Source organism: Corynebacterium pseudopelargi (assembly GCF_003814005.1).
Taxonomy (GTDB): Bacteria; Actinomycetota; Actinomycetes; order Mycobacteriales; family Mycobacteriaceae; genus Corynebacterium; species Corynebacterium pseudopelargi.
Genome location: NZ_CP033898.1, coordinates 2,169,212 through 2,225,858, shown reverse-complemented (window position 1 = coordinate 2,225,858; position 56,647 = coordinate 2,169,212). Strand labels below are relative to the sequence as shown.

The window sequence follows — 56,647 nt, the reverse complement described above, 5'->3', positions numbered from 1 at the left end:
GTGGTTTGTGGCTGGGGTGTGCACTTTCCAGTGTCATTCGCGCCGAGATTCGGGGATTTGGTGTTGATTGCCATGGGAAAGTGCACACAGGTTGCTGAAACTGGGGCGGCCGGGGCACAGAATGTGCATTTTCCAGTGTCATTCGCGCCGAGATTCGGGGATTTGGTGTTGATTGTCATGGGAAAGCGCACGCTGGCTGAGGATCGGGCTGGGTTTAAGGCGCCGGGTGTGCGGTTTCCAGTGTCATTCGTGGCGAGATCCGGGGATTTGGTGTTGATTGTCATGGGAAAGTGCACGGTGGCTGAGGATTGGGCTGGGTTTAAGGCCCGGGGTGTGCACTTCCCAGTGTCATTCGCGGCGGAATCCGGAACCTAGAAGCCAAACGACATGGGAAAGTGCACGCGCCACAGCGCGCCACATCCCGCCACATCCCGCCACATCGAGCCAACACTTGCGCCCCCAACACACCCCGCACCCGAAACGCAGAAACACCCCGAGCCGGAGCTCGGGGTGTTTGTGTTGGCGGAGGATGTGGGATTTGAACCCACGAGGGTCGTGAAACCCGCACGCGTTCCAGGCGTGTGACATAGGCCGCTAGTCGAATCCTCCAGCGTGAGCGCTTCTTGCGCAAAGGCGCGCGAAGTGCGTACCGGGATTAGTGTACTCACGGAACGCCCCGATGCAAAATGGCTGGTGGTGGGGGCTTTGGGCGTCGAAAAGCTAGGGAAAAAGGAGCGAAATGGCAAATGGGACGTTGCTGCGCTATTGTCTTGGGCAGGACTTCGCATGGCGCTTATCCCATGAACTCCCCCAGGGCAGGAATGCAGCAAGGGTCAGTGGGCTCTGGCGGGTGTGCGGAGTCCCTTTTTAATGGGCGGGGGAGCCGTTACACTTAAAGCCCAGTGCACACGAAGAGAAAGGGCTGCACATGAGCATCGACGCGTTGAATACCCAGAAACTGCAGGAACATGCAGAAGAGATTCGCCAACAATACGAGGATCTAAAGGCCAAGAACCTCAACCTCGATCTCACTCGCGGCAAGCCCTCTTCTGAGCAACTCGACTTTTCCAACGAGCTGCTGAGCCTGCCGGGGCAGAACTACCGCACCGAATCTGGTGTGGATACCCGCAACTACGGCGGCCTGGTCGGTATCCAGGAGATCCGTAACCTCTGGGCCCAGGTGCTGGGCATTCCCGCGGAGAACATTGTGGCTGGCGATGCCTCCAGCCTGAACATCATGTTTGACCTGATCTCTTGGTCGTATATCTGGGGCAACAACGATTCCGAGCGCCCCTGGTCCCAGGAGGACAAAGTCAAGTGGCTGTGCCCCGTGCCCGGCTACGATCGTCACTTCTCCATCACTGAGCACTTCGGCTTCGAGATGATCAATGTGCCGCTCACCCAAGACGGCCCGGACATGGACGTGGTGCGCGAACTGGTCAAGGATCCGCAGGTCAAGGGCATGTGGACGGTGCCCGTCTTCGCCAACCCCACGGGCATTACCTTCTCTGAGGAGGTCTGCCGCGAGCTTGCTTCCATGGAAACCGCGGCGCCTGATTTCCGCATCGTGTGGGATAACGCTTATGCCGTGCACACCCTCACTGATACTTTCCCCGTGGTCCACGATGTGCTGAGCATGGGCGCAGAGGCCGGCAACCCGAATCGCTTCTGGTTTATGAGCTCCACTTCCAAGATCACTTTGGCGGGTGCGGGCGTGGCTTTCTTTGCTTCTTCGAAGGAGAACCTGGACTGGTATTCCGAGCACGCCAATATCCGTGGCATTGGCCCGAATAAGGTGAGCCAGCTTGCTCACGTGGAGTTCTTTGGTGGCCCTGAGGGCGTGTATGAGCAGATGCGTAAGCACGCTGGCAGTTTGGCTCCGAAGTTCGCTCGTGTGCTGGAGATCCTCAATGAGCGCTTGGCTCCTTTCGGTGCCGCTGAGTGGACTGAGCCCGAGGGTGGCTATTTCATTAGCGTGAACGTGGTGCCTGGTACGGCTTCGCGTGTGGTGGAGCTTGCGCGCGAGGCTGGTATTTCGCTTACCGGCGCTGGTTCTTCTTTCCCCTTGAAGCAGGATCCGAACAACGAGAACATTCGCCTCGCCCCCTCTTTGCCGCCGGTTTCGGAGCTTGAGGTGGCGATGGATGGCTTCGCTACTTGCGTATTGCTGGCAGCGCTTGAGGCTGCTTAAAGCTTGTCGACGTCCCACCAGGAGCATTCCCCATGGACTTAGAGGCATCGCTGCTGTGGCAGCAGGGCGTTTTCCCCGGCAACCTCGAAGAAGTACCCGCTGAGCCTGGTTGTGGGGTGAGCGTGGCCGTTTCCGATTTGGGCGGCGAAATCCTCGCCACCACCTTGAACTTCAATGAGGTAGACACGGGCCTGCACTCTGAGGACGAGGGCGCTGCGATCCGCAGTGAGATCTTCACTGTGGGCCGCGTGGATGCTGAGGTGGCTGTGAGCGCTTTGCAGCAGGTGTGCGCCAAGCTTGCTGCCTTTAACCAAAAGCTTCTGGGCATGGTGCCGGCTAAGCCCGGCACTATGGTGCCCGGCTTGGAGCTGGAGGGCACTTCGGTGCGCCATGGGGTGTTTGTGGTGCCCTATGTGTGGGGCGAGCAGGTGCCGCGTTTTAGCGAGGCTGGCCGCCTGGTGGTGATGCTGCAATTGGTGCTGCTTACAGATCAAGAATATGACTACGCCGTGACCTACGGCGTTTCGGCCTTGCAGCAGGCCTTGGGGGAGCAGGGCGTTGATCTTCTAGATTGGCAGCGCTGAGCTGCTGCGATGTGGCCTGTTCGGGTGATACTTTCCCCACGCTGGGAGCAAATCGGTGGTGGGTAGGTAGTGTTTAGTCCGTGGCTTTGTATAGGAAGTATCGCCCCGGCTCTTTTGCGGAGGTTGTGGGGCAAGAACAGGTAACCGTCCCGCTTTCGCGTGCCCTTGATAGCGGCAACATTAACCACGCCTACCTCTTTTCTGGGCCGCGTGGTTGCGGTAAGACTTCCTCGGCGCGCATCCTTGCGCGTTCTTTAAACTGCGCCGAAGGGCCTACCTCTACCCCTTGCGGCAAGTGTGCTTCTTGTGTGGCGCTGGCCCCGAACGGGCCTGGCACCTTGGACGTAACCGAGCTGGATGCCGCGAGTAACAACGGCGTGGAGGACATGCGTGAGCTGCGCGATCGCGCCATGTACGCCCCGGCTGAGTCGCGCTATCGCATCTTCATCATCGACGAAGCCCACATGATCACCAACTCTGGTGCCAATGCGTTGCTCAAGATCGTCGAGGAGCCACCGGCGCACCTGATCTTCATCTTCGCCACCACTGAGCCCGAAAAAGTGATTGGCACGATCCGTTCGCGCACCCACCACTATCCTTTCCGCCTGCTTACTCCCCAGGCCATGCGCGGACTTATACAGCGCACCGCCGCCGCCGAGCACGCCCACATTGACGATGCCGTCTACCCCCTCGTCATCCGCGCCGGCGGGGGTTCGCCGCGCGATACGCTCTCGGTATTAGACCAGCTCCTGGCAGGTGCTGGCCCCGAGGGCTTGAGCTACGACACTGCCCGCATGTTGCTGGGTGTAACCGACGATTCGCTTATCGACGCCGCCGTGGAAGCCCTCGCCGACCAACACAAGGCAGGACTGTTCGCAGTGGTCGATGAGGTCATTGAAGCCGGCATCGATCCCCGCCGATTCACCTCCGATCTCCTGGATCGCCTGCGTGATCTGATGGTGCTCCAAGCTGTGCCCGAAGCCCTTGACTCCGGGCTCGTTGATGCCCCCGCCGACCGCCACGAGACGCTCAAAGAGCAAGCGAACGCCTTCCCCGAAGGCGGCATTGCCGCCTATGCGTCGATGGTCAACGAAAACATGACGGAACTGCGCGGCGCGACTTCTCCGCGCCTGCTGCTGGAAATCCTCTGCGCCAAGATGATCTTTGGCGTGCAAGCCCCGGCAGTGGCAGCCCCCGAAGCGCCCGCCGCTGCACCGGCAGAAAGCCCCCAGCCTGCGCGCAAGAGCAAATACGACCGCGAGGCCTTGCGTCGAGCCCGCGAGGAGCGCGAACGCCAGCAGCGCGAGCAGGCCGAGGCCGCGGCCCAAAAACCGCAGTCGCAGCCAGCACCCGAGCCCGAACCGGAGCCGGAGCCTGCGCCTGCGCCTGAACCTGCAGCGACGCCTGCGCCTGCGGCGGTGCCTGAGCCTGCGCCTGCGCCGGAGCCTGCGGCACAACAAGATGTGGAAGAACTCGCCCGCGAGCATTGGGCGGAGATCCGCAAACTCGTGCACCAAAAGAAGGCCGTGGCAGGCATCATGCTTACCGAGGCCCGCGTGCTCGGCCAGCGCGAAGGCACCTTAATCATCGGCCACAACACCGGGGCGCTGGCTGCAAGGCTCAATGATCCTTCCAATAATGCGGTGCTTGTCCAGGCAATCCGAGAGATCACCGGCAGCGATGTCGCGGTGGAATGTGTGGTGGGGCAGCGCCCAAAAGACGCGGGGTTCAGTGAGCCCGAGGCGCACACTGAGCCTCCCGCAGTAGCGCCAGAGCCTGAAAAAGAAGAAGACGACGATGGCTGGGGCACCCCGGTGCAAATCGGCCGCAATGCCGACCCGGAACCAGCACCGAGCCCTGCCCCTGAGCCTGCCCCTCAACCTGAGCCCGAGCCGGCCACGTTCTCAGACGGCAGCCCCTTGCCGCCTGAGCCCGATGATTTTTATGGCTACGGCCCAGACGAAGGGATGCCCGAGCCTGTGGCGAAGCCGGCGCCCAAACGACCAGAGCCCCAGCCCGAGCCTGAGCCTGAGCAGCGCAGCCGCGAGCAGGAAGAAGAGGAGATGCTGCGCGAGGTGCGCGATGGTGCCAAAAGCGCCGATCATCGCGATGCGTTGACGGTGGCCATGGATCTGCTTGGCCAGGAGTTGGGTGCAAAGCCCCTCTAAGGGCTGTCTAGTACACTTGGCGCGAGCGAATTTTCTAACAGCACACCTGAAAGGCAATGTGAATATGACTCAGCCCGATATGAATGAATTGATGCAGCAGGCAGCCCAGATGCAGGCACAGTTGAAGGCCGCCGAGCAGGAAATTCTTGAGTCCACCGTCACCGGCACCGCTGGCAATGGTTTGGTCAGCATTGACCTTGGTGGCAATGGCGTGATGCGCAACATCAGCATTGACAAGCAGGTTGTAGACCCAGAGGATGTGGATACCCTGCAGGATCTGATCATGGGTGCGTTTGCCGATGCTCACACCAAGCTTGGCGAGCTCGCAGAGCAGAAGATGGGCCCAGTGCAGCAGATGTTCGACACCATGCCCGGAATGTTCTAAGCCCACCTTGTTCACGGCCAGCGCCTGGCTGGCCGTTTTCTTATTCCTGCACGCTGGAAAGGATCGCCCCGTGTTTGAAGGCCCGTTGCAAGACTTGATTGATGAATTCTCGCGCTTACCTGGCGTGGGGCCGAAGTCTGCGCAGCGCATCGCCTTTCACCTCTTGCATGTGGAGCCCACAGATATTGAGCGCTTGCAGGCAGCGCTTGGGGCCGTGCGCGAGGGCGTGACGTTTTGCCGCATTTGCTGCAATATTTCCCGGGCCGAAGTCTGCCGCATCTGCGCCGATTCTTCGCGCGATCGCGGCTTGATCTGCGTGGTTGAAGAGCCCAAAGATATCCAGGTTATTGAGCGCACCGGCGAATTCAATGGCCGCTATCACGTGCTCGGCGGCGCGCTTGATCCGCTGGCCAATATCGGCCCGCGCGAGCTGAACATCACCCAGTTGTTGCAGCGCATCGGCGAGGTGGTTCAAGACCGTGAGCTGGCCGATTCCACCCCTGAACAGCCGCTTTTCGACGCTCCCCCGCGCATCACCGAAGTCATCATCGCCACCGACCCGAACACCGAGGGAGAAGCCACCGCTTCTTATTTGGCGCGCCTTCTGCGGGACTTCCCCGACCTCGTGATCTCGCGTTTGGCCTCCGGCATGCCCCTTGGTGGCGACCTGGAGTTTGTCGACGAACTGACCTTATCCAGGGCGCTAAGCGGGCGATTGAAGCTCTAGCGCATGCGCTCCTTGCGAAGCTGTGCGACCACCTCAATATCTAAAGGCTCAAGGTCTGCCAAGCTCTTGCCCATGGCCTGAGCAAGCAATAGGTCTGCCAACTGGGGGTTGCGTGCTAGGGCAGGGCCGTGCATATAGGTGCAAATGACGCTGCCTTGCACCACGCCTTCAACACCAACCTGCGCGCCATCATCTTTGGCGCCAAAGGCATCAGTATTACCAATGCCCCTTGTCACCTTGCCCAGCGGCTGTGCATCCGGGCCGATGAGGGTGGCACCCATGTGGTTTTCAAAGCCAGTAAGCGGCTGGTCGAGCTGCGCTGTGATGCCAGCGCCAGTAGGCGAGGACTGCACCTCGCCGATGGCACGCTTTTCTAGGGAGACAGTGGTGGCGTCGATAAGCCCAACACCTTCCACGATGCCCTCAGAGGCGCGGAAGCTTGTGCCAAGGACCTGCAAACCGGCGCAAATGCCCAGCACAGGGCGCCCGGCGTTGGCGGCGCGGATCAGGCCGCCATCCTTGCGCAAGTGCTCAGAGGCCAGCACCTGGGCGGTATCTTCGCCGCCGCCAACGCAATAGACATCCAGCGACTCGGGCACAGCCTCGCCCAATTTGATGGGCCGAATCTCTGCATCAATGCCGCGCATGCGGGCACGCTGGCGCAACACGAGGGCGTTGCCATCATCGCCGTAGGTGCCAAGAACGTCCGGCAAAATCAGTCCGATGCTAAGCATTTAAGCCTCCTTCTTGGCTTCGAGCGCGCGCTTGAGATCGCGGAAGGCAGTGTAATTGGCCAACACCTCCACGCGGCCAGGCGGGCAGGCCTGGATGGCCTCGACAGGGTCTTTGAGCAGCTCATGCTGCACAGAGGCATAAGTTAAGCGCACGGCTAAGTCGGTGCCGCGCTCGCCGGAGGCCTTCACGGCGAGGGTTTCGAGCTCCTCGAACTTGACATCCCAAAGCCAGGAGAGATCCTCGCCATCGGCCACCTGGCCATTGACCGCAATGACCAAACCCTCGGCGCTGCGATCCACCATAGAAAGAGCTTCCTGCCAGCCAGCGGGGTTCTTCGCCAGGAGCAAGTGAATCTGGTGCTCGCCCAAGGTGATGGTGGAGTAGCGGCCTGCTACGTCATCAACGGTTTCTACCGCTGCCACGGCCTGGTCTAAAGCAATATCGAAACGCTCCACAGCACCGGCCACCGCCTGGGTGGCGTTGCCGCGGTTGGCGTTGCCGGGCAGAGCCAAGTGCAAAGCCACAGGCTCGTCTTGGTCGCGCTGGATGCCTTCGGGCGTGATCGCCCAGGTAGGCGTTGGGCGGCGGAACGTTCGGCCGTCGGCAAGCGGCTTTACCGCATACCAATCCTTGCCATCGTGCACGATGTGGCCGCCGGTGCGCGGACACGAGACTGCATCGCCAAGCCAGCCAGCACCTGCAGAAACCCACACAACGTTCGGGGCATCAAAGGCGATGGAAGTAATCAGCACATCATCACAATTGGCAATCACCGTCATATCCGGGTGGGCGTTCACGCACTCGCGCAGGGCGCGCTCAATCTTGTTAATCTCACCCACACGATCAAGCTGATCGCGCGACAAATTCAGCAACACCAGACACTGCGGCTTCAAACGCTCGGCCACCTTCGGCACATGCAACTCATCTACCTCAAGCACCACATGCGAAGCATCGCGGCCAGCCAAAAGCGCAGAAATGATGCCAGCATCCATATTGTCGCCACCCTCATTGGTGGCCACCGTGAACTTCGTGCGCAAAGCAGAAGCCAACATGCGAGTAGTAGTGGACTTGCCATTCGTGCCGGTCACCAGCGCCACCGGGCGATCGCCACCAAGAGAAAGCATGATGTTCGGGTCGATCTTCTCTGCAACCAAACCACCGATCATGCCGCCAGAACCCCGGCCCGTAGCGCGCGAGGCCTGAGTAGCAAGCTTCGCCGCAGACACAGCGAGCGCACTGCGAATCCGGCCAAAAGACACAGAAGGTAACGTCATGCCGAGCAATTCTAGTCTTTTGTGCGCTTACCCTCCGCCACGTGCTCACAGGCCTGCAAAAACTCCTCATCACTGAGCAGCGGAATACCCTTGCGATCCCCGTGCATCGCCTTACCCACCAAATCGGCGCGCTTATTACACACCACCACCGAAGTTTGACGAGTCAGCTTCTCGCTATACGCCAAGTGCTCACGCACAGCGGCCTCAATGATCACATCTGGATCCATCGCAATCTCCGGGGCTACCACCACCTCCATGCCCTGCACCAAACCACGCTCAGGGGTGTATACACCGGGGTTTTCATACTCACGGGGCACATGAGTGGCATCGATACGCACATCCGAGCGCTGCAGCCCGAACTTATCCGCCCGAAGCTCATCAGGAGTTTGCACAGCCAACACCTGCCAAGCGCGCTGCACGAAGAACATCCGGGCGATCATCAACGTTTCCTCACGGCTGGTTTCAGCCTCACTGAGCTTGGTGCGCGCAACGCTTGCCTGCGCAGGCGGGGCCTCAAGACCCAACTCCTTAGCCACATTCAGCACCCGAGTATCCGCAAACTGCAGCCCGCGCCTGCGAGCCGAAGCTAAGGTATCCACAATCTCCTGCGGCTGCGGCACATGACCCACACGCTGACGCCGCTTTTGCTGGCGACCCCGCTGCCGATTCGCCCGCGCCGCCTCAGCCATCGCACGACGCGCCTCCGACACCACAAAACCCCACACCCGCGGAGCATTATGCACTAAGAGCACACGACCATCGATGAGCTTATCCACGCGCTTGAGCACCTCACCAAAGCGCTTACCCTGCGCAATCTCATCCTCACGCAAACCATGCAGATGATACGGGCCAGGATCCTTACCCGAATTGAGCACCACATGGAACTGCTCCACCTGCTCACCATCTTCAGAAAACGTCACCGCATCAATACTGACCAGCCGCGACGTTGAAGGATGAATCCCAGAACTGCGCACCGAAAGCGCCACATAGGGCGCGCGTTCAATCGCCTCACGATCCACACTCGGGGTCGTTTGCTTCCTACGCTGCTGCTTCTGCGCGCCCGCATTGGACTGTTGCTTCTGATTCTGCTGGGCAGCGTTGTTGCGCTGTGTGTTGTTGGTGGAGTTGTTGCTGTGCTGAGCATTGCTGGAGTTGTTGGTGCGCTGAGCGTTGTTGGAGGTGTTGGTGCGCTGAGCACCGTTGCGATTTGGCCGACGGCGACGCCCACCCCGACGGCGCCTGCCTTGGCGCTGCGCCTGCTGCTCATTCCGCTGCTCATCACTCATGGGCCTAGTGTATCGGTGCACGTAGCAACTAAGTGCAACGGCGCTCAAGAGGAGCGTGCTTGCTAATCGGGTGGGGTTGATCAAGGGCTTCTGTGCTGTGAGGCGAGGGCCGCGAAAACGCGGGGTTGCTTGGGCTTTGGCTCGGGGTGTGCGTTTTCCAGTGTCATTCGGGCGGGAATTCCGGGTTTGGATGCTGATTGACATGGGAAAGTGCACGCCGGGTGTTAGCGGGGCTTGGGCTTTGGCTCGGGATGTGCCGTTTCCCATGTCATTCGGGTGGGAATTTCAGAATTGGGTCGTGATTGTCATGGGAAAGTGCACGCCGGGTGTTCGCGGGGCTTGGGATTTGGTTCGGGGTGTGCCGTTTCCCATGTCATTCGGGCAAGAAAACCGGGATTAGATCGTGATCGCCATGGGAAAGTGCACGGGGGCTGGTAAATATGGCGTGGTTTGTGGCCTGGGTGTGCAGTTTCCCGTGTCATTTGTGGCGAGATTCTGCTGTAGCAAGCCAAACGTCATGGGAAAGTGCACACCGGGTGAGGATTGGACGTGGTTGAGGTGTGGGATGTGCCGTTTCCCATGTCACTCGGGGCGGGATCCTGGTGTAGCAAGCCAAACGTCATGGGAAAGTGCACCCCTCTGGTGTTGGGTGGCCCTGATTGTTTTTGAATTGCTGGGAGAAGGAAAGGGCTCAGTATTCGTTCAGGGGGCTAAAAGGTTTTTCACTTAGTGCGCGTTTCATTTGGCCAGCGCACAGCGTAAAACGCGGCTCTGCGTGGGTGGCTGTGTTCTCAAATTTGAGGCTCTAAATCAATCTAGAAAATGCGTTATATGCATATTGTGTTTTAGGGGCTATTTGTGCGAAGAGCACAAGTTTGAAAACGAAGCAACGTGCTCTTTTTCACTCATCAGACGAAGGGAGCATAGGCAGGGGTGAATTCTTAGATCGTAAAAAAGTAGTAGAGTTGCTATTTTTCTTATTTACGCAGCTTGGAATATAAAAACGGCGAAATTGACCATGTTTGCTTCAGTGAGGAAATTCAAATTTAATTACTATCTCTGGCAAAAAGACGTTCGGCTGCATAGCCTGATAGGTGTACCCCTCAATCAGGTTTTGAGAAAGGCCGGAAGTATGTCCAAGAGTTCAAGAAGGCTTGGCGCCAAGGCTATTGCCGCAATCGCCACCCCCTCACTAATGTTCGCAACTGGAGCCGCATTTGCCCCACTCGCGGCAGCGCAAGAATCTGAGGCACCAGCCTCTGAGGTTGTTGCACCCGAGACCCCAGGCGATACCTCAAGCGAAGCACCTGCAGAACCCCCGGCCGAGACTCCTGCTGAGGAAACTGAGGCGCCCAGCGAGGAAACTCCCGCTGATACGGACGATAACGACAGCGATGCAGACTCCTCGACGCCCGACACTCCTGCGGAATCCACTCCATCCGAGGATGCTCCTGCGGAGGAATCCGAAGCTCCAAGCGAAGCGCCTGCAGAAACCCCGGCGCAACCGGTGGAGATTAATCGCGTGCCAACGATTACGACATCAGGCCCGACTTCCTACCCCGTGGGTACCAACTTTGATCCGATCGCTGATCTCAAGCCCACGGCGAATGACCCGGAAGACGGTGACATCAGCCAGAATATCCAGGTGGTTTCCAACAATGTGAACGAAAACAGCCCCGGCACCTACGAGGTTGAATTTGCGGTCTACGACAGCTTTGGCAACCGAGCATCTCGCTTTGTAACTGTGACCATCACGGGCAACGGTGAGGAAAACCAGGCCCCGAGCATCAAGGTCAATGGGCCTATGTCCTACCCGGAAGGCTACGATTTCTCCCCCATCGACCTTTCTGTGCAGGCAACTGACCCAGAAGATGGCGACATAAGCGATAGCCTCGAGCTGCTCAAAAACACTGTGAACCCAGAAGTTCCTGGCGATTACCAGGTGGTGTACCAAGCAACTGACAGCGGTGGATTGACTACCAAGATCTTCATCCCGGTGACCATCACCCCGAAGAAGCAGATCAACGAGACCCCCACCATCACCGTCAATGGTCCTACCACCTTCCCGGTTGGCACGCCCTACTCTTTCGACAATCTGAATGCCACTGCCTACGATCCCGAAGATGGCGATATCACCGACAAGATCGAGCAGGCCTCCTCGGACGTCAATCCGGATGAGCCTGGCACATACAACGTGGTTCTTGCCGTCACGGACAGCGATGGCGCACGCCATGAGACGATTGTGACCGTCAAGTACGTGCCCAAGATGGAAAAGATCAACGCCGCCCCAGTGATCAAGGGCCCTGAGAAGGTCGAGATTGACCAAGGCGCGGATTTCTCCGACCCGGTGGAAGTGCTCAAGGCAAAGGCTCAGGATCAAGAGGACGGCGACATCACCGACGAGATCACGGTCGTGTCCAACGACGTTGATACTGACACTCCCGGCAACTATCGCGTGGTGCTCAAGGTCACCGACTCCGATGGTGCAAGCACCACCAAGGCAGTGGACGTGCACGTCAAGCCCAAGGATGAAGCTGAAGATTCTTCGGTGAACATCTTTGTTGCTGCTGTAGTAAATCTGCACGTCGGCATCAACTTCGATGATCCGGTGGCAGTGCTGCACGCAACCGCTTCTTCCGCTATCGACGGCAACCTCACCGGTTCCATCAAGGTGGTAGCCAGCGACGTCAACATTGAGGTAGCCGGCACCTATCACATCACCCTTTCGGTGACTGCCTCGAATGGCACCAAGTCTGAAAAGACTGTGGAAGTGGTGGGGCAGGACAAGGACGACAATGGTGCTCCCACCAAGGACGAGCAGCAGTCCGACTCCTCCAACGATGCAACGGCTGGTCACGCAACCCAAGACAAGCAGCAGCCTGCTTACCGCAACCTTGCTAACACCGGCGCATCCGTCATCGGCATCGTCGTGGTTGGTTTGGCACTGGTAGGTGGCGGAATCCTGCTTAGCCGTCGCCGCAAGCAGTCCTAAACACCTATTGCTGCTCTTGAAAAGAGAGCAGCAATAAGCGCCCGGTTCCTCGTCGCAAAGTAGCGCGAAGGAACGGGCGCTTTGCTATCTACACCCCGCCGGTTACTGCAGGTGCAGCGGCAGCGCGATTCACGGCGCTGGTGACGGCCTGCAAAGAGGCATAAGTGATAGAACCAGCGATGCCTACGCCCCACGCTGGGGTACCGGAGACGTCGGCAAGCACATAGGCAGCGGCCTCGGCATCATCGCCGGAAGTGCGGGCGTGCTGGGAGTATTCCTGCACCTCGACGTCGATACCCAAAGACTCAAGCGCGTTGCAGTACGCGGCCACAGGGCCGTTGCCGGTGCCTGCGATATTGACCTCCTCGCCGCGGAAGCGAACCAAGGCCTCGACCTGGGCGTTTTCATCGCCGCGGACCGTGATCTTCAAGGCCTCCAGCGGCTCGGAGCGCTCCAGGTATTCGGTGGCGAAAATGTCCCACATATTCTTGGAATTCACTTCGCCGCCCTCGGCGTCGGTCACGCGCTGCACCACGGAAGAAAACTCCACCTGCATGGGGCGAGGCAGCGCGATGCCGTGATCGGTTTTCATGATGTACGCAACGCCGCCCTTGCCGGACTGGCTATTCACGCGGATCACTGCCTCATAATCGCGGCCAACATCCTTCGGGTCGATGGGCAGATACGGCACTTCCCACGTCTCGCTTTGCAGCTCGTCCCACGCCACATCGGTGTGCGTGGCGCCGGGGCGCACGCGCGCGGCCATGGCATCCAGACCCTTATTCACAGCATCCTGGTGCGAACCGGAGAAAGCAGTAAAGACCAAGTCGCCGCCATAGGGGTGACGTTCCGGCACGCGCAGTTGGTTGCAATATTCCACGGTGCGGCGGATGTGGTTGATATCCGAGAAATCGATCTGAGGATCCACGCCCTGGGTGAGCATATTCAGGCCCAAGGTGACCAGGCAGACATTGCCGGTGCGCTCGCCATTGCCGAACAGGCAGCCCTCAATGCGGTCGGCGCCAGCCATGTAGCCGAGCTCCGCAGCGGCCACACCCGTGCCACGGTCGTTGTGGGGGTGCAGCGACAAGATGATGGAATCGCGGCGGTTGAGGTTGCGGTGCATCCACTCGATGGAATCCGCATACACATTGGGAGTAATCATCTCCACGGTGGAGGGCAGATTAATAATGATCGGCTGCTCAGGGGTTGGATCCATGACCTCTACCACTGCGTCGCAGACTTCCTTGGCGTATTCCAATTCGGTGCCGGTATAAGACTCAGGTGAGTACTCCCAGCGCCAGTTAGTGCCGGGGTATTCGGTGGCCAGACCCTTAATCAGCTCGGCGGCATCGGTGGCCAGCTTCTTTACCTGCTCGCGGTCTTTGCGGAAGACCACCTTGCGCTGCAGTTTAGAAGTGGAGTTGTAGAAGTGGACGATCACATTCTTGGCGCCGGCGCAGGCCTCGAAGGTGCGGCGAATCAGGTGCTCGCGGGCTTGCACCAGTACCTGGATGGTGACGTCGTCGGGGATCATGTCTTTTTCAATGATCTCGCGCACGAAGTCGAAGTCAGTTTGAGATGCAGAGGGGAAGCCCACCTCGATCTCCTTGTAGCCCATCTTCACCAGCAATTGGAACATGCGGCGTTTGCGCTCGGGGCTCATCGGATCAATCAACGCCTGGTTGCCATCGCGCAGATCCACCGCGCACCACTGGGGTGCTACCTCGATGCGCTTGGATGGCCAGGTGCGATCGGGCAGATCAATGGCCTCTACTTCCTGGTGGAAGGGCTGGTAACGGCTGGTGGCCATATTGGAGCCGCGCTGCTTATTCCAGGCCGCTTGGCCTGGGTTGAAGTCGCCGGCTGGGGTTTCAATGGAGCGGGGTGCGGAGAAGAAGGTGTCGTTTCGGCTCATAATCGTTTCTCAACTCTTGTGTAAAAGGTGGTGGTGACTGAGCCGGCCAAAGCGAAACTCCGCGACGGGAGCCAGCTCAGTGCTAGAAGGAGGGCCCGCCGCGGCGACTAAGCAATAGGTCCGCGCGTTGCATGTCTCACACCCTAGCACAGAAATGAGACGAACTATCCCAAAATGTGAGTTCGCCCCGGCGTCCGGCACGCCGCCACCCCGACACCGGCACCCTGACCTCGCCACCCCGACCTCACCACCCCGAGCGCGCCCCGCCCAAGCAACAACCGGCTCCCAACATCTAGCGCTACAGTTGCTGCTGATGCCTACTGCCCACACTTCAAGGCACGCGCTCACACGCCGTGTGGCGTGCGCCTTGCATCCGGATTTTCGCCTTGCGCTGTGGCTATTCCTTGTCACAGCCGTGGTTCGTTTCGGGCTGCTTGTGGCCATGAATCCTGCTCACGCCTTGGATTATCTGGCCAAGTGGGATGGCGAACAATATGTGGCAATTGCTCGCTTTGGCTACTTCAGTGCAGATGGCACAGGCCCAAGTGATCCAGAGATCTATCAGCATCGCTTGGCATTTTTCCCTGCGTACCCCTTTGCCATCCGCGTGCTGTTTAGCGCGGTGCACTGGCTTCCCTTGCCCATCAGTTATGCGGGTGTGGGCGTGTTTATCTCCTGCGCTGCAGGGGTGGCGGCCACCATGGCCATGCTGCGCTTAAGTGGCCGCGAACCCAATGGTGCACTGCTGCTGCTCGGTGCGCCCATGGCAATCACCTTGACCATGGTCTACACAGAAAGCCTCTTTTTGGCCTGCGCTTTATGGGCTTTGGTCTTTCTAATCCAGCGCCGCCTCCTACCGGCGGCGGTGTTGGTGGCGTTGGCGGGTTTGGTGCGCCTCACGGCGGTGGACTTGTGGCTGGTGTTTGCGGCAAGCGTACTGGTGTATCACCGCCGCAGCTTCAAGGCCTGGGCACTGTGCTTATGCTCTGCGCTTCCTGCTTTGGCCTATCTACTGTGGGCTTCTTGGCACACGCGCGAGGTGGGCGGCTACTTCGGAATGCAGGAGCAGGGCTGGGATTCGGGCTTTGATTTTGGCCGCGCCACCTTGACCTGGCTTGGCACCTGGCACAGCAATCCCGGCTACATCATCAGCAGCGCCATCATCCTCGCGGCACTTGTGACCCTACCGGTGGCAACGTGGTGGGCGCGCGCCGGGTTGCTTGACTGGCACCTCTGGCTGTTTGGTGTGGCCATTAGCGCCAATGTGCTGCTTTCTAATGGGATTATGCATTCGCGTCCGCGCTTGCTGCTCCCCGCCGTGGTGCTGCTGCTCCCCCTGGCGCGGCGCCTTCCTTCGTGGGCGATGGTGCTGTGGTGCCTCATAGGCGCCTTGATCTCCGCCTACATGGTGGGCGTGTTCCAGTGGGCCATTTAAAAAGAAAGCCACCTAGCTCTTTTGCGCCCCAACGCCCTTTCTTGAAAGCGCGATCGTAGACACGATCATGGTGGCAAGCGCGAGTGCCATAAAGAACCAGTTAAAGCCGCTGACTTGGAATTTCTCTCCCAGCACTGCGTAGCCAAGTGCGAAGGCGACGATGGGTTCCAAAATGGTCATCGCTGGTAGGGAGTTTTTGAGGTCTCCGGCGTTAAAGGCGTATTGCTGCACTACGGTGCCGATGATGGCTCCTGCGAGCAGCGTGTAGCCCTCCCATGCGGTGAGCAGTGCAAGAAAGCCCTCGTGGGTAAAAATGTCCACGGTGGCTTTGGAAAGCACCGCCACATAGCCGTAGATGCCGCCGGTGACTACGCCGAGCCATAGGGCTTTTTCGTTCCTGATTTGGCGCTGGGCGTAGCGCTCCAGGCTGATGAGCGCTACAACACCAATGACCATCGCTGGGATCCAGCGTTCGAGTGGTGGTTGTGGGTCGCCGGCTTCTGGGCGGCCTAGCAGCACGAGTACGGCGACGGCGATGGTGAGTGCGAGTGCCCAGAGGAATTCATCGCGGGCGATGCGCCTTCCGGCGAAGTGTGCGGAAAGCGGCAGGGTGAACATGAGCGAAAGCACGAGGATCGGCTGCACTACCAATAGGGCGCCAAAGCCCAGGGCAATGATTTGGAATCCGTAGCCTGCTAGGGCTAGAAAGGTGCCTGCCCACCAGGCGGGGCGTCGAATAGCTTGGAGGAATGGTGAGCCTCCTGCTGGGGCGTTTTCTGCAATGCGGTGGCGGACTACGGTGCCCCAGGCGATGGTGAGGGCTGAAAGTAGCGCGAACGCCATTGCAAGAATATTTCCCAACATTGTCCTTACTATAACGCCTAATTGGGGCTCGACTTCGCTTGACCACGCCAAAGGGCTGTAAGCTATGAAGCCGACATTCATGTAGGGATAGAAAGGGCAATGCCCGTGGCACTTGTCGTACAGAAATTTGGTGGCTCCTCTTTGGAGACCCCGGAGCGCATCCGCAGCGTGGCTGAACGCATTGTTGCTACTAAGAAGAAAGGCAACGACGTGGTCGTGGTGTGCTCAGCAATGGGCGATACCACCGACGACCTGCTGGATATGGCCGCCGCCGTGAACCCCGTTCCGCCGGCTCGCGAGATGGATATGCTGCTTACCGCCGGCGAGCGCATCTCGAATGCGCTGGTGGCGATGGCTATTGAATCCTTTGGTGCGAAGGCGCAGTCCTTCACCGGTTCGCAGGCGGGTGTGATTACTACCGAGCGTCACGGCAATGCGCGCATCGTCGACGTCACCCCAGGTCGTGTGCGTGAGGCGCTCGACGAGGGCAAGATCTGCTTGGTGGCTGGGTTCCAGGGCGTGAATCGTGAGTCCCGCGATGTGACCACCCTAGGCCGTGGCGGTTCCGACACCACCGCTGTGGCTTTGGCTGCTGCGCTCGATGCCGATGTGTGCGAGATCTATTCGGATGTCGATGGCGTGTACACCGCCGACCCGCGCATCGTGTCGAATGCGCAGAAGCTTGAAAAGCTCTCCTTTGAGGAGATGCTGGAGCTTGCCGCAGTCGGCTCCAAAATTCTTGTGCTCCGCAGCGTTGAATATGCGCGCGCCTTTGGTGTGCCGCTGCGCGTGCGTTCGTCGTATAGCAATGATCCCGGCACCCTGGTCGCCGGTTCGATGGAGGATATTCCTGTGGAAGAAGCAGTGCTGGCCGGTGTAGCCACCGATAAGTCCGAAGCAAAAATTACCGTCCTTGGCATCCCGGATTCCCCCGGTGCCGCAGCCGATGTGTTCCGTGCGCTTGCCGATGCCGAGATCAACATCGACATGGTGCTGCAAAACATCTCCTCGCTGGAAGATAACCGCACCGACATCACCTTCACCTGCCCGCGTACCGACGGCCCGCGCGCCATGGAGCTGCTGCGCAACCTGCAGGCGAAAAACGACTGGCAAAACGTCGTGTACGACGATCAAATTGGCAAGGTGTCCCTGGTGGGCGCTGGCATGAAGTCGCACCCCGGCGTGACCGCTATCTTCTGCGAGGCTCTGCGCGATGCCGGCATCAACATTGAGCTGATCTCTACCTCCGAGATCCGCATCTCTGTGCTGATCCGCGAAGCCGACGTAGACGAGGCCACCCGCGTGCTGCACGAGGCTTTCGAGCTCGGCGGCGATACCGAAGCCACCGTGTACGCAGGCACCGGCCGCTAAACCTCAATTCTTAAAAGGACACATTCATGACCACTGTTGCAGTAGTAGGGGCCACCGGCCAGGTGGGTCGCGTTATGCGTGCCCTGCTCGAAGACCGCGATTTCCCCCTCGATAGCATCCGCTTTTTCTCCTCCCCGCGCTCTGCTGGCACCAAGCTCACCTTCAAGGGCGAAGAGGTAGAGGTAGAAGATCTCACCCAACAAGACGTTGAAAGCCTCCGCGGCATCGACATTGCGCTGTTTTCTGCCGGTGGCTCTACCTCCAAGCAGTGGGCTCCGGTCTTTGCCGAGGCAGGCGCCACCGTGGTGGATAACTCCTCTGCATGGCGCAAGGATGATGAGGTGCCTTTGGTGGTATCCGAGGTCAATCCTGAGCAGGTCCGCGATCTGCACAAGGGCATCATCGCTAACCCCAACTGCACCACTATGGCGGCGATGCCGGTGCTCAAGCCCCTGCACGATGAGGCCGGGCTGGTGCGCTTGCACGTTTCCTCCTACCAGGCCGTGTCTGGTTCTGGCTTGGCCGGTGTGGAGACGCTGGCGAAGCAAACCGCAGAGATCGGCGATCGCGATGTGGAGCTCACCCACGATGGTTCGGTGCTTGAGACTGAAGATCTAGGCCCCTACGTCAAGCCGATCGCGTTTAACGCCCTGCCTTTTGCCGGCAATTTGGTAGATGATGGCTCCAAGGAAACCGACGAGGAGCAGAAGCTGCGCAATGAGTCGCGCAAGATCTTGGGCATCCCCGAGCTCAAAGTCGCCGGCACCTGCGTGCGCATCCCCGTCTTTACTGGCCACACGCTTACCATCCACGCCGAGTTCGACCGCGCCATTACCCCTGAGCGTGCCGAGGAAATCCTTGCGCATGCCGAGGGTGTCAAGCTTGTCGACGTCCCAACGCCGCTCGATGCCGCTGGCATTGATCCTTCGCTGGTGGGACGCATCCGCCAGGACCAGTCGGTAGACGATAACCGCGGCCTGGTGCTCGTGGTGGCAGGCGATAACCTGCGCAAGGGTGCCGCCTTGAACACCATCCAGATTGCAGAGCTTCTGGTCTAAGAGCGAATAATCAAAGCGCTCCCCGAAGAATCGGGGAGCGCTTTGGTGTGTCTACAGTGTGTTTTGCGTGAATCTCACGCGGGGGCGTGTTACATCACGCCGTGAATTTGGCCGATGCTGCCAAGGATGACCTTGACAATGGCCACAGCGAATTGTGCTGCATCCTGGTCGAAGTAACCGGGAAATGGTGCAGGTCCTACCTCCATGCGAGGTCCTTTCTAGTTGAGGGGATTGTCCCGCTAGCCGATGGTGATCGTTGCTTGGGGATCGTTGTAGTTGGTCCAAGCGGCAAGCGGAGGAACTCGCTTGCATTCCAACACGCACTTGGGGTCTTGCTTGTTTGGCCGACCATCTTGGCGCACATCATTGGCGTTATACACCGTGGGTACTGCTACCACCTTTTCCCCAGACTGCGCTCGGGAAGGGATATAGGTGTTGAGCTTGATGTGGAGTTTGCCTTCGTCGGTGGCCTTATAGGTAAGCCAGGTGTACACACCCCAGTCGGCGCCGGTGCCTGCTTCACGCAGGGTCACGCGGACGGTGTAGTAGAGCCCGGGGGTAAATCCGGAGGCTTCTGCCTGCACTACGGCTTGGGTTGGTGCATTGGGCACCATGTGTACGGTGTGGGAACCTTGAGGGTCCGTGAACTTCACGCTATCCACGTGGCCTTCGGCACGGTCCGGGTTGACGGGCACTTCGATGACCTTGGTGGGATCCCACCAAGGGCGGCCATCGGTGGAGGAAGTCAGCGGATCAAAAGGCGCAGCCACAGCCGCCTGTGCTCCCAGGGCCATTGTTGCCGCCATTGCTCCGGCAGCGATGAGAGATTTGGCCTTCATGTGAGAAACGCTCCTTGTGTTTAGACCACGCCGGTGGCGAAGCCGAGCATTGCCTGGATTGCGTCGAGGAGGTGCGGCCCGATTTCCTGGAACCAGTGGGTTACCGGGATGGGGTCGTGCGCGGGATCCAAAGGCACATTTTCCATTGGGTATTCAGTTGCTCCCATGAGCGTGTCTCCTAGGTGCTAGTGAAGAAAACGAGTGTTTTATGCGACCTTTGCCACAAAACCGAGGATTGCCGAAACGAGATCAACGACCTTGCCGAATACACTGGTGACGTTGTCGGGAGTGATCTCGGAAGAGAAGGCGTTTGCCTTGTCGGAGGAGGAGAACTCGGGCTTTTCAGCCGGGGCGGCAGGCTGCTCTTGGGCAGGTGCTTCCTCGGCGGGCTCAGCCTCAGCGGCTGGGGCCTCGGCAGCCGGGGCCTCGACCTCGGCGGTGACGGCGGTGTCGGTGGCTTCTACCGGAGCCACTTCGTCTGCGTTGGCAAGGCCAGCACCGGCAACGGAAACAGCGATGGAAAGGAGTGCGGCGCTCGCAATCTTGCGGATCTTCATGAATCTCTCCTTATGTGAGATGAGTGGGATGAACTTACGTCTCCTGTGGAATGGAATTGGAATTCAGGATGACGTGGGCTTGATTATAAAATCGCCATTTTTTTAACGCAATAGGCCTTGGAGTAAAAAACAAGCCACTTGCCAAGATTTGGCGCCACTTTTTCTCAAGCGAGATGTATTTGTGCAGGTAAAGGCCATAATTGAACTCCAGGTGAACTTTACACCGCGCGCTGTTTTGCTAAGTGAAGCTCCGTCTCGGCCAATGATTTTATGCCGAGACGGAGCCACTTTTATGCAATAACTTTGAGACCATATTAAAAATATGCTCATTCTGCTACAAAAATATTTTGCGTGACATGTTCGCAAGGCTCGAACTTTCGGATGAGCTTGGCAAATATACGTTTTCAGTAGCGCAAAGAAATGATTGTGATCGATGGCACTGAATCCGGCGCTGTCGCATAGCGCGCACGCGGCGCTGGTGCGGAATCTAAGACAAAGCGAATAAAAGCGCCCGTTGAAGCGGGGGTAGCAAGCGGGGGTAGCGTGTAACGCGAAGAAACGCCCTATCGATCGGACCTAGGCGCCAAATGAGGCCTGCTGCTGGCTGCTTCCGTGCGCCTCGATGAGCTCCTTGCGGGCCCTCGCCACGCGGCTGCGAATGGTGCCAACACGAACATCGGCGATCTTGGCTGCCTCTTCATAGGTATAACCCAAGACCTGGGTAAGGATCAGCGCCTCGCGCTGCTGCTCGGGCAGATTATCAATGAGCATGCGCACATCTACCCACTCGGACCATTTGGATTCCAAAGAGGTGCTGCGTTGGAGGTCTTCTACCTCGGCGGTGGATTTGCGCGGGCGGGCCATGTCGTGGCGGATATTGTCTACCCACACCCGGCGGGCAAGTGAAAGCAGCCACGTTCTGGCAGAAGACCGCGCGGCAAAGCGCGGCAGCGCTTTCATTACTCGCAGGTAAGTCTCTTGGGTGAGGTCGTCGGCAATGGCGGTGCCGCCAAGGTGGGCGAGCAGGCGCCATACATCGCCTTGGGTGGCACGGATGAACTCGGTAAGCGCAGCGCGATCGCCACGGCCTGCCTTTAAGGCCAGGGCCGTGACGGCTTCGTCGTTATGTTGCTGCTGAGCATCCATGGTGTGTGTGAGTTTAGCAGTCAAACTTCCGATTGAGTTTTCGCCGGGGGTGCACACAGTGGGGTGCGCAGTGAGGTTGCACAGCGAAGTTGCCCAGCGGGGACGCGCTTTTAGGGCATAAAAAGCTCTGTATTGCCTAGGAATTCCATGTGAATGCCCGCATCGCGCTTGAAGCCTGAGGTGACTAGGTGTAGGTTATTAATTAACGCACATCAATAGGAAAACCCTTAGGAGGGCAACGCTGATGTCTCAGAACGAACAATCCGCCGCCGATCAAATCTTGAACCAGGGCGAGCGCACCGGAAACGCAGACCACACCACCCGCGCAGGTGGCCAGCCCGTACCCAGCGAAAATGTGTCCATCACCGCTGGCGCTCAAGGCCCCAACGTGCTCAATGATCTGCACCTGATTGAAAAACTGGCGCACTTCAACCGCGAGCGCGTGCCGGAGCGCAACCCCCACGCCAAGGGCCACGGCGCTTTTGGTGAGCTGCACATCACCGAAGACGTCTCCCAGTACACCAAGGCCAAGCTCTTCCAAAAGGGCACCGTTACTCCCATGGCCGTGCGCTTTTCCACCGTGGCTGGCGAGCAGGGCTCCCCGGATACTTGGCGCGACGTCCACGGCTTCGCGCTTCGTTTCTGGACGGAAGACGGCAATTACGACATCGTGGGCAATAACACCCCCACCTTCTTCCTCCGCGACGGCATCAAGTTCCCCGACTTCATCCACTCCCAGAAGCGCCTGGGTGCCAATGGTCTGCGCGATGCAGATATGCAGTGGGATTTCTGGACCCGCACCCCAGAGTCCGCGCACCAGGTGACGTATCTGATGACCGACCGCGGCACTCCTAAGACTTCCCGCCACCAGGATGGCTTTGGCTCCCACACCTTCCAGTGGATCAACGAGGAAGGCACCCCGGTGTGGATCAAGTACCACTTCAAGTCCCGCCAGGGCTGGGATTGCTTCACCGATGCCGAGGCCGAGGAGATGGCCGGCAAGAATGCCGACTACCACCGCGAGGACCTCTTTAACGCCATCGAGCGCGGCGATTACCCCATCTGGGACGTCAAGGTGCAGATCATGCCCCACGACGAGGCCGATAACTACCGCTGGAACCCCTTCGATCTGACCAAGACTTGGTCGCAGAAGGATTATCCGCTTATCGACGTCGGCTACTTCATCTTGAACCGCAACCCGAAGAACTTCTTCGCCCAAATTGAGCAGCTTGCCCTTGACCCGGCAAACCTGGTGCCAGGCGTTGGCCTTTCACCCGACCGCATGCTCATGGCTCGCGCCTTTGCCTATGCTGATGCCCAGCGCGCACGCATTGGCTCGAACTATCAGCAACTGCCAATCAACCGCCCCGTGAACCCGGTCAATACCTATAGCCACGAAGGGCACATGGCCTATGAGTTCAACCCGGCCGATGCTCCTACCTATAGCCCCAACCGCTTTGCAAAGGGCGCAGGCTACCTCGACGATGGCCAGACTTCGAACTCTGGCGAGACCTTCGGCCAGGCCGGCGACCTCTACGTGAACCCGGATCCTCACGGCACGGACCTGGTGCGCGCAGCCTATGTGCAGCACCCAGAAGATGACGACTTTATCCAGCCCGGCATCCTCTACCGCGAGGTACTCGACGAAACTCAGCGCGAGCACCTGGTAGAAAACATCACCAATGCCATGCAGGGCGTGTCCCCCGAAACGGAGGAGCGCTGCTACTGGTACTGGAGCCAGGTGGATGAACACCTCGGCGCCGAAGTCAAGCGCGTGTTCGCTTCCAAGAAGTAAGCACCGCCCCAACGCCTAAGCCCCGCAAGCTCATCGCTGCGGGGCTTATTCGCTTTAACGGTACGCTCGTGCATGTGCAGCCCACCTCAGCTTTTGATCCTGCCATCCAAATGGCGCACGATTCTGCGCTGCGCTCCATTGCGCGCGTGGTAGAAGAAACTGCCCAGCCCACCCCAGCGCCGCAGGCCCTAGAGCGCATCAGCTATCAACTGCGCCAAGGCCGGGTCATGGTGATCACCGGCGCGGGCGTGAGCACCGAATCGGGTATTCCCGATTATCGCGGGCCGCGAGGTTCCTTGTCCCGGCATCGTCCCATGACGTACCAGGAGTTTCGTCACGATGCAGCAGCCCTGCAACGCTATTGGGCACGCAGCTTTGTGGGCTGGCGCCACCTGGATCAAGCAGCACCGAATCGCACACACTTTGCCCTCGTAGAGCTCGAACGCGCGGGCTTTGTCTCAGGTGTGCTCACCCAAAACGTCGATGGCCTGCACCGTGCAGCCGGGAGCAGCAGCCTGATTGCCCTGCACGGCGATTTAGCCCGCGTGGTGTGCCTAAGCTGCGGGGCAAAGGAGGATCGCCACCAGCTCGATCAGCGCATCCAGGCAGCAAACCCCAACTATTTAGCGCAGATTGAGCTCGATCCGGCCATGGTGAATCCCGATGGCGATGTCACGCTCAGCGCCAAGCAGGTGGCGGGTTTTCAGCTGGTGGGTTGCCAGGTATGCGGCTCCAAGCTGCTCAAACCAGACGTGGTCTATTTTGGCGAGCCGGTGCCCAAAAGCCGCCGCGAGCGCGCCTCCGCTTTGCTGGAACAGTCCTCATCCGTGTTGGTCGCCGGATCATCTTTGGCGGTGATGAGTGGGTATCGCTTCGTGCTCGATGCCCTCAAGCAGGGCAAGGAAGTGGCCGTTATTAATGGTGGCCCGGGAAGGGCCGATGCGCGCGCCCACACCCTCTGGCGCACCCAGGTAGGCCCGGCCTTTGATGATCTTTTAGATGCGCTCAATCTCTAAGGCTTCAAGGTTGCTGGCAGAGGGTTCTGTATGCGGGCAGATGGGTTGTGTGCGGGGGCGTCGAAAAGCTAAAAGCGGCTAGGCAAGCCTTATATTTTGGTGTAGGTTTGCTAATCGTAGCCTAAGTTAATCTCGAAATATCTAGAAGGAGCGAAATGCGCCGCCTCATTGCCGCCGGCCTAGCTGCTGCCCTCACCCTCACCGCTTGCTCGAGCGGGGAAGAAGGCTTTGATCAGAAGTCCGATGACGTAGTCAATGTGTATTCCTCTCGCCACTATGACGTGGATAAAGAGGTGTACAAGATGTTCGAAGAAGAAACTGGCCTCAAGCTCAACGTGGTCGAGGGCAAAGGCGATGAGCTGGTAGAGCGCATCACCCGCGAAAAGAATAAGCCCCAGGCAGACGTGCTGCTCACCGTCGGTGCCGAGTCGCTGTATCCGCTGCACGAGGCGGACGCGTTGGAAGACGCCATGAGCGACACCATCGAGTCCAATATCCCCGAACAGTTCCGTGGCGATTATTGGATGGGTATTACTTCTCGTGCCCGCGTGATTGCGTATAACAAGGATCACGTGGACCCGGAGAAGATCAAGACTTATGAGGACATCACCAAGCCTGAGTGGAAGGATCAGATCCTGGTTCGCCCCTCCAGCTCTTCCTATAACCAGGCGCTGCTGGCCTCGTTTATCGAGGTCGATGGTGAAGATTCCGCCAAGCAGTGGGCACAAGGCGTAGTAGATAACTTCGCCCGCGAGCCCAAGGGCAACGACATTGACCAAGCCAAGGCTGTTGCCGCAGGCGAGGGCGATCTGGCCATCATGAACTCCTACTACTGGGCTCGCATGGCAAAGTCCTCGGACCCCAACGAGGCCAAGGTGGCTGAAAAGGTCGGCCTGATCTTCCCCGAGAACACCCACCTCAACATCTCCTACGGTGCCATGCTCAAGGGTGCAAAGCACAAGGAAAACGCCATCAAGCTGCTGGAATTCCTCTCTAGCGAGAAGATTCAGGAACTCTATGCCCAAGAAAACGGCGAGTTCCCGCTCAACCCCAAGGCCCCGCTGCCTGAGGTGCAGAAGTCTTGGGGCGAATTCACCAAGCAAAAGGTGGATTATGAAGAGCTTGGCAAGTACCGCGATGATGCCACCAAGATCTTCGACGAGGTCGGCTGGAAGTAAACTGCACTCACTACAACCGCCACAAACCTTTGGAAGAATCGCGCAATTTTGATCACTTCTCGTCGCGTCTGGACCACGATCACTGCGATCGTGGTCTTACTCATGCTTACCCCACTGCTCGGCATCCTCGCCGGGCTTTTTGCCCCAGCCAGCGATGCCTGGCACCACATCGTAGATAACCTGCTCGCAGGCTATATTTGGGGCACCTTCAAGCTGGTATTCGCCGTGGTGATCTTGAGCGTGATCGTGGCCTCCGCCTTAGCGTGGTGGGTCACAGCCTATGAGTTCCCAGGCAGGCGCCTGCTCTCTTTGGGCCTAGTACTACCGCTTGCCATCCCGCCCTATATCGGCGGCTATACCTACGTGGCCATGACCGGCTACACCGGCTGGATCCAGGTGGGCCTGCGCAATCTTGGGGTGGAGCTTAAACCAGGCAGCTTTGATCTGCTCACGCCTTTTGGCGCGGTGCTGATGTTCACGCTGTTTTTATACCCCTACATCTTCTTAGTGCTTCGCGCCTTTTTATCCCGCGAAGTAGGCCACCTGCTTGAGGCCGCCCGCGTGTCTGGGGCAAGCCCGATGCGCGCCTACTTCACGGTGATCCTGCCGCTTACCCGCAACGCCGTGGTAGCTGGTGCCACGCTGGTGGCCTTCGAGGTGCTCTCCGATTATGGCCTGGCCTCCTACTTTGGCCTAGAAGTATTTACCACCGCCATCTTCAAAAGTTGGCTCGGCCTTGGAGATATGACGGCGGCCTTAAAGCTCGCCGCCATCTTGCTGCTGGTGGTCACCCTGCTTTCTGCTGGAGAAAAAGCACTGCGCGGCCCGCGCTCGGCCTCGGTGGGGGTTCGCGCACGGCCGATGCAGCGCATGCAATTACGCGGCCTAGCGCGCGTATTGGTCCCCCTTGCAGCGTGGTCGGTTTTGGCCTTTGCGCTGCTGATCCCCATGATCCAGATGATCTACTGGGCCATTGTGTCTATGCCCAATATCCGCTTCGATGGCCTGCTTGCCACCCTCGGCACATCCGTGTCCGTGGCGCTGGCCGGTGCGCTTGCCACCACCATCTGCGCTTTGATCGTGGCCCAAACCCAAAGGCTGTGGCCAAGTGCTGTGACCAAAACCTTCGCGCGCATCACCGTGATGGGCTACTCGGTGCCTTCCACGGTGATTGCCCTGGCCATCTTGTCGGTGGGAGTGTGGCTCGATACCCGCATCGGCACTGCGCTGACCGCCACGCCCGCGATCATCGTGGTGGCCTACCTCATTCGCTACCTGGCGGTGAGTATGCAATCGGTGGAGTCTGGTTTTGAGCGCGTGGGCATCCGCGCTCACGAATCCGCACGCCTTCTAGGTGCGGGGCCACTGAGGGCCACGGCCACCGTGGACGTGCCGATGATCCGCTCGGCGCTAATCGGCGCCTTCCTCCTGGCGTTTATCGACATGATGAAGGAACTTCCCATCGTGTTGATCCTGCGCCCCTTCAACTTCGCCACCTTATCCACGCGCGTATTCGAATACGCCAACGATGAGATGATCCCTGAGTCTTCGCTTTCAAGCCTGCTCATTATCGGTATTGCCATGATCCCCATCGCCTTGATCGTGGCACGCCAATCCCAGGAGAACCCACATGTCTAGCATCCAGCTTGTCGACGTCACGTTCCGCTACCCCCACGCCAAAGACGACCAACTGGCGCACTTCAACTTGAGAGTAGCCCCCGGAAGCTGCACCGCACTGCTTGGGCCATCCGGTTGCGCAAAAACCACGGTGCTCAGGCTCATCGCAGGCCTCGAACGCCCAGCCTCTGGCGAGGTGCGCATTGGGGATGCGTGCGTGGCTTCGTCGACAAGCTTCCAAGCCCCAGAAGCCCGCGGGATTGGCCTGGTGTTTCAAGATTATGCGCTCTTTCCGCACATGACGGTGCAGCGCAACGTGGAATATGGACTGCGCGGCATGAGCCGTGAGCAGCGCAAACAGCGCGTAGCCGAAACGCTCGACATGGTGGGCTTAAGCGAACTTCACTCGCGCTACCCACACCAACTTTCCGGCGGCCAACAACAACGCGTAGCACTTGCCCGCGCCCTTGCCCCCAGGCCCAAAGTGCTCCTGCTTGACGAACCCTTCTCCAACCTCGACGCCAACCTGCGCGAACAAGTACGCCACGAAGTCCGAGAACTACTTGAACGCGCCGGCGTGACCAGCGTGCTTGTCACCCACGACAGCGCCGACGCCCAAGCCCTGGCCAGCGACATCGTCCACATGGAGCCGATCAGCACCGCGCAAACGACGCGTTAACCACGGCCACAAACGACGAACCACCAACAACTGCACCAACGCCCAGCAAGCAATACCGGCAGCCAAGGACGCCACCACGCCCACCCAAGGATTAGCAATGCGGGCAAGAATATCGAACTGCAAGATATAGCAATACAGCGACGCAGCAGCCAACAAGCCCACCGGCCTTAATGCCCAACGCGGCAAAGGAATCTGCGGCACCCACAACAACAGTGCCGCACCAATGAGCACATACGCCCACTGCCACAACGTTGCAAACATCCCCCACGACGCCACAGCAGTCAGCATCCACGCCACAATCTTCTGCGCCTGCTGCTGCGCATTACGCACCAACACACCCGCAGCCAACAGCCACATCGCCCCCAAAGGCCCATGGCGCAAATGCGAAGGATCGAAAATCTCCACCGCATAACGAGGCAGCAGCAACAAACCAAACAACAGCAACGCACCAGCAAAACCATCGCGGGCATACACACGCCACACACCCGGCACACAAGACAAAGCCGTAAGCACCACCATGCCAAGCAGGTAGGTCTCAATAAACCAAAACAGCCACGTAGAGCCCTGGCTCTCCCACAACCACTCAATCAACAACACATTGGACCAGCCATAAGTGCCCGTAATCAGCACACCCACCAAAGAAATCACAGAAGTAGGAATCGCCACCGCAGCACACGTCAGCGCCACCCGACGCACACGATCACGCGCCGAAGGCAACGCAAACGCAAACGCAGCCAACTGATACCCCGCCACCAACAACAAGGTATGCGCCCCACCCAACACACGCGCCAAATTCGCATGATTCAACACAATCGTCAACGCCGCCACAGCACGCAACACCATCGGCGTATCAGCACGCACCATCGACGAACTCCGCGTAGCCAAAATCTGCTCCAAAGGCACATGCTGCCAATTCGGCGGCAAATGATGATGGCGGCCAAGCAGGGCGGCGGCGGCGACGTGGTTGAGGCTGGTGCCGCCGTTGTGCACGAAGGACTTCGACACATCCACCTCTTCTAGATATATACCTAGAAGATGGGCGAGTTTTGGCAATGTTCCAGAGCCAGCCCACTGCTCATCCACCATCTGCTTCGCCCGCCTTTTATCGGGTTTGCCATTGGGCAAAAGTGGCAGTGTTTTGGTGGTGGCGACTCGCACATGGGATCCATCGAGGCCGGTGGCGGCGATGAGTTCGGTGGTGTTGGGTGCGGTGCTTTGGGTGGCGAGCACGCGCACGGCTGTGTCGTCGCCGGTGACGATGGCGTGGATGTGTTGTTTGCTTAATTGCGATTGGATTTCTGGCAGTGCGATGCGCAGCCCGGCGATTTTAAGAAAGTCGCTGCTGCGCCCGTGGATGCGCACGATGCCTTCTTCCACGCTGCCGAGATCGCCGGTGCGCAGTTCATTGATCATGCGCCCCAAAGCGAGGTCGTCTTGGTGCATGGCATAGCCCATCATTACCCCAGGCCCGCTAAAGACCAGCTCGCCGTGATCCACGCGCATCTGAGAGCCGCGGATTACTTCACCCACGGCATCTGGGTGCTCCAAGCTTGTCGACGGCCGCGTAATCGTCATCCGCGCACTCGCCTCTGTTTGCCCGTACATCATGGAAAACGCAATGCCCTGTGCGCCCAAGCGCTTGGACCACTGCTTGGCCAAATGGGCATCCAGTTTGCCGCCGGCCTGATACACCAGGCGCAGCGAAGCAGGGGCCGGATCAAAAGTAGGTGTGGTTTGGGCCAGCTCGAGCATGTGGGGCACCACGCCAATATTGCTCACTTGGAACTTGCTCAACTTCTGGTGCAAGTCTGGGTCAGTCATGCTCCATTCGCCCACAGCAAGGCAGCCGCCAGCAAGCAGGTGCGTATGCAGCACCGAAAGACCAAAGGAATAGTGCAGCGGCAATAACGTAGCGCCCACATCGGAGGCCTCAAGGCCCAAGCCATAGATGATGGCATCGGCATTAGAGTGCAGATTCTCGGCCGAAAGGCGCACCAATTTGCTTGATCCCGTGGAGCCGGAGGTGCTCAGCAGCACGGCAAGATCGGGGTGCAGCTCGATGGGGTCACGGTGCAAAGTGACCATGGTTTGGCCATCCATGCGCGCATTGGGCTTATAGGGCTTTGCTGCCTGATCGCCAGCCACCAAGGCCACATGGCCTGCTTCAAGCACAGCAAGGTAGCCGATGATTGCGTCAATGCTGCGCTCAAAAGGCACCTGGATCAGCATTCGTTGCGAGGCCGCGAGGGTGGCGGCGCAGACAGACACTGCCTCTTTGAGCTGAGCATGGCTTAGCGTGGTGGCTTCGCTTCGCAGCGCGGGTGCATCTGAGGGGTGAAGGAGCGCACGGGCGAGATTCATGGGGTTACCTCAACGTAGGGACGCCTAAAAGAGTTAAGGGTATCCTATCCATTATGAATCGCGAGGTAGGAATCGTGGTGTATCAAATCCCCCTCAGCGTCGCCGGTGCAGACCTCGAGGAACTGCTCAGCGCCAAGGATCGAGCACAACTTGAGCAGTTTGTGCAGCCGGCTGACAGGGCCAGGCGTTTGCTCGGCCACGCCCTACTGCCTCTTCTAGATATATATCTAGAAGAGCAGGTGTGTCCGGAGTGCGGGGGCGAAGGCCACGGGCCTGTCCAAACCAATACTGGTTTCGTCTCCATCGCCCATTCGGGCCAGTGGGTGTTTGTGGCTGTAGGTGATGCTCCGGTGGGGGTGGATGTGCAGCGTTTGCCTTGTCCTGATGGTTGGGCGCGCCATGAAGCGCAGGTGAAGTGTCCTGCTGCGCGGTGGGTGTGCGATATTGCGGCACCTGTTGGGTACGTGGCTGCGTTGGCGGGGCAGCAGGAATGCAAAAAGCACGCCCTTGAAGATGGGGGCGTGCTGTTTGAGCAGTGGCGTTATTCGCGTTCGGCGTCTTCTCGGGCGACCTCGTAAAGCGATCGACCCATGACGAAGGAGCCGATGGCGAGGACTACCAGCAGGCCGGTGATGGCGAGGGCTGCGACGATGAGGTCGCTGATCAGGAAGGTGCCTGCGCCGATGTCGTGGATGAGTTTGGCAATGATCAACAGTGGCAGCGCGAGGCTGGTGTTGGTGCTAAGTACGTTGGCGCGGGTGAGTGGGTCTGGGGCGCGCCAGACGGCCAGGGTGGTCAAGGCGATGACGATGCAGGCGATGATCACGATGGCGGCGGCAACAATATCGAACATTAGCGGCGTCCCTTCGAGATGATGCGTGCGGCCGACATGGTGGGCAGCACGCCGCCGATGATGGCTACGAGCAGCAGCACATCGTAGGCGATCTGGGTGTCGTGGGTCATAGACCACAGCACGTAGAGGCCGATGAGCGTGTAGAAGACGAGGTCGCTTACCACGGCGCGGCTGAAGGCATCTTTGCTGCGCAGGATCAGTGCGAGTGCTGCGAGCGCGCAGATTCCTAATACGCCCATCGCTATGTAGATCACGGTGAGAAACATGCTTAGGGTGTTTCCTTTCGCTCGGGCACGGGTGCCGGTTGTTCGATCTTTGCCGCTTCGAGGTTGTGGGCAATGGAGCGAACACTTGGCGCCATGGTGGCTTCCATGTGGGCGAGATCTTCGAGCACCGCTTGCGGGTCGGAGCCGTACACGGCGTGTACCAGCAGGGTGTGGTCTTCTCTCAAGCCAATGCTCATGGTGCCGGGTGTCATGGTGATGGACACGGCGAAGGCGGTGATTTGCCAGTCTTTGCTCAGGCGCAGGGGGTAGTGCACGACGATGGGGTCGATGCCCTTGTTGCCTTTGAGCGTATCTACTAGCACGGTGTTAGCAGCTAAAACGATCTGCCAGACCAGCCAGAACACATACTTAATGGCGTGCATTTATTTGCCTCCTAGCTCGCTTGCGGCATTGGCCTGGACGTCTAAGGGCAAGCCCACTGCTTCGTCTCCGAGGACGGCTTGTTGGTAGGCGGGGACGTCGAGAAGCCCCTCGGCCGCCTGGTTGGTGAGCTCGAACATCGGGCCTGCGCCAAGGAACATGCCAAAGGAAATGACGATGAGCACGGCACTCGGGGCGAGCCTGCGCCAACGAACCTTCAATCCATCGGGGTAGCGCTCCTTATTCAGCGGCTGGCCCCAGAAGGTTTCGCGCCACAGGCGCATCATGGAAAGGAAGGCGCCGAAGCTTGCCACAACGATCACGGCGATCACGATCCAGGAGGCGATATCGCCAGGCTGGGCGGCGGCCACAACGAGGGCCACTTTGCCCCAGAGTCCAGAAAATGGGGGGAAGCCCACCACGGAGAACGCGCCTGCGGCAAAGACCGCTGCTACCCAAGGGTCGCGGTGTGCGAGACCGTGGAGCTTGGAAATCAGGTCGGTGCCATAGGTTTCTTCCACTGCACCGGTGGCCAAGATGAGCGAACCCACCGTGATCATGTGGTGCAGCATGTAGAGGATGCCGGCGGCTAGGGCTGCTGGCTCGTGGCCGGTGGCGAAGGCGAGCATGACCAAGATGAAGGGCATGCCGTTGACCATCTGATAGGAGATCACGCGGCGCATGGAGTTTTCTGCCAAGCCGGCGTAGGCGCCCACCAGCATCGAAAGCGAGCAGATCACAATAATCAGCCACATCCAGCGGGCTTCGAGATCAAAGATCACCACGTAGATACGGAAGATCATGTACACCGCCACCTTGGTGTGCAGGCCAGAAAACAGGCCCATCACCGAGGCGGAAGTGGAGGGGTAGGAGCGCGGCAGCCAGGTGTGGACGGGGAAAATGCCTGCCTTCACGGCCAGGGCAATGATGATCACGCCCATGGCCACGGTGATCGGGCCATTGCCCGCGGCAGCACCGGAGAGGGCTGCAATGTTTACGGTGCCGCTTACACCGTAGAGCAGCGCCACACCGGCGAGCAGCACGGTGGAGGTGGCCAGGTTCACCAGCACGAAGGTGCGCCCGGCTGAAAGCCTTGCCCAGGTGCCCGTCATGGCCAGCAGACCATAGGAGGGCATGAGCATGACCTCGATAAACACGAAGAAGTTAAATAGGTCGGCCGTCATTAGTGCGCCCATCACACCGCTGAGGAGCATGAGTGAAAGGGGCGCGTAGTAGCGGGCGCGCGTTTCGCCCACCACGATGGCAAACCAGTTAGAGGCAAAGGCCACGATGGAGGTGGTCACCATCATCACGGCGCTGAATTGATCGGCGGCAAAGGGGATGGCCACGCCACCGATGTAGAGGCCGATGGAGTGCGCCTGGGTGCCATTGGCGGCGGTGTAGGCAAAGAGCCAGGCCGCGGCCAGGCCGGTGAGCACTGGGGTGACAAGCGCGGTGATATCGCGGAATGCCCGCCAGGGAGCCAAGGTAGTGAGCGCCACTGCCACCAGCGGCAGGCCCACGAAGAGGGGAAGAACATAATCCATTAGTGCTTCGCCTCCTCAGAGCGCGATTGCATGCGCTTGGCGTTGTGGTCGAGGTTTTCTGCAACCTCGGCGCTGGAGATGGACCTGCCCAGGGTCTGTAGCGGCGAATCTTCATCGGCTACTTCTTCGGCCAGGGTGTCATCGGAGCGGCCAAGCCCGGAGAGGGTGAGCATATACGTGGTGGTAGCCATCGCGATCACGATGGCCGTGAGCACGAATGCTTGGGGTAGCGGATCGGCGGCATCGGCAAGATCGGTGATGTTGGGGAATGCCTCGCCGCGCCACTTGGGCACACCGGTTGCCAGGATGAGCAGGTTTACGGCGTGGCTAATTAGCGTCATGCCAATTACCAGTCGCAACATGCCGCGCTGCAGCACCAGGTATGTGCCACCGGCGGCTAGCAGCGCAATGGTCAAAGCCAGGATCATTGTGCTTGCTCCTTCTGGATTTGCTTGATGGTTTGGGCCTTTCTGCGTTCCCCGCGCTTTGGACGGGTGGCCGTTTGATGTTCAAAGGGCTTGCCGTCTGGGAAGTTCGGGTCGTCGTCCTCGCGGGCACTGACTTCCGGTGCGGCTTGCAGCGGCGAGTTGTCTTTTGTAAACGTCAATTGCTTGCGGCTCATGCCTGGGCGCAGGTAGCTGCCCAACACGTTGATGGCCATGCTGAGCATGCCCATCACCGCCAGGTACACGCCCACGTCGAAGATCATCGAGGTGGTCCAGTGATTCCCGGCGAAGTGTCCATGCAGTGCATAGAGGAACGAGCCCTTGATCAGGCCAATAAAGCCTGAAAGCAGCGCCAGCAACACACCAACGCCGGTGAGTTTGGCGGGGGTGTACACATCCACGATGCGCTGGTCGCGCGGGAAGGAAATGTAGGAGATCATCAGCGCGCCACCGAAGATCAGCGCGGCAATGAAGCCACCGCCTGGGCTGTTGTGGCCGCGCATGAATACCAGGAAGCTCACTACTGCGAGGGCAGGAATGAGGAAGCGAAGCAGTTGCTGCGCGGGGATGGCATTGATGCGTGCACGCCCGAAGGGAGTGGGGTGGGTGCCACGTTGGAAGGGGTAGCGCGGCATGGAGGTCACTACTGCGGCGATGACCACGGCAGCCATGCCCAACACAGTGAGCTCGCCCAAGGTATCGAAGGCACGGAATTCCACCAGGATGGTGTTGACAATGTTGTCGCCACCGGTGATCTCTGGGCCGTTATTTAAGTACCACAGCGAAAGCTCGGTGCGTTCGCGCCTACCAAGCAGGCCGTAGGCCGCGCCGAAGGTGACCAGACCAACCAGCACTGCCATTACTCCGGCGCCGATGCGGCGCTTGGGCTTGGTGGGGTGGAAGGTTTCTGGCTGCTGGCGAACCACCAGCATCATGATCACCACGGTGAGTGCTTCTACCAGCAACTGCGTGAGTGCCACATCGGGTGCGCCGAGTGTGAGCATTTGGAAGGTCACACCCATGCCGGCGACGCCGAGCAGCACCACGCCAGTCAGCCTGGAGGAGGTGCGCACGAGCAGTACCAGCGCTAGCGCCACGATGCCCAGGGCCACCAGATCGCTCCAGCGATCCATGCCCTCTACGCGCGGGGCGATTGCAGCGCCGTCGATACCGCCGCTGACAAGGGTGCGGATAGCGACCGTGCCGCCGAGGGCAATGATGAGCACAAACATGGCGGCCAGGTGGCGGGTGGGGCTTAAAGAATCTGCCATCTTGCCCACGGCCTTGCCATAGCCTGCTAGGCCACGCACGGCGGTGTTGAGCAGCTCATTGCCACTGCGCCATGCCAGCTTGCGGCCATCGAGTGCGGCCCAGATCTGCTTGCGCATCACAATGCCAACCACACCGAGCACCGTGACGGCAATCGAGATCGCCAGCGGCACGTTGAAGCCGTGCCAAAGCGCTAGGTGGGTGTGGGGATCTTCAGATACCGCGGCCACTGCCGAGCTAATGGGCTTGTCCAGGGCCGATACGAAGAACACGATGGGCAAGGAAAGCACGCCGGGAATTGCGGCTGGAAGCCACAGGGAGATGGGGGCTTCTTTGGTTTCCGACATGTCGCGGTCGCCGTCGATAAAGCCATCGCAGACGATGCGCGCGGAATAGGTGAAGGTAAACAGTGCACCAATGCCTGCGGCGATGAGCAAGATGGCGGCAGGCCCGTTGCCGATGGGGGCTTCTTCAAAGGCGGCGAGCATGCCTTCTTTGGAGATAAACCCAAGGGTCGGCGGCACGGCAGCCATGGAGGCTGCGGCGATGCACACCGAGCCGAAGGTAAAGGGCAGCAGGCGCCAAGAGGAACCAAGGCGCGAGGCATCGCGGGTGCCGGTTTGGTGGTCTACCACGCCAATGAGCATGAACAAGCTGGACTTGAACATCGCGTGCGCCAGGGTGTGCACCAGTGCTGCGGCCAAGGCCAAGGGGGTGCCAACGCCGATGGTGGCAACAATCCAGCCCAGGTGCGAGACGGTGGAGTAGGCGGTGAGCTTTTTCAAGTCCGATTTCTGGATGGCAAACAGTGAGGCCATCACGGCGGTGACAATACCCACCACAATCAGCAGCCAGTTCCACGTGGCGTTGTCGTGGAAGATGGTGCTAAAGCGCATGAGCAGGTAAATACCGGCCTTGACCACGGCTGCGGCGTGCAGGAATGCCGATACCGGGGTGGCTGCTGCCATGGCTTCTGGCAACCAGAAATGGAAGGGGAACTGGGCCGATTTGGTAAAGGCCGATACGGCGATGAGCACCGCGATGGTAGAGCTCAGTCCTGGTTTTTCGGCCCAGACATCGCTGGCCAAGATCCCAGAGATGCTGGTGGTGCCGGTTTGGGTGGCGGCAATCGCCAGCGCGCTGAGCATGGTCAGTCCACCGATGAAGGTGAGGATCAAGGTGCGCTGGGAGCCGAGCTCGCCGCCGGTGCCGCCGGAACGTGCGATCAGCATGAATGAGGCCAAGGAGACGAGCTCCCAGGCGATAAAGAGCACGAAGGCGTCGTCGGCAAGCACAAGCATCAAGATGCTGGCGGTAAAGGCCGTCATGATGGTGTAGAAGCTGGTGTTGCCCTTATTCTTCGATAAATAGGCCGAAGAATAGATAAACACCACGGCACCGATCAGTAGCGCGAGCAGCGCGAAGAAGACGCTGAGCGCATCGGCTTTGAGCGCGAAGTTCACCCCAAGGCCAGGGCCGAGCAGGTCGGGCACCCAGGTGGCTTGGTAGCTTAACGCCTTGCCGTCGTAGATGTCGGGGAGCTGCCGGATTAATAACACGGCTGCAAAAAGGAAGATGCCTGCAAGCGGCCAGCCGGCGGCGCGATCAATCAGTTTGACCAGAAGTGGCGAAACGGCGATCGCGAGCGCGGCTAGCGCTAGAACATACAAAAGGGTCACAGTGGTTTCACACCCATTGAGGTAGGAACTCGTGGCCTGTTGGATCTTGTGGGATCACAAGCAAACAAAAGGCAATCGGGCACAACTAACGCCTCAACACTACCAGTTGGGCATAGGGGATCTCACACGGCAAAAGAGGTAGAAAGCCCTACAAAAATACCTGCGTTACGCGCGCGCCGCGAACGCAAACGCCCAGTAAGAAGCTAGGTTTGTTAAACCATGAGCCCCATTTCTAAGCCCGAGGCCACCGGAAAGCGTGTGATCGCTTCCATTCTCTTGGCAGTGCCCCTGCTTGCTGGTGTAGGCGTGGCGGCAACAAGTGATACCCAGATCGCATCCACCTGGACTAATACTGAGCAGTCTCAGGGAGCACCCGCGGCGGTGGCGATGCCCGATCTCAGCGAGGTGCGCAGGGCGGTGGGCAATGCCAACGCCCAGTCCTCGATGCTCAAAAGTGGCACCAAGCAGCTTGTCGACGGCACCGAGAAGCTCAAAACCGGCTCCCAGGCCCTAGGCGATGGCGTGCATGAGGCACGCGATGGCTCGCAGCAGCTTGCCAATGGCATGACTGAGCTTCAGGCGGGCACCGCCCAATTAGGCGATGGTGCCACCAAGGTTGCCGATGGCGTGGAGGCCGCGGTGAATCAGATGGTGGGCCTGGAAGCTGCCAGGGGGCAGATCTTAACGGCTATTGAAGATGCCCAGGCCGATGTGGAAAATAGCGTGGATCCGCGCGCTGCGGAGATGAAGCAGCGCCTGGCGGAATTCCATGAGCGCGTGGAGGCCGCCGCCTTAGATGAGGGCACGAAGGCGCAGTTAGAAGAGTTGCGTAATGGATCGCGCGAGGTGGCCAATCAGCTTGCCGTGCCAGGCTATGGCTATCACGATGGCATCTATAGTGCTACGAAGGGTTCGAAGGATTTAGCCAGCGGGCTCAATGAGCTATCCGGTGGGGTGGATGAAGCAACCAGTGGCGTGGATCAATTAGATGAGGGCGTGAAAAAGATTGATTCCATGGCTCAAGACACCAGCGCCAAGCTCACCGCGGCGCAGCGGGCACTGCCCGCTATAAGCCCTGGCACGCAGGAGGCCGAAGAGGCAGGGGTGAGCCAATCGCTTGCGCCGCTGTATGCCTTCTTTATTGCAGCCGGGATCATGTTGGCCGCTGCAACGCGAGTGCGTGATTGGCGCGGTAGTGCCGTAGCAATTGCAGCACTCGGTGTGCTCGCTGCCGTGCTCGTTGGAGTGTTGGGTGTGGGCATGAGCGCAGGCGCCGCCCTGATCGCCGGTGTGGTGGGTGTGCTGGCAGCAGCGCTTTCTGCAGCAATGACGATGGCCTTGATGCGCATCCTTGGCCCTCGCATTGGCCTTGGGCTGAGCTTTTTTGGTTTGCTTGCCCAGGTGGGCGTTGTTGGTTGGGTGTGGAATAAGGCAGCGACCGAGTCGATTGCCTCAGGCCTTGAGGCACTAGCGGCGTTGATGCCGCTGAATTACCCCACCTTGGCCTTGAGTGCTGTGGGCAATCAGGTGGGCGGCGCGGCTTTGTGGGCGCCGCTGGCAGTGATGGTTGCGTTGATTGGGGCTGCGGCTGCGAGCTTGAAGATCGTCCCGGAATCTGGCACGGAGGACGTCGAAAAGCGAACAATGTGACAATTGTTACGCGCGTGACTGGTGTGATTTAGGCTGGTGCGGTTGTTTTTAGGCAAAAGGTTCCGCTACGTTGTAATAACGAAATCATAACGACGGATAGACACTATGTCTGCACGCCGAAGAAAGGACCCCCATGCGCAACCGCGTAATCGCCTCAATCGCTGCCCTCGCCGCCAGCGCCAGCCTTATGCTTGCCCCCAATGCCTCGGCAGCGGAGCCGAACGCGGTGCTCATCGGTGATTCCGTGCCCGCGAACCCCTCCGTAGTGTCCTTCTTTGCCGGCAAAGTCATTGCCAACCCCTCCAGCGTGGTACTGCCCGAGGGCGTATTTGTAAACCAACTCGGCTGCGGCACCGATAACCGCATGTCCGACGCCTTCGGCCGCGGCGCAGGCCAGCCCACCGCCAACTTCACCTGCGCAGGTGCAAGCCTGGCCTCCGGCGGACGCCACGTGATCGACCTGATCAACGACGCAGCAGCCACCGGCCAGCTCGGCCCCCACACCACCCAGGTTGGCCTGCTTGCAGGTGCCAATGACACCTACCCCTACAACGGCAAAGAATCCCTGGAGCAAATCTTCACCCGCATCCACGTTGCCATGCGTGATGCCGTCAACCGCGTGAAGGAAGTAGCACCCAACGCCCAGATCAAGATCCTGGACTACCCCACCATCGCACCCGACGGCAATGTCTGCCTGATCCGCGTGGCCCCCGGCCAGACCGTGCCTTTGTACCTGCAGGCCATGGCCGATTATGAAAACGGCCTGAGCAACACCCTGCGCACCGTCTCCCAGGAAACCGGCGTGAAGTTCGTCGATTCCAAGATCCCCACCGCAGGCCACGGCATGTGCTCCGATGATGCCTGGTACGCAGGCCTGATCGACTTCGGCGCCGGCCCGCACAAGCTGCCCGTGCACGCCACCGACATCGGCCTCGACACGGTAGGCGAGTTCGCTGGCCGCGCCTAGGGCCTAGCACCTGGCGTCTGAGCTGACGATTGTCCGCCGCTGCCTGCTGATGAGCAAGCGCACCTTCGGGTGCGCTTTTTCTATGCCGACTTTTGTAGCCGCGTCCTATCGTGCCGGGTTGAGCGGGCCTGGTTTGGGGCAGGGGATAAGAAAAACCGCAGCTCAGAAAGTTATAGTCTTTCTGATCTGCGGTTGGTGGTCGGGATAACAGGATTTGAACCTGCGACCTCTTCGTCCCGAACGAAGCGCGCTACCAAGCTGCGCCATATCCCGGCATAACACCTGCGTGCTACCCAGAACAGCATAGTGAGCTGTGCCTGGAACTCCAAAACGGCAGGTCGCAGCTCAAACGCTGTTGGGGCGGGCGTGCGCCCGTGGAAAAGCCTAAACCTTTTCCACCAAGCGCAGCAGCGTGGCAGAGGGCTTGCAAAACAGGCGCACGGGCGCGAACTTGGACTGGCCAAGGCCGTTGCTGACGTGCATGAACATCTTGCCAAAGCGGTGCAGCCCCTTGCAGCGCTCCGGGTCGATGCCGCAGTTGGTCACCAATGCCTTCCCACCGGGCAGGCAGACCTGGCCGCCGTGGGTGTGGCCGGATAAGGAGAGCATGTAGCCGTCGGCCTCAAAACGCTCCAGCACGCGGGGTTCGGGAGCGTGCAGCAAGGCTAAGGAGAGGTCGGCCTCGGGGTGGGGTGGGCCAGCGATCTCCTCATAATCGTCCAGGTCGTGGTGGGGATCATCCACCCCGGCTGCGGCGATCTTGAGCCCAGAGGCCTTGAACTCGTGGCGGGCTTGGTTGGCGTCCATCCAACCGTGTTCCACAAAGGCTGCCCGCATCCCTTGCCAGGGCAGTGGCACGCGGCTGACCTTGCGCTTTTTGCCCAGCAGATACTTGAAGGGATTGACTGGTCTGGGGGCAAAGTAGTCGTTGGTGCCAAATACAAACAGGCCTGGGCGTCGCAGCAGCGGCTCAAGGGCACGCAGCACGCCTGGCACGCCTTTTTGGTCGCTTAAGTTATCGCCGGTATTGACCACCAGGTCGGGCTGCAAGGCGTCCAAGGAGCGAACCCACTCCTGCTTCGCGCGCTGGGTGGGGATCATGTGCAAATCGGAGATGTGCAGGATACGGAAGGCGTCTCGCCCATCGAGGGTGCCCGGTTCAAGGATGGGTACTTCTACCTCGTGGAGCCGGAACTGGGTGCATTCGCGCATAGCCCAGCCCAAGGTGGCAGCCCCGCCAAGCGCAAGACCGCCGAGTGCACGTGCCGTTACCTGAAAAATTGAAGCCACTCGATCAGCCTACCGGTACTCTCAAGGTATGAGTGAACTCAAGCAAACCATCCGTCAAGACCTCACCACCGCCATGAAGGCGCGCGATAAGCTCACCACTTCCGCATTGCGCATGTTGCTTTCGGCGATTCAGGCGGAGGAAACCAGCGGTGCTCGCCATGAGCTTGACGACGCCACCGTGCTCAAAGTCATCGCCCGGGAAATTAAAAAGCGCAAAGAATCCGCCGAGGTCTACGCCCAAAACGGCCGCCAAGAGCTTGCCGATACTGAATTGGCAGAGGCCAAGGTATTCGAGCAGTACCAGCCGGCTCAGCTTGACGATGCCGAACTCGAAGCCCTCGCCCAGGACGCAGTAAAAGAAGCCGCCGGCGATGGCGAGGTTTCGATGAAGCTCATGGGCAACGCCATGAAAATCGCCACCGCCAAAGCCGATGGGCGCGCCGATGGCAAGCGCCTCAGCGCCGCGGTACGCGCAGCCCTGCAGGGCTAGTCAGCCGCCAGGAGCAAGCCATGTTCCTGGCATTACTGCCCCAGGAGCCTCCTGATGGAATCGGTAATGCTGTCTACGTCCTGGCTCGGAATCTCCGGCACCGGAGGAATAGACGGCACTACCGGTTGCGGTGCTGGCCTGCGCGCCGGGCTGCCATCAGAGATGTACAAGGTGATGGTTGAGCCCTTGCGTAGTGGTGTGGGCACGCTGGTGCGAAGCACCTGATCTTTAGGTTTGCCATCGCCTGCAACGTACTGTCGCACCACCTTATAGCCCTGCTTGGTCAGTTCGCGTTCGGCACTTGCTACATCGCGGCCAATGAACTGATCTCCCAGCGTGGCCGAGCGCCCGCGGCGGTAAGTATCACCAATCGGTGCCAGATCGCCCTGCTGGGCAATGTTGCTGGCATTGGCCGCAGAGAACCAGGTGCGCGCTGGTTCATCGCCGCCATAGAGGCTTCCGGCACCACACTGCTGCACCGGCGAGGTACACAGCGGCGCCACCGAGGTGCCGTCGTTATAGATGTAGGTTACGGCAGCATAGGCGGAGTTAAAGCCCATAAACGCAGCCGATTGGTGGGATTCGGTAGTACCAGTCTTAGCGGCAAGCGGGGTAGACCAATTAAAGGCCTTCGCGGCATCGGCGCCGGTGCCCTTGATAGTGTCTTTGCTCAATGCTTGCCCCAGCGCATTGGCGGCATCGGCATCCATTGCGTCTTCGCAATCGGGGCGCTCTAGGAACACCTCATTGCCTTCTGCATCGGTGACGTTTTCAATGGGGTTCGGTTCGCACCAGCGGCCATCGGAGGCGATTGATGCTGCCACATTGGACATTTCCAAGGCATTGATCGCGGTGGGCCCAAGGGTATAGGAGCCTAAGTTGTGGTCTTTCATGTAATCGGCAATGGAGGATTCACCATCAAAGGTGCCTGCTTCCTCGTAGCTTCGCAGCCCAAGTTTGACGGAAAGATCCACCACCTTGTCCACGCCCACTTCGCTGATGAGCTTTACAAATGGCGTGTTCGGTGAATATGCCAGGGCATCTTGCAGCGACATCCTGGAGGCATAAGAGCCGGAGTTTTCCACACAATAGGTATTGGCGGGGCAGTTATCGGCGCCGCCTTCGCCTAAGCCTTTGGCCTCATAGCGGGTGGGCACATCGAGCATGGTGTCGAGCCCGTAGCCATCTTCTAGCGCGGCACCGGCGGTAAAGACCTTAAATACTGAGCCTGCGCCAGAGCCCACCAGTGATGCCGTCTGTGGCAGCACCGTTTGGCCGGCTTCAAGGTCAAGGCCATAATCGCGAGAAGAGGTCATGGCCAAAATCTTGCGGCTATCCCTACCCGGCTCAATCACATTCATCACATTGGCCACCCCAGGGGTAGATGCAGGCACTTGGCCAGTCACCGCATCATGTGCGGCAGCTTGCACCTCGGGGTTTAAGGTGGTGCGAATGGTATAGGAACCAGAGGTAATGGTGTCGAGGTCTAGGCCTTTTTCGCCCAGGTACTTCAGCACATAATCACAAAAGAAACCGGCATCGCCTGCGGCAATACAGCCATTGGGTAGCCCACCTGGTTGCTCTTGTACACCAAGTGGCTCGCTTTGATAGCGCGCGGCATCTTCGGGTGTAATCGCCCCGGTTTCGGCCATGGCGCCTAGCACTTCATTGCGGCGATCAGTCACGGCCTCGGGGTTGGTGTAGGGATTGAAATAGGAAGAAGATTGCACGATACCGGCAAGCATCGCGGCTTCGGGAATGGTTAATTCCGCCGCTGGTTTTGCAAAGTAGGTTTGCGCCGCTGCTTCCACCCCATAGGCGTTATTGCCGAAGGGCACGAGGTTGAGGTAGCGAGTTAAGATCTCATCTTTGCTTAGGTTCTCATCGATGCTGGAGGCCATGCGCATCTCGCGCAGTTTTCTAGGAATCGACGTCTCTGTTGCTGCCGCCTGCTCATCGGGATTGTCTGAGGCCACGAGAAGCAGGTAGTTCTTCACATACTGCTGATCCAAGGTAGAGGCGCCCTGTTCCACGCCCCCGGCCACCAAGTTGGTGGCCATGGCGCGCAGATTGCCCTTGAGGTCTACGCCATTGTGCTCATAAAAGCGGCGATCCTCGATGCTTACGATGGCGGCTTTCATTGGCTCGGCAATGGCCTCAGAGGGCACCGAATAGCGCCGCTGTTTATAGAGCCACGCCATGGGCTCGTCGTTGGCATTGAGGATGGTGCTTACACCGGGGGTGGCTCCGAAGGTGAGATCATCAATATTTGATTGCATGGTCTCGTCCGTGCGCTCAATAGCCACGGCGGAGATAGCTGCGACGGGGGTGAGTACCACGGCAGCGATCGTGCCGGCGGCGAGTGCGCCACCGACCATTTTGATCAGAGATTTCCCTACAGACACGGTTACACCCTACTGGCTTCCTTGGCTGCGCAAAAGAAGCGATGGCGCACCCCCGCCTCTTTGAATGCCCATGTGACCCGCTTGGGGGTAACCCATGAAGTGTGATCCATTCGCTAGATAGGTAGGTGGGCGAATAGAATTATACATGTACGTTTTCGGCGCTCGAGCTTGAGCGTCGATCGGGTCCCCAATGTGTGGCAGGAGGCGTTCAACGTGACCACCTCGTTGATCAAAGAAACCAGGCGTGACCCCTTTGCGGTCGAGTCCAATGAATTGGATGTAACAAGCCCTCGGGGTGAATGGGTGATGAGAGCTACTTGCCGTCATGTGGATCCAGATGCCCTATTCGTGCGAGGTGCTGAGCAGCGCCAGGCCGCCACGATCTGCGATGGCTGCCCCGTGTTAATGCAGTGCCGCGCCGATGCTTTGGATAATCGCGTGGAATTCGGCGTGTGGGGCGGGCTTACAGAGCGCCAACGTCGCGCCATTTTGCGCAAGAACCCCCACGTGGATAACTGGGCAGAATTCTTTGCTCAAGGAGGCGAGCCCGTCGGGCTGTAAAGGCCTTTGAGCTTCTTGGCATTAGTATGTGCCCTATGAACAAATGGGAATACGCAACTGTGCCTCTTATTACTCACGCCACCAAGCAGATCCTCGATACCTGGGGTGAAGATGGCTGGGAGCTCGTGGCAGTGATGCCCGGGCCGAACCCGGAAAATGTGGTGGCCTACCTCAAGCGCCCGGTGCAAGCATGAGCAAGCCTTCTGAGCAACTCGCAGCACTCGGCTTGAGCCTGCCGGAGGTCGCAGCACCGGTTGCCGCCTATGTTCCGGCGGTGCGCGTTGGCAATCAGGTGTGGACTTCGGGGCAACTGCCCTTTATTGATGGCAAACTTCCCGCCACCGGCAAGGTGGGCGGGAAGGTAAGCGCCGAGGATGCTAAGGATTACGCCCGCACGGCTGTGCTGAACGCGCTGGCTGCGGTGGATAGTTTGGTGGGCATTGATCACGTCACCCGCGTGCTGAAGATCGTAGGTTTTGTGGCTTCCGAGCGTGACTTCGGCGGCCAGCCTGGGGTGATCAATGGTGCAAGCGAATTGATTGGCCAGGTCTTTGGCCAGGCTGGTGCCCATGCCCGCAGCGCTGTGGGTGTTGCTGAACTTCCTTTGGATGCTCCGGTGGAACTTGAGCTGGTGGTCGAGGTAGACGCCCCTTAACGGGGGAGTGTTGTAGTGCCCGATCCTGCCGGTTTGGGTGCTTGATCCAAGAAAAGTTTTCCGTTTCGCGGGGTCAGGGTGAGGGGTGAGCCACTTCCACCCCAAGAACTAGTCGCGCGTCATAGATGTGTCCTAAGCTAAACCCTATGGAGCATCCCGCTTACAGTCAGCAGAGGCCGGTGACCCCGTCCACTTCCGTGGTTCTTTGCCCGAATCCGGGGTACGCGTCACTGGAAGGTACCAACTCGTGGATTATTCGTGGCGAGGAGGATCCTCGCGCCATCGTGATTGATCCCGGCCCTGCGGATGAAGGACACCTGAATGTCTTGCACCGTTATGCCGATGAAGTGGCCTTAATTCTTGTCACTCACCGCCACCATGACCATGCCGATGGTGCTGAGCGCTTCCGCCAGCTCACCGGCGCCCCCGTTCGCGCCTTCGATGCCGCCTATTGCATGGGTGGTGGCGAGCCGCTGCGCGATGGGGAGATCATTGCCGTTGATGGCGTGACGCCGCAGATCGAGGTGGTTGCCACCCCCGGCCACACCGCCGATTCTGTGTCCTTTTTTATCTGGTCTGGCAAGCCGCACGAATCCACCCTGGAGGCCATCGCTACGGGCGATACCATTGCAGGGCGCCACACCACCATGATCTCTGAAACCGATGGTGATCTTGGCCAGTACCTTGACACGCTCGATCTTTTAGAGCGCCGCGGCAAAGATGTGCACCTGCTGCCTGGGCATGGCCCCGATGGTGAGAACTTGGCTGCCTATGCCCGCAAGTACATTGATCGTCGCCATCAGCGCTTGGATCAGATTGTGCAGGCGCGCAAGGAACTCGGTGAGGATGCAAGCCTGAAGGAGCTTATCGACGCCATCTATGACGACGTTGATCCTGTCCTCCGTGGCGCTGCTGAGCAGTCCACCCGAGTGGCCCTGCGCTATCTCGACGCCCAATAACGCTTCAGACCACACAGCAAACGCTCCCGGCAACAAGGCCGGGAGCGTTTGTGTTTCTTGTATTAGCGTGCGCGCTTGGCTAGGTGCTCGGTATCGATGATGAGTACCGACTTGCCTTCGAGGCGAATCCAGTTGCGGTGCGCGAAGGTGGCTAGCGCCTTGTTCACGGTCTCACGCGATGCGCCAACGAGCTGGGCAATTTCTTCTTGGGTGAGGTCGTGGTTCACGCGCAGTGCGCCACCTTCTTGGGTGCCGAAGCGATTGGCAAGCTGCAGCAGGGCCTTTGCCACACGGCCTGGCACATCGGTGGAGATGAGGTCGCCAAGCGAGGCGTTGGTGCGGCGCAGGCGGCGGGCCAGCATGCGCAGGAGCTGCTCGGAGATCTCGGGGTAGTCAGAGATCCACTTGTGCAGCATGGTGGAGGTCATGGTGGCTGCGTGTACCTCAGTCACGCACACGGCAGAAGAGGTGCGCGGGCCTGGATCGAAGATGGACAGCTCGCCGAACATATCGGAAGGACCCATCACGGTGAGCAGGTTTTCGCGGCCATCGAGTGCGTGACGGGCGAGCTTCACTTTGCCAGAGGTGATGATGTAGAGGCGGTCGCCTGGTTCACCCTCTTCGAAGATTGTGGCGCCTCGGGGGAAGCGAACCGTCTCCAACTCCTTGATCAGATTCTCCACCGCCACAGGGGCGACTCCCTGGAAAATTCCGGCGCGGGAGAGGGTCTCTTGTACACCTTCCACGTAAGTACTCCTCATGTCGTCGACGCCTGGTGCGCGGTGCACCCCGATGCTCGGTGGGCGTCATGATGTGGTCAGTTGTGCTCTTTTGCCTAATGGGGCAGTGACACAGCGGACATTATCTTGTTGTTCTTGAGTAACCTTACTATGTGGTTCGTCACGTCTGCACGCATTCATTTAGAATCGTCACATCTTCAGCCCACTCGCTGTTGCGTCGGGGGTAGTGTGTGCCAGCTCGCAACACCTAGAACTTGTGCAACTTCACCCAGTCACATGTGGGAAATGTCTAGACGCTCCTGGGGTTTATGTCCGTTTATGTGTGATTCTGTGGACTTTTATCCTCTTTTCTACCCCCTACCCCCATTTGAGGGCAACCCGTCAGGCCGGGGACACCGGCACTGAGCTGTGGACCTGGCAACTATTGTGGTGGGCATGCCATCTCGAACGCCCCACAAAAGCAGCAACTCAGCGCTTGCAAAAACTCGGCGTGCCCGCAAGATCAACCGGATGCTCGCCCAGGCCTATCCAGATGCGCACTGCGAACTCAATTTCAGCAACCCGCTCGAACTCACCGTCGCCACCATCTTGTCGGCCCAGTGCACCGACGCGCGCGTCAATACCGTGACTCCGGCACTATTTGCCCGCTACCCAAACGCGGCGGCCTACGCGGGTGCCAACGAAGCAGAGTTACAAGAACTCATCCATTCAACAGGCTTTTATAAGGCCAAAGCCCGCAACATCATCGGCATGGCCCAGCGCCTTGTCTCAGATCACGATGGGCAAGTGCCTGAAGATTTCGATGCCCTTCTCGCCCTTCCCGGGGTGGGGCGAAAAACAGCGCACTGCGTGCGCGGCAACGCCTTTGATTACCCAGGCCTGACCGTGGATACGCACTTTGGCAGGCTGGTGCGAAGGTGGGAACTCACCACAGAAGAAGACCCGGTGAAGGTAGAACACGCCATCGCTGCGATGATTCCTAAGAAAGAATGGACCATCTACTCTCATCGCCTCGTCTTTCATGGCCGCCGCGTGTGCCACTCACGCAGACCGGCGTGCGGTGCATGCCTATTAAAGAAGGTGTGCCCAAGCTATGGCCTTGGCCCGACGGGGATAGAGGCAGCCGATTTAGTAAGCGGCCCTGATGCCGAAGCCCTCATTGCAATGGCTGATATGAGCGATAAAGGAGCAAAGTAACACCGTGCGCAAACCCATCATCACTTCCATCGTCGTCTTCGTTGGCATCCTGGCGTTGCTCTTTGCCCTGCTCCAGATGGGTCAGGGGGAAGAATCCACACAGGATGCCGCTGAAAGCAGCACGAATGGCGAGCTGTTGGGCGTCGACAAGCGACCAACCTGCCCCAAAGTAGACCTTGGCACCCCGCTGCCGTGCCTTGGGGCGGGAGTAGAAAGCGCGCCGAGCCAGGCCAAGTACACAGTGGTCAATGTGTGGGCCTGGTGGTGTGGGCCGTGCCGCGAGGAACTTCCCGCTGTTGAGGCCTTTGCCAAGGAGCACCCCGAATACGCGGTGGTGGGCGTTCATGCAGACCCCAATGCCGCCAATGGTGCCGCTTTGCTTAATGATCTCAACTTGGATCTGCCCAGCTACCAAGACGGCGAAGGGCAATTTGCGGCCACCTACTCGCTGCCAAACGTGGTGCCAATTACCTTGGTGCTTGATCAAAACGGCCAGCTCATCGGGCAAAAAGCCCAGGTGTTCCATAGTGCTTCGGAGCTGAACACGGCGATCAACGCTATCGTGGGTGGCCAATGAATCCAGATGCCAGCCGCCTAGCCAAGCTACGCCCGGATAGTCCGGGCGAAAACATCACGCTGCAACCAGAGCGAGCCCCACTGTGGATGCGCGGGCTCGTCCACGACGTGGACCAAGGCCACCTCGATGCGCGCCTGCGCAAGGCATTAAAACCCGATGCCGCCATTGATCACCGGCGTGAGGCGGCGGTGCTGATCTTGCTTGCCGGGGCAGAAACCTCAGCAGAACTGCCCAATGATGCCGCCGTGCTGCTTACTCACCGATCCCCGCGCCTGCGCTCGCACTCAGGGCAAATGGCCTTCCCCGGCGGAAGGCGCGATAAAGAAGACGTCAATGCCGTCGATTGCGCCCTGCGCGAGGCATGGGAGGAAACCGGGCTTGATCGCCACAGCTTAAGCCCATTAGCGCAGCTACCCGAGGTGCATATCCGCGCCACCGGCTACCCCGTGCACCCGGTGCTTGCCCACTGGCATAGCCCCTCCCCGGTAGGGGTAGTAGACCCAGGTGAGGCCGATGCGGTGGCTAGTGTGCCTTTGGCTGAGCTTTTGGCGCCAGAAAATAGGCTCACCGTCGCCCGCGGTGGTTGGCATGGTCCGGCGTTTCGCCTCAATGGCTTTATTATTTGGGGTTTTACTGGCGGTTTGCTCGATGCCATCATCTCCCAGGCGGGATGGGAAAAAGAGTGGGACCGCGATAGGCACTACGATCTGGTGGAAACCCTGGCTCGTTCCCGAAACAAAGAGGCAGTCGGGGATCTGACCGAAAGGAAACCCAACGCGTGAGCCTCGGGCTGATCGTCGATATCGTCATTATTGGCATCTTGTTCATCGCCTTTTTTGCAGGGTGGCGCCAAGGTGCCGTTTCATCGGTGCTTTCTACCATTGGCGTGATCGCAGGATTGATTTGCGGCGCGGTGCTCGCCCCCTTGGCCATGCAGCTCAGCGATTCCCAGGCCATGCGCTTTATTCTCGCCCTGGGCGTGTTGGTGTTATTGGTGGGCATTGGCAACATGGCAGGTGCTGCCATTGGCGCTGCGTTTCGCGATGGCTTTTTGTGGAAGCGCCTGCGTGGGCTTGATTCGCTGATTGGGGCCTGCTTCCAAACTGCCGCAGCGCTGCTGGTGGTGTGGCTTGTTTCCATTCCCATTGCATCAGGGCTTCGTGGCCAATTGCCGCAGGCGGTGCAGGAATCGAAGGTGCTGGCCCAGGTAGATCGCATGGCTCCGGGGCCGGTGAAGAGCCTGCCTTCGAAGATTTCGGCCATGCTCAACGACTCCGGTTTGCCGCCGTTAGTCTCGCCCTTTACCCAGGGCAATCGCCCCGTGGTGGACGCTCCTGATATTCAGGTCAGCGATGAAGAGCTCGTGCGGCGTTTGCGCCCCTCGGTGATCCATGTGCTTGGCGAGTCTCAACGATGCGCCCGCACGCTCATGGGCTCAGGCTTTGCCGTGGATAATCAGCACGTAATTACCAATGCGCACGTGGTGGCCGGCACCCAAACCGTGAGCCTGGATACGGTGCTTGGGCTCAAAGAGGCGCAGGTGGTCTACTACAACCCAGAGATGGATATTGCCGTGCTTGCCACCGAAGAACTCGACGTGCCGGCACTGCAGTGGGCGCCAGAGCCTGCGCAAACCGGCGATGATGCCATCGTGCTTGGCTTCCCCCAGTCCGGGCCTTATACCGCCTCACCTGCAAGGATCAATGATCGCATCACCATCTCTGGTCCCAATATCTACGCCGGTGGCCGCGTGGAACGCGAGGCCTATACCGTTCGAGGCAATATCCGCCAGGGCAATTCAGGTGGTCCGCTTGTCGACGCCAACGGCAACGTCCTCGGCGTCGTGTTCGGAGCCTCCGTGGATTCATCCGATATTGGCTACGCACTCACCGCGCGCCAAGTACAAGAAGCCATCGGTGATATCGGCGCACTGCAAACGCCAGTAGATACCCAAGAGTGCGTGGCGCACTAAGGCCGCGGGCTTCTAGTGCTTCATTAGGGAGTTGAGTGCCCGTTGAGGTTGCGCTCTACCTCGCGGGCAAAAGCGCTGATACTTCGCACGAAGGCCTCTGGCTGCTCCAGGTGCGGCCGTTGGCGTGCACCGGGGATGCGTTCGGTGGAAAAGCGCGATTCGCAGCGCTTTGCCCCGCGGCGCACCAGCACCCGAGACAGCGCCGAGGCGTCGCTGAACATGCGCACCGGAACACCCACCTTCTCCGTTGCCCAGCGCACCGGGGGCACATTGACCACATAGCGCGACGTTTTAGCCACCGGTGTTGCCGTGGATTGAATCGACATGGCAGTAAAGCGGAGCTGGAGTTCTTCTTCAAAGGCGGCGCTGCGCTGATAGTCCAGGGACGTAGTAGTGCGAAGATCCCTGGCAATGATGCGTTCGCGGTGGCCCCAAAAGATCCTCGAAAGCACCTTGGGCAAACGAAACATGCTGGTCATTGCCAAGAGGTTGCTAAAGTGCCAGGGGCTTGAGATGATCGCCCGGCGCAAATCCAGGGGGTGAATACTGCCTGCTGTGCACAGACTTTTGATCCGCTGTGGTTCATGCGCTGCCGCCAGCCAAGCAATAGCGGCACCTGCGCCAATGCCAACCACATGGGCTTGATTGTGGCCAAGGGTGCTAATGCAGCCCAACAAATCGCCTACCGCCTCGCGGTGGGCGTAGCCCTGCGGCGGTTTATCCGACATGCCATAGCCACGCATATCAATCGCCGCAACATGAAAGCCCTTCTGCGCCAGCGGGGCGATTACGTGGCGGAAATCAAACCAGCCTCCGAAGGAATCGTGCAATAGCAGCACCAGGGGGTCGCTTGGATCGCCAGCGGTGGCAGCATGCAGGCGCACACCACGGGTGTGCAGCATCTGGTGTTGGAAATCGCCCTCGAAGGCCACCACCTTTGGTGAGAGCTTGCGCTTAAAGCGCTGCTGCGCACTGGGGAGGTTTGCAGTCAATGGGCTCGGGCTCAAGAGATGTTCCTTGGAATACGCCGGTGCCTCCACCAAAAAAATCACGGTGGGGCATAAGGGCTGGAGTAGTAGAGGTGAGGGGGAAATTCAAAGGCAACACCCCGCGGCCCTGGTGGGCGCGGGGTGGGAAAGCATGGCTGGCTTAGCTGTACATGCCGCGGGTCTTTGCATCCTGGTTGGCCTCAGCCTTGCCAGGAACCAGCGTCTTGAGCTCGCCTACCGATTCGATGGTCTTTTCCGGCTTGCCAATCTTCTTTACCTTGCGGTAGCCGAAGAGGGCGAGAATGGCTGCCAGGGCCACCATGATCAAGAAGACGATTAGGAATCCGGCCCAGCGATCCATCCACTTGGAAAGCAGCTCGGCGAGGAAGAAGAAAAAGAAGAAGGAGCTATACAGCGCCAGGGTGCCGGCTACACCGAACAGGCCACCGCCGATGGCGCCCTTTTTAGCCTCGGCTGCCAACTCGGTTTTGGCCAACTCAACCTCGGAGCGGAACAGCGAAGACATCTGCGCGGTGGCCTGGCTGACCAAACCGCCGATGGAATCCTTGCTCACCGAATCAACATCGCTTAGCGGAATGGAGTTGACCTGCGCCTGAAACGTCTCTGCGCTGTCGGTGTAAAAACCACTGTCCTTGCTCACGGGATTGTCCCTCCACGATCGTTCTTAGGGTATTTGCCTACGTAGTTACTCAATATGGTGCCACGAAACGCTGCTTAAAGCGAAGTTGAGCCTTATTTCTACAATGGGATCCATGCCTCATCTTGCAGATTTTGCCGCCCATCCTGATCTTGAGCCTGCACTTACGCAGGCACATCAGGCAATTCAAGCGGTGCATCGCAGGCCAGTGAATTTAAGAAAATTCGCCCTCACCAGCTCAGAGTCCGCCGTTCGAGGAGCGGCCATGGCGCAACGCTGCAGCGGCATCGATCTTGAGCAGTGCATCGCCGCCTATAGCGTGCTTGCCCCCGATGTGGTGGACACAACCACCCGCACCTTCCTGCGTGCCCCACTGCAAGTACTGGCCAAAATCGATGTGCTCGCCGGCGGCGATGGGCGCCCACGCCAAGGCAGCGCACCCCAACTACAACAACTCGCTGCACTCTTGCAGCAACGCCCACCTGCCGATGGCGCGATCCTCGCCGGAATCGTGCAAGCCGTGATTATTGCCAGCGAGGCATTTGGGCCTCGATCCATCGTGGTTGCACTCGTAGCAAGCAGGTGCACAGCGATCAGTTATGGCTTTGATCCCCGAGGGCTAGGCGTGCCAGAAACCTGGCTGCACCGCCACCGCAAGCACTACCTAGCACTAGCGCAAGCAAGCCTCGGCTCCGAGCAAGCCATGGTCGATTTTCTTGGTATATTCCTGCAGGCCTATAGCAAGGGGGCCGAAGAAGCTGAAGGGATCGCCCAAGCCGCACAGGGCTAGAAAATGAACATGGCTAAGGCCTGGGTAATTGAGTGGGGGTTAGGCGCGGGGGCGTCGAAAAGCCCACCATAAACCGGCAATGCCTGCCACTGCCGCTGCCAAGCCTGTGCTGATGGTCATGTCACGCTTGCTGGGCATAGTAAAAAGCGGCACCGGATTATCAAAGCTCATCATCTGCCAACCACGTTCGGCAGCGATCTTGCGCAACTGCCGATCAGGATTAACCACCACCGGATGCCCCACCGCCTCCAGCATGGGCACATCACTGATGGAATCTGAATACGCAAAACAACGCGAAAGGTCATAACCCCTGGTTGCGGCCCTAGCGGCCAATGCCTTGGCCTTCGCCTCACCCTTGCAATAAAACAGCAGCTCGCCAGTAAACTTGCCGTCTTTTACCTCAAGCTCGCTGGCAATCACATGCTCAATGCCAAGCTCCTGGGCAATCGGCTCCACCAAAATTTTGGCCGAGGCAGAAATGATGACCACCTCGTGGCCTTTGGCCTTATGCTGCTCAATCAAGGCGCGCGCCTCGGCATAAATGGTGGGGCAAATGATGCTGTGCATCGTCTCGCTGGCGATCGCCTGGATCTGCGCCTGGTCCCAACCAACGATGAGCTTGCTTAATTTATCCCTGGTGGCGTCGAGCTGCTGGGCATTGTGCCCGCCGAGCATGTAGCTGGCCTTGGTCATGCTCATCTGCAAAGCCTCGCTGGGGCTGATCAGGCCGGATTGCAAAAATTCCTTGCCGTAGGCCAGGGCAGAGGATGTGGCGATGATCGTTTTATCAAGATCGAAAAGTGCCGCGATTCGGTGCTGCTGTGCGGGGGTGTTGGTATCCGGCTGCGTGGTGGCATCTGGCGGGGTGGTGGCATCCGGCCGTGCTGACCGCGTTGCTGACCGCGCTGTTGACCGCGATGGCGGCTGCGGGGGCTGGCCAGGGATGCTCATAATGAGTCTCAGCATATCTTCTTAGCCGCACACAAGCCGGCCAATTATGGCAAGCAGCCATGTGAAGCATGTGACGCAAAGAGCCTTAAGGGGCAAGTTTTCCACAGCCTTGCACCCGCCGTTCATCTTGAGGCGGGGTTATCCACAGCCCATTCCGGCTTGCCTCGCGCTTAGGTCTTAGGCCTTTGATACTTGGGCACATGAACCGGCAAAACTACCGCCAAGCAGTGTTGATAGCCATTACAGATCCAACCTTGCATCCTGAGGCAAGCCACGTTGCGGCAGCCACCGGCCGCGAGGTTATAGCCACCACCGACCCAAGAGAAATTGCACGCCACGCAGCAAAAGCCGCTGCCGTGTTAGTCGATGCCACCACCGCAGGGCACGTAGCGAGCGTGAACGCCAACACCATTGTGCTCTTAGCCAATGATCCAGGCCCGGTGGACTGGCAATTAGCCATGAATATTCACGCCGAAGCCGCGATGTTGTTACCGGCCCAAGCCCCAGAATTACTTGCCCTGCTTGGCAGAGACGATCCAACACCGCCGAGTGACTATGCCCTTATCGCCGTATGCGGCACCGCCGGTGGGGCAGGTACGACCACCTTGGCGGCAAGTATTGCCATGAGCTTAGAAGACGCCTGCTTTGTCGATGCCGACCCATATTCTGCAGGCGCCGATTTAGTCTTCGGGGTGGAATCGGAACCAGGCTTACGCTGGAATGATCTGGGCAACGATACCCAGGCGCTGCCAGCAGAAGCGCTGCAAAAGGCACTCATCCAAGGCCCCGAAGGTGTTTCGGTGCTCAGCAATAGCCGCAGTGGCGCACCGCCTCAAGGCCAACAACTGGCCGGGGTATTAGGTTCGCTTCGCGGCGCAAGCCATGTGGTGGTCGATTGCCGGATCGGCACGGAATTAGCCACCATCGCCCGCGATCATGCCGATGCCTGCGTGCTGCTCATACCCGCAGAAATCCGTGGTGCGGCCTGCGCGGCCAGAGTGCAGGAAGAATGCCACAACGCCAGGGTGCGCACCGTGGGAGTATTGCGCCACAGGGGATGGTCTGGCATTGATGCAGAAGAAGCAGCCACCATCGCTGGCGTGGAGATCGTGGCCGAAATACCCACGATTCGCGGCCTTGCCAAGCGCATGGAATTAGCGGGCCTGCATGGCCCACCAAAACCCCTGCAACGTGTCGCAAGCAGCATTGTTCATGCACTCGCACATGCCGGGGGCAGCTATGAGTAAATATGCGTCACTGATCCAGGAAGTCCAACGTCGACTAGCTGAGGCACCCACCACCGATGAAACCACCCTGGCCACCTTGGTGCGCGAGGTATCTGGAGGGGTGATCAGCAACGTGGATGTAGTCAATGTGTTGCGCACCCTGCGCCATGAATCCACCGGTGTAGGCCCGCTTGAGCAGGTCTTAGCCATTGAGGGCGTCAGCGATGTGCTGGTGCATGGCTGCCACGGGGTGTGGTTTGATCGCGGCCGAGGCCTAGAAAAATCACAGGTGCGCTTTAGCGAAGACGCCGAGGTGCGCCGCCTTGCCACCAGGCTGCTGGTAGCCGCGGGTAGAAGGCTTGATGATGCCCAATGCTTCGGCGACGCACGCCTACCAAGGGCAGACGGTAGTGCTCTCAGAGTGCATGCCGTATTAAGCCCGCCCGCAGAAACCGGCACCTGCCTTTCTTTAAGAGTGCTACGCCAGGCCGCAACGAGCCTGGAAGCACTCGAGGCCCACGGCACTTTCTTGCCAGGGGTGGCCGATTGTTTGCGCCAGTTAATTCAGGCACGCAAATCCATGCTGATTATCGGCGGCACCGGCAGCGGCAAAACCACCCTGCTTGGCGCGCTACTTGCCCAGGTTGATCCCCGTGAGCGCATCATCGGCATCGAAGATACTGCAGAGCTTCGCCCAGACCACCCACACTTTGTGTCTTTGGTCAGCAAAACCCACAACACCGAGGGCAGAGGTGAGGTGCGCATGGAACAACTTTTGCGCCAAGCGCTCAGGATGCGCCCCGATCGCATTGTGTTAGGAGAAATCAGAGGCGCAGAAGTAGTAGATCTCCTGGCCGCTTTGAACACCGGCCACGACGGCTGTGCAGGCACCGTGCACGCCAACACCGTAGAAGAAGTCCCAGCACGCCTTGAAGCACTCGGGGCGCTGGGTGGCTTAGATCAACACGCGCTGCACTCCCAACTCAGCGCCGCAGCACCAGTGGTGCTGGCCATGAAGCGCACCGCCGAAGGCAGAAGCCTGCACCAAATCGGCATCCTTCAAGGCAATCCCGTGGAAGTAGCAGTGCTGTGGGATGCCCGCCAAGAAACGCCCTGCCAGGTGGATTGGAGCACCCTATGAGCCTGTTAAGCATGGCAAGTGTTGCCGGGGCCATTGCCTGTTATGGCCCTTCGCCTGCTCGCCGCATACGTCAGGCGGCACAAGGCCGTACAACCCGCGCAGTTCGCACAGTCCTTATTGCCGCAGGGCTTGTGGCGTTGGCGGTGCTGTTTCGCCACGCACTGGTGCTTATCAGCTTCGCCATTGCCGTGCTAGTTGGGCTTCGCATCTGGCGCGATACTGCAGCGCTTCGCAAACAGCGCCGCGAAGAGGCGAGCATTGCAGCGATCGTGCACACCATCAGCACAGAGTTGCGTGTGGGTGCAGACCCAGCCACGGCCCTAGCGCATGCCGCCGAGCAGGAACGCGAAAGCGGCATCGCGGCGGCCTTCGCCAGTGCTGCCAGGGCCACTCGCAGTGGCGCCCAACCAGGCGCACAACTGCATGCCATGGCGCAGCACTACCCAGCCCTGGCACCTATCGCACGCTACTGGATGATTGCCGAGGAACACGGCGTGGCCCTTGCGCCTTTATTAGAACAATCCCACCGCCAACTCCGAGCCAGGCTTGAGCGCACACGCAGCACCAACGCCGCACTTCAAGGGCCAAAAGCCACCGCGATCATCTTAAGCCTGCTGCCCCTTGTGGGCATGCTGCTTGGAAGCGCAATGGGGGTCAATGTGCCAAGCGTGCTGCTTGGCAATGCCCTAGGCAATCTACTGCTGCTGATCGGCGTTAGCTTGCTCAGCGCTGGGGCGTGGTGGTCGAACAAGATTATCCAAGGAGCAACGCCATGATCTTGCTCGCCGCATTCCTCGGTGCTGCCGCGTTAT

The 56,647-nt window shown here is 59.3% G+C and carries 53 protein-coding genes, 2 tRNA genes and 1 other RNA gene (1 of these 56 only partly in view); 32 read left to right on the top strand and 24 right to left on the bottom strand.

Annotated elements, in window-relative coordinates; translation table 11 throughout:
* Positions 1–520: 520 nt before the first annotated feature.
* Positions 521–609: transfer RNA gene (locus CPPEL_RS10460), tRNA-Ser, on the bottom strand.
* 164 nt (positions 610–773) lie between these two features.
* On the opposite strand from CPPEL_RS10460, the gene ffs reads away from it, so the two are divergent.
* The 6 genes from ffs to recR all read left to right on the top strand — a co-directional run bounded on the left by ffs (position 774) and on the right by recR (position 6,055).
* An RNA gene (gene ffs, locus CPPEL_RS10455) (signal recognition particle sRNA small type) lies at positions 774–870 on the top strand.
* A gap of 58 nt (positions 871–928) precedes the next feature.
* Positions 929–2,191: an aspartate aminotransferase type Ic gene (locus CPPEL_RS10450; RefSeq protein ID WP_123961062.1), complete on the top strand. Its 1,263-nt coding sequence runs from the start codon at positions 929–931 to the stop codon at positions 2,189–2,191.
* 32 nt (positions 2,192–2,223) lie between these two features.
* Entirely contained in the window at positions 2,224–2,775 is a 552-nt protein-coding gene (locus CPPEL_RS10445; RefSeq protein ID WP_123961061.1) for a suppressor of fused domain protein, read from the top strand.
* Positions 2,776–2,855: 80 nt separating this feature from the next.
* Positions 2,856–4,943 (top strand): DNA polymerase III subunit gamma and tau, encoded by a 2,088-nt coding sequence (locus CPPEL_RS10440; protein WP_123961060.1) that lies wholly within the window; start codon positions 2,856–2,858, stop codon positions 4,941–4,943.
* A gap of 64 nt (positions 4,944–5,007) precedes the next feature.
* The gene (locus tag CPPEL_RS10435) at positions 5,008–5,328 is read left to right on the top strand and encodes a YbaB/EbfC family nucleoid-associated protein (RefSeq protein ID WP_123961059.1); all 321 of its coding nucleotides are present in this window, start codon (positions 5,008–5,010) and stop codon (positions 5,326–5,328) included.
* Positions 5,329–5,398: 70 nt separating this feature from the next.
* Positions 5,399–6,055, top strand: coding sequence for a recombination mediator RecR (gene recR / locus CPPEL_RS10430; protein WP_123961058.1), 657 nt, complete (start codon positions 5,399–5,401; stop codon positions 6,053–6,055).
* On the opposite strand, the gene CPPEL_RS10425 is transcribed toward recR, so the two are convergent.
* The 3 genes from CPPEL_RS10425 to CPPEL_RS10415 are packed head-to-tail and all read right to left on the bottom strand — an operon-like array spanning position 6,052 to position 9,350.
* Positions 6,052–6,789, bottom strand: a complete 738-nt coding sequence (locus CPPEL_RS10425) for a type 1 glutamine amidotransferase (protein ID WP_123961057.1) — start codon at positions 6,787–6,789, stop codon at positions 6,052–6,054. The two genes, recR and CPPEL_RS10425, sit on opposite strands and share 4 nt — an antisense overlap.
* On the bottom strand, positions 6,790–8,064 hold the full coding sequence (locus CPPEL_RS10420) for a Mur ligase family protein (protein ID WP_123961056.1): 1,275 nt from the start codon (positions 8,062–8,064) through the stop codon (positions 6,790–6,792).
* Between the two features lie 11 nt (positions 8,065–8,075).
* Positions 8,076–9,350, bottom strand: coding sequence for an exonuclease domain-containing protein (locus tag CPPEL_RS10415; protein ID WP_123961055.1), 1,275 nt, complete (start codon positions 9,348–9,350; stop codon positions 8,076–8,078).
* A gap of 1,132 nt (positions 9,351–10,482) precedes the next feature.
* Between CPPEL_RS10415 and CPPEL_RS10410 the strand changes: the two genes are divergently transcribed.
* Positions 10,483–12,342 (top strand): immunoglobulin-like domain-containing protein, encoded by a 1,860-nt coding sequence (locus CPPEL_RS10410; RefSeq protein ID WP_164470420.1) that lies wholly within the window; start codon positions 10,483–10,485, stop codon positions 12,340–12,342.
* Positions 12,343–12,430: 88 nt separating this feature from the next.
* Here the strand turns inward: CPPEL_RS10410 and leuA are convergent, their stop codons facing one another.
* Complete coding sequence (gene leuA / locus CPPEL_RS10405) at positions 12,431–14,155, bottom strand: 2-isopropylmalate synthase (RefSeq protein ID WP_425453827.1); 1,725 nt, start codon at positions 14,153–14,155, stop codon at positions 12,431–12,433.
* 418 nt (positions 14,156–14,573) lie between these two features.
* On the opposite strand from leuA, the gene CPPEL_RS10400 reads away from it, so the two are divergent.
* Entirely contained in the window at positions 14,574–15,695 is a 1,122-nt protein-coding gene (locus CPPEL_RS10400) for a hypothetical protein (protein WP_245990446.1), read from the top strand.
* 12 nt (positions 15,696–15,707) lie between these two features.
* Here the strand turns inward: CPPEL_RS10400 and CPPEL_RS10395 are convergent, their stop codons facing one another.
* The gene (locus CPPEL_RS10395; protein ID WP_123961052.1) at positions 15,708–16,559 is read right to left on the bottom strand and encodes a DMT family transporter; all 852 of its coding nucleotides are present in this window, start codon (positions 16,557–16,559) and stop codon (positions 15,708–15,710) included.
* A gap of 105 nt (positions 16,560–16,664) precedes the next feature.
* Here CPPEL_RS10395 and CPPEL_RS10390 point away from each other — a divergent pair, with 105 nt between their 5' ends.
* Together CPPEL_RS10390 and CPPEL_RS10385 are read left to right on the top strand one after the other, a co-directional pair.
* Positions 16,665–17,930, top strand: a complete 1,266-nt coding sequence (locus CPPEL_RS10390) for an aspartate kinase (protein WP_123961051.1) — start codon at positions 16,665–16,667, stop codon at positions 17,928–17,930.
* A 26-nt stretch (positions 17,931–17,956) separates the two neighbouring features.
* Positions 17,957–18,988 carry an aspartate-semialdehyde dehydrogenase gene (locus CPPEL_RS10385; RefSeq protein ID WP_123961050.1) on the top strand — a complete coding sequence of 344 codons (1,032 nt, stop codon included), beginning with the start codon at positions 17,957–17,959 and terminating at the stop codon, positions 18,986–18,988.
* Positions 18,989–19,227: 239 nt separating this feature from the next.
* On the opposite strand, the gene CPPEL_RS10380 is transcribed toward CPPEL_RS10385, so the two are convergent.
* The 4 genes from CPPEL_RS10380 to CPPEL_RS10370 form a co-directional block, all read right to left on the bottom strand.
* A complete protein-coding gene (locus CPPEL_RS10380; protein ID WP_123961049.1) occupies positions 19,228–19,827 on the bottom strand; it encodes a hypothetical protein in 600 nt (199 codons plus the stop codon).
* A 20-nt stretch (positions 19,828–19,847) separates the two neighbouring features.
* Positions 19,848–19,994 (bottom strand): hypothetical protein, encoded by a 147-nt coding sequence (locus CPPEL_RS11185; protein WP_164470419.1) that lies wholly within the window; start codon positions 19,992–19,994, stop codon positions 19,848–19,850.
* 39 nt (positions 19,995–20,033) lie between these two features.
* Positions 20,034–20,384, bottom strand: coding sequence for a hypothetical protein (locus CPPEL_RS11235; RefSeq protein WP_206608930.1), 351 nt, complete (start codon positions 20,382–20,384; stop codon positions 20,034–20,036).
* Between the two features lie 576 nt (positions 20,385–20,960).
* Complete coding sequence (locus tag CPPEL_RS10370; RefSeq protein WP_123961323.1) at positions 20,961–21,530, bottom strand: RNA polymerase sigma factor; 570 nt, start codon at positions 21,528–21,530, stop codon at positions 20,961–20,963.
* Positions 21,531–21,774: 244 nt separating this feature from the next.
* On the opposite strand from CPPEL_RS10370, the gene CPPEL_RS10365 reads away from it, so the two are divergent.
* From CPPEL_RS10365 to CPPEL_RS10345, 5 genes are all read left to right on the top strand, one after another.
* A complete protein-coding gene (locus tag CPPEL_RS10365) occupies positions 21,775–23,325 on the top strand; it encodes a catalase (RefSeq protein ID WP_123961048.1) in 1,551 nt (516 codons plus the stop codon).
* A gap of 110 nt (positions 23,326–23,435) precedes the next feature.
* The gene (locus tag CPPEL_RS10360; protein ID WP_123961322.1) at positions 23,436–24,341 is read left to right on the top strand and encodes a Sir2 family NAD-dependent protein deacetylase; all 906 of its coding nucleotides are present in this window, start codon (positions 23,436–23,438) and stop codon (positions 24,339–24,341) included.
* A gap of 155 nt (positions 24,342–24,496) precedes the next feature.
* Positions 24,497–25,519, top strand: a complete 1,023-nt coding sequence (locus tag CPPEL_RS10355; RefSeq protein WP_123961047.1) for a Fe(3+) ABC transporter substrate-binding protein — start codon at positions 24,497–24,499, stop codon at positions 25,517–25,519.
* Between the two features lie 48 nt (positions 25,520–25,567).
* Positions 25,568–27,157: an ABC transporter permease gene (locus CPPEL_RS10350; RefSeq protein ID WP_245990444.1), complete on the top strand. Its 1,590-nt coding sequence runs from the start codon at positions 25,568–25,570 to the stop codon at positions 27,155–27,157.
* On the top strand, positions 27,150–27,815 hold the full coding sequence (locus CPPEL_RS10345; protein WP_123961046.1) for an ABC transporter ATP-binding protein: 666 nt from the start codon (positions 27,150–27,152) through the stop codon (positions 27,813–27,815). Before CPPEL_RS10350 ends, CPPEL_RS10345 begins: the two co-directional genes overlap by 8 nt.
* Here the strand turns inward: CPPEL_RS10345 and CPPEL_RS10340 are convergent.
* A complete protein-coding gene (locus CPPEL_RS10340; protein WP_123961045.1) occupies positions 27,696–30,176 on the bottom strand; it encodes an AMP-binding protein in 2,481 nt (826 codons plus the stop codon). The genes CPPEL_RS10345 and CPPEL_RS10340 overlap by 120 nt on opposite strands.
* A gap of 53 nt (positions 30,177–30,229) precedes the next feature.
* On the opposite strand from CPPEL_RS10340, the gene CPPEL_RS10335 reads away from it, so the two are divergent.
* Positions 30,230–30,754, top strand: coding sequence for a 4'-phosphopantetheinyl transferase family protein (locus CPPEL_RS10335; protein WP_123961044.1), 525 nt, complete (start codon positions 30,230–30,232; stop codon positions 30,752–30,754).
* Here the strand turns inward: CPPEL_RS10335 and CPPEL_RS10330 are convergent.
* From CPPEL_RS10330 to CPPEL_RS10305, 6 genes are read right to left on the bottom strand one after another with little or no spacing between them, the layout of a single operon-like run.
* The gene (locus tag CPPEL_RS10330; RefSeq protein ID WP_123961043.1) at positions 30,718–31,029 is read right to left on the bottom strand and encodes a Na+/H+ antiporter subunit G; all 312 of its coding nucleotides are present in this window, start codon (positions 31,027–31,029) and stop codon (positions 30,718–30,720) included. The genes CPPEL_RS10335 and CPPEL_RS10330 overlap by 37 nt on opposite strands.
* Positions 31,029–31,295 carry a cation:proton antiporter gene (locus CPPEL_RS10325; RefSeq protein WP_123961042.1) on the bottom strand — a complete coding sequence of 89 codons (267 nt, stop codon included), beginning with the start codon at positions 31,293–31,295 and terminating at the stop codon, positions 31,029–31,031. Before CPPEL_RS10325 ends, CPPEL_RS10330 begins: the two co-directional genes overlap by 1 nt.
* Before the next feature lie 2 nt (positions 31,296–31,297).
* A complete protein-coding gene (locus CPPEL_RS10320) occupies positions 31,298–31,678 on the bottom strand; it encodes a monovalent cation/H+ antiporter subunit E (RefSeq protein ID WP_123961041.1) in 381 nt (126 codons plus the stop codon).
* Positions 31,679–33,223, bottom strand: a complete 1,545-nt coding sequence (locus CPPEL_RS10315; RefSeq protein WP_123961040.1) for a monovalent cation/H+ antiporter subunit D family protein — start codon at positions 33,221–33,223, stop codon at positions 31,679–31,681.
* On the bottom strand, positions 33,223–33,651 hold the full coding sequence (locus CPPEL_RS10310; protein WP_123961039.1) for a cation:proton antiporter subunit C: 429 nt from the start codon (positions 33,649–33,651) through the stop codon (positions 33,223–33,225). The genes CPPEL_RS10315 and CPPEL_RS10310 overlap by 1 nt, the downstream gene beginning before the upstream one ends.
* Positions 33,648–36,617: a DUF4040 family protein gene (locus tag CPPEL_RS10305; RefSeq protein WP_123961038.1), complete on the bottom strand. Its 2,970-nt coding sequence runs from the start codon at positions 36,615–36,617 to the stop codon at positions 33,648–33,650. Before CPPEL_RS10305 ends, CPPEL_RS10310 begins: the two co-directional genes overlap by 4 nt.
* A gap of 219 nt (positions 36,618–36,836) precedes the next feature.
* On the opposite strand from CPPEL_RS10305, the gene CPPEL_RS10300 reads away from it, so the two are divergent.
* Together CPPEL_RS10300 and CPPEL_RS10295 are read left to right on the top strand one after the other, a co-directional pair.
* On the top strand, positions 36,837–38,267 hold the full coding sequence (locus CPPEL_RS10300) for a YhgE/Pip domain-containing protein (RefSeq protein ID WP_123961037.1): 1,431 nt from the start codon (positions 36,837–36,839) through the stop codon (positions 38,265–38,267).
* Between the two features lie 133 nt (positions 38,268–38,400).
* On the top strand, positions 38,401–39,234 hold the full coding sequence (locus tag CPPEL_RS10295; protein WP_123961036.1) for a GDSL-type esterase/lipase family protein: 834 nt from the start codon (positions 38,401–38,403) through the stop codon (positions 39,232–39,234).
* Positions 39,235–39,430: 196 nt separating this feature from the next.
* On the opposite strand, the gene CPPEL_RS10290 is transcribed toward CPPEL_RS10295, so the two are convergent.
* Both CPPEL_RS10290 and CPPEL_RS10285 read right to left on the bottom strand, forming a co-directional pair.
* A tRNA-Pro gene (locus tag CPPEL_RS10290) sits at positions 39,431–39,507 on the bottom strand.
* Between the two features lie 111 nt (positions 39,508–39,618).
* Positions 39,619–40,524, bottom strand: a complete 906-nt coding sequence (locus CPPEL_RS10285; protein WP_123961035.1) for a metallophosphoesterase — start codon at positions 40,522–40,524, stop codon at positions 39,619–39,621.
* A gap of 28 nt (positions 40,525–40,552) precedes the next feature.
* Between CPPEL_RS10285 and CPPEL_RS10280 the strand changes: the two genes are divergently transcribed.
* Complete coding sequence (locus tag CPPEL_RS10280) at positions 40,553–41,014, top strand: GatB/YqeY domain-containing protein (protein ID WP_123961034.1); 462 nt, start codon at positions 40,553–40,555, stop codon at positions 41,012–41,014.
* A gap of 32 nt (positions 41,015–41,046) precedes the next feature.
* Here the strand turns inward: CPPEL_RS10280 and CPPEL_RS10275 are convergent, their stop codons facing one another.
* On the bottom strand, positions 41,047–43,419 hold the full coding sequence (locus CPPEL_RS10275) for a transglycosylase domain-containing protein (RefSeq protein WP_123961033.1): 2,373 nt from the start codon (positions 43,417–43,419) through the stop codon (positions 41,047–41,049).
* A gap of 213 nt (positions 43,420–43,632) precedes the next feature.
* On the opposite strand from CPPEL_RS10275, the gene CPPEL_RS10270 reads away from it, so the two are divergent.
* The 4 genes from CPPEL_RS10270 to CPPEL_RS10255 all read left to right on the top strand — a co-directional run bounded on the left by CPPEL_RS10270 (position 43,633) and on the right by CPPEL_RS10255 (position 45,594).
* Positions 43,633–43,980 (top strand): WhiB family transcriptional regulator, encoded by a 348-nt coding sequence (locus CPPEL_RS10270; protein WP_277750509.1) that lies wholly within the window; start codon positions 43,633–43,635, stop codon positions 43,978–43,980.
* Positions 43,981–44,015: 35 nt separating this feature from the next.
* Entirely contained in the window at positions 44,016–44,174 is a 159-nt protein-coding gene (sp36, locus tag CPPEL_RS10265; protein ID WP_164470327.1) for a Sp36 family protein, read from the top strand.
* Entirely contained in the window at positions 44,171–44,635 is a 465-nt protein-coding gene (locus tag CPPEL_RS10260; RefSeq protein ID WP_123961031.1) for a RidA family protein, read from the top strand. The genes sp36 and CPPEL_RS10260 overlap by 4 nt, the downstream gene beginning before the upstream one ends.
* 125 nt (positions 44,636–44,760) lie before the next feature.
* Entirely contained in the window at positions 44,761–45,594 is an 834-nt protein-coding gene (locus CPPEL_RS10255; protein ID WP_425453795.1) for an MBL fold metallo-hydrolase, read from the top strand.
* Positions 45,595–45,656: 62 nt separating this feature from the next.
* Here CPPEL_RS10255 and glxR read toward each other — a convergent pair whose 3' ends face one another.
* A complete protein-coding gene (gene glxR / locus CPPEL_RS10250; RefSeq protein ID WP_123961029.1) occupies positions 45,657–46,340 on the bottom strand; it encodes a CRP-like cAMP-activated global transcriptional regulator GlxR in 684 nt (227 codons plus the stop codon).
* Positions 46,341–46,769: 429 nt separating this feature from the next.
* Between glxR and nth the strand changes: the two genes are divergently transcribed.
* From nth to CPPEL_RS10230, 4 genes are read left to right on the top strand one after another with little or no spacing between them, the layout of a single operon-like run.
* Entirely contained in the window at positions 46,770–47,531 is a 762-nt protein-coding gene (gene nth, locus CPPEL_RS10245) for an endonuclease III (RefSeq protein ID WP_123961028.1), read from the top strand.
* 4 nt (positions 47,532–47,535) lie between these two features.
* The gene (locus CPPEL_RS10240; RefSeq protein WP_245990442.1) at positions 47,536–48,108 is read left to right on the top strand and encodes a TlpA family protein disulfide reductase; all 573 of its coding nucleotides are present in this window, start codon (positions 47,536–47,538) and stop codon (positions 48,106–48,108) included.
* Complete coding sequence (locus CPPEL_RS10235; protein ID WP_123961027.1) at positions 48,105–48,890, top strand: NUDIX hydrolase; 786 nt, start codon at positions 48,105–48,107, stop codon at positions 48,888–48,890. Before CPPEL_RS10240 ends, CPPEL_RS10235 begins: the two co-directional genes overlap by 4 nt.
* A complete protein-coding gene (locus CPPEL_RS10230) occupies positions 48,887–50,080 on the top strand; it encodes a MarP family serine protease (protein ID WP_123961026.1) in 1,194 nt (397 codons plus the stop codon). Before CPPEL_RS10235 ends, CPPEL_RS10230 begins: the two co-directional genes overlap by 4 nt.
* A 23-nt stretch (positions 50,081–50,103) precedes the next feature.
* Here the strand turns inward: CPPEL_RS10230 and CPPEL_RS10225 are convergent, their stop codons facing one another.
* Together CPPEL_RS10225 and CPPEL_RS10220 are read right to left on the bottom strand one after the other, a co-directional pair.
* Entirely contained in the window at positions 50,104–51,087 is a 984-nt protein-coding gene (locus CPPEL_RS10225; protein WP_245990440.1) for an alpha/beta hydrolase, read from the bottom strand.
* A 142-nt stretch (positions 51,088–51,229) separates the two neighbouring features.
* The gene (locus tag CPPEL_RS10220) at positions 51,230–51,730 is read right to left on the bottom strand and encodes a phage holin family protein (protein ID WP_123961025.1); all 501 of its coding nucleotides are present in this window, start codon (positions 51,728–51,730) and stop codon (positions 51,230–51,232) included.
* 112 nt (positions 51,731–51,842) lie between these two features.
* Here CPPEL_RS10220 and CPPEL_RS10215 point away from each other — a divergent pair, with 112 nt between their 5' ends.
* On the top strand, positions 51,843–52,517 hold the full coding sequence (locus CPPEL_RS10215) for a hypothetical protein (protein ID WP_245990438.1): 675 nt from the start codon (positions 51,843–51,845) through the stop codon (positions 52,515–52,517).
* Between the two features lie 39 nt (positions 52,518–52,556).
* Here CPPEL_RS10215 and CPPEL_RS10210 read toward each other — a convergent pair whose 3' ends face one another.
* The gene (locus tag CPPEL_RS10210) at positions 52,557–53,471 is read right to left on the bottom strand and encodes an HAD family hydrolase (protein WP_425453826.1); all 915 of its coding nucleotides are present in this window, start codon (positions 53,469–53,471) and stop codon (positions 52,557–52,559) included.
* 197 nt (positions 53,472–53,668) lie between these two features.
* Here CPPEL_RS10210 and ssd point away from each other — a divergent pair, with 197 nt between their 5' ends.
* The 4 genes in view from ssd to CPPEL_RS10190 are tightly spaced (each overlapping or abutting the next) and all read left to right on the top strand, a layout consistent with a single transcriptional unit that may run on beyond the window.
* The gene (ssd, locus tag CPPEL_RS10205; protein ID WP_123961024.1) at positions 53,669–54,715 is read left to right on the top strand and encodes a septum site-determining protein Ssd; all 1,047 of its coding nucleotides are present in this window, start codon (positions 53,669–53,671) and stop codon (positions 54,713–54,715) included.
* Positions 54,708–55,835 (top strand): TadA family conjugal transfer-associated ATPase, encoded by a 1,128-nt coding sequence (locus CPPEL_RS10200; protein ID WP_123961023.1) that lies wholly within the window; start codon positions 54,708–54,710, stop codon positions 55,833–55,835. The genes ssd and CPPEL_RS10200 overlap by 8 nt, the downstream gene beginning before the upstream one ends.
* A complete protein-coding gene (locus CPPEL_RS10195) occupies positions 55,832–56,611 on the top strand; it encodes a type II secretion system F family protein (RefSeq protein WP_123961022.1) in 780 nt (259 codons plus the stop codon). Before CPPEL_RS10200 ends, CPPEL_RS10195 begins: the two co-directional genes overlap by 4 nt.
* A protein-coding gene (locus tag CPPEL_RS10190; RefSeq protein WP_123961021.1) for a type II secretion system F family protein crosses the window boundary here: on the top strand, positions 56,608–56,647 show its beginning. Its footprint extends 602 nt past the window's final position; the window shows 40 of its 642 coding nt (coding positions 1–40); its start codon is at positions 56,608–56,610; the stop codon falls past the right edge of the window. The genes CPPEL_RS10195 and CPPEL_RS10190 overlap by 4 nt, the downstream gene beginning before the upstream one ends.

What these genes read in the sequence shown, in the direction of transcription:
- CPPEL_RS10450 (WP_123961062.1), top strand. Translation starts at nt 929, where the DNA reads ATGAGCATCGACGCGTTGAATACCCAGAAACTGCAGGAACATGCAGAA.
- CPPEL_RS10445 (WP_123961061.1), top strand. Translation starts at nt 2,224, where the DNA reads ATGGACTTAGAGGCATCGCTGCTGTGGCAGCAGGGCGTTTTCCCCGGC.
- CPPEL_RS10435 (WP_123961059.1), top strand. Translation starts at nt 5,008, where the DNA reads ATGACTCAGCCCGATATGAATGAATTGATGCAGCAGGCAGCCCAGATG.
- CPPEL_RS10425 (WP_123961057.1), bottom strand. Translation starts at nt 6,789, where the DNA reads ATGCTTAGCATCGGACTGATTTTGCCGGACGTTCTTGGCACCTACGGC.
- CPPEL_RS10420 (WP_123961056.1), bottom strand. Translation starts at nt 8,064, where the DNA reads ATGACGTTACCTTCTGTGTCTTTTGGCCGGATTCGCAGTGCGCTCGCT.
- CPPEL_RS10415 (WP_123961055.1), bottom strand. Translation starts at nt 9,350, where the DNA reads ATGAGTGATGAGCAGCGGAATGAGCAGCAGGCGCAGCGCCAAGGCAGG.
- CPPEL_RS10410 (WP_164470420.1), top strand. Translation starts at nt 10,483, where the DNA reads ATGTCCAAGAGTTCAAGAAGGCTTGGCGCCAAGGCTATTGCCGCAATC.
- leuA (WP_425453827.1), bottom strand. Translation starts at nt 14,155, where the DNA reads ATGGCCACCAGCCGTTACCAGCCCTTCCACCAGGAAGTAGAGGCCATT.
- CPPEL_RS10400 (WP_245990446.1), top strand. Translation starts at nt 14,574, where the DNA reads ATGCCTACTGCCCACACTTCAAGGCACGCGCTCACACGCCGTGTGGCG.
- CPPEL_RS10395 (WP_123961052.1), bottom strand. Translation starts at nt 16,559, where the DNA reads ATGTTGGGAAATATTCTTGCAATGGCGTTCGCGCTACTTTCAGCCCTC.
- CPPEL_RS10385 (WP_123961050.1), top strand. Translation starts at nt 17,957, where the DNA reads ATGACCACTGTTGCAGTAGTAGGGGCCACCGGCCAGGTGGGTCGCGTT.
- CPPEL_RS10380 (WP_123961049.1), bottom strand. Translation starts at nt 19,827, where the DNA reads ATGAAGGCCAAATCTCTCATCGCTGCCGGAGCAATGGCGGCAACAATG.
- CPPEL_RS11185 (WP_164470419.1), bottom strand. Translation starts at nt 19,994, where the DNA reads ATGGGAGCAACTGAATACCCAATGGAAAATGTGCCTTTGGATCCCGCG.
- CPPEL_RS11235 (WP_206608930.1), bottom strand. Translation starts at nt 20,384, where the DNA reads ATGAAGATCCGCAAGATTGCGAGCGCCGCACTCCTTTCCATCGCTGTT.
- CPPEL_RS10370 (WP_123961323.1), bottom strand. Translation starts at nt 21,530, where the DNA reads ATGGATGCTCAGCAGCAACATAACGACGAAGCCGTCACGGCCCTGGCC.
- CPPEL_RS10365 (WP_123961048.1), top strand. Translation starts at nt 21,775, where the DNA reads ATGTCTCAGAACGAACAATCCGCCGCCGATCAAATCTTGAACCAGGGC.
- CPPEL_RS10360 (WP_123961322.1), top strand. Translation starts at nt 23,436, where the DNA reads ATGGCGCACGATTCTGCGCTGCGCTCCATTGCGCGCGTGGTAGAAGAA.
- CPPEL_RS10355 (WP_123961047.1), top strand. Translation starts at nt 24,497, where the DNA reads ATGCGCCGCCTCATTGCCGCCGGCCTAGCTGCTGCCCTCACCCTCACC.
- CPPEL_RS10345 (WP_123961046.1), top strand. Translation starts at nt 27,150, where the DNA reads ATGTCTAGCATCCAGCTTGTCGACGTCACGTTCCGCTACCCCCACGCC.
- CPPEL_RS10340 (WP_123961045.1), bottom strand. Translation starts at nt 30,176, where the DNA reads ATGAATCTCGCCCGTGCGCTCCTTCACCCCTCAGATGCACCCGCGCTG.
- CPPEL_RS10335 (WP_123961044.1), top strand. Translation starts at nt 30,230, where the DNA reads ATGAATCGCGAGGTAGGAATCGTGGTGTATCAAATCCCCCTCAGCGTC.
- CPPEL_RS10330 (WP_123961043.1), bottom strand. Translation starts at nt 31,029, where the DNA reads ATGTTCGATATTGTTGCCGCCGCCATCGTGATCATCGCCTGCATCGTC.
- CPPEL_RS10325 (WP_123961042.1), bottom strand. Translation starts at nt 31,295, where the DNA reads ATGTTTCTCACCGTGATCTACATAGCGATGGGCGTATTAGGAATCTGC.
- CPPEL_RS10320 (WP_123961041.1), bottom strand. Translation starts at nt 31,678, where the DNA reads ATGCACGCCATTAAGTATGTGTTCTGGCTGGTCTGGCAGATCGTTTTA.
- CPPEL_RS10315 (WP_123961040.1), bottom strand. Translation starts at nt 33,223, where the DNA reads ATGGATTATGTTCTTCCCCTCTTCGTGGGCCTGCCGCTGGTGGCAGTG.
- CPPEL_RS10310 (WP_123961039.1), bottom strand. Translation starts at nt 33,651, where the DNA reads ATGATCCTGGCTTTGACCATTGCGCTGCTAGCCGCCGGTGGCACATAC.
- CPPEL_RS10300 (WP_123961037.1), top strand. Translation starts at nt 36,837, where the DNA reads ATGAGCCCCATTTCTAAGCCCGAGGCCACCGGAAAGCGTGTGATCGCT.
- CPPEL_RS10295 (WP_123961036.1), top strand. Translation starts at nt 38,401, where the DNA reads ATGCGCAACCGCGTAATCGCCTCAATCGCTGCCCTCGCCGCCAGCGCC.
- CPPEL_RS10280 (WP_123961034.1), top strand. Translation starts at nt 40,553, where the DNA reads ATGAGTGAACTCAAGCAAACCATCCGTCAAGACCTCACCACCGCCATG.
- sp36 (WP_164470327.1), top strand. Translation starts at nt 44,016, where the DNA reads ATGAACAAATGGGAATACGCAACTGTGCCTCTTATTACTCACGCCACC.
- CPPEL_RS10260 (WP_123961031.1), top strand. Translation starts at nt 44,171, where the DNA reads ATGAGCAAGCCTTCTGAGCAACTCGCAGCACTCGGCTTGAGCCTGCCG.
- CPPEL_RS10255 (WP_425453795.1), top strand. Translation starts at nt 44,761, where the DNA reads ATGTGTCCTAAGCTAAACCCTATGGAGCATCCCGCTTACAGTCAGCAG.
- nth (WP_123961028.1), top strand. Translation starts at nt 46,770, where the DNA reads ATGCCATCTCGAACGCCCCACAAAAGCAGCAACTCAGCGCTTGCAAAA.
- CPPEL_RS10235 (WP_123961027.1), top strand. Translation starts at nt 48,105, where the DNA reads ATGAATCCAGATGCCAGCCGCCTAGCCAAGCTACGCCCGGATAGTCCG.
- CPPEL_RS10215 (WP_245990438.1), top strand. Translation starts at nt 51,843, where the DNA reads ATGCCTCATCTTGCAGATTTTGCCGCCCATCCTGATCTTGAGCCTGCA.
- ssd (WP_123961024.1), top strand. Translation starts at nt 53,669, where the DNA reads ATGAACCGGCAAAACTACCGCCAAGCAGTGTTGATAGCCATTACAGAT.
- CPPEL_RS10200 (WP_123961023.1), top strand. Translation starts at nt 54,708, where the DNA reads ATGAGTAAATATGCGTCACTGATCCAGGAAGTCCAACGTCGACTAGCT.
- CPPEL_RS10195 (WP_123961022.1), top strand. Translation starts at nt 55,832, where the DNA reads ATGAGCCTGTTAAGCATGGCAAGTGTTGCCGGGGCCATTGCCTGTTAT.